Source organism: Caryophanon tenue (genome assembly GCF_001700315.1).
GTDB lineage: Bacteria > Bacillota > Bacilli > Bacillales_A > Planococcaceae > Caryophanon > Caryophanon tenue.
In genome coordinates this window covers 1-57,671 of sequence record NZ_MASJ01000042.1, presented here as the reverse complement: position 1 = coordinate 57,671, position 57,671 = coordinate 1, and the positions used below count along the sequence as shown (strand labels likewise).

Below are 57,671 nucleotides of genomic sequence, written 5' to 3'. Positions count from 1 at the left end.
GCAAAATAATCGTCATCCAAATCCCTTTACCTGCTGCTGAGTCCCATTCACGTGCCATACGTCCACGCCCTGCTGTTTGTGCCTCTGCAATAACTACCGTACCATGTGGCGCATTTTGTTGAACGAGGTCACTCGCAATAATTTGCGTCGATGTTACCTCTTTATAATAATGAATCACTTGCCCAATGTGTTTCGTCTGTAAATGTTGTGCAATATGCGCACGATCGACAAAATCCTTCGATGAAGCGAGACGATAGCCCTTTTTGCGTACGGATTCAATGTCGTAACCATCTTGTTCGAGCGTTTGAATCGCTTTCCAAATTGCTGTGCGAGAAATGCCACACGCTGTTGCTAATTGTTCACCGGATACATATGCTTCTTGTGGCAAAGCAAGTAATGCTTGCAGTACTTTTTCTTTAGTTGTTCCACTCACGACTATACCATTCCTTTATGTGTTCAATGTCATTTGGCACCTCACCGCGCACAACCGCTTCTAATAGCTGTGCCAATGCCTCTTTTAACCACGGGCCTCGTGTGGCATCACGCCACATCATGAAGTGCTGACCGTTTACAACGAGCTGTTCTTTTTGCTGAATCGGTAACGCTTGTTTCGCTTGTGCAATGGCTTCGGCTGTTAATGCGGGTAGATTACGCCACTTTTTCACGTCATTTGCTGCTTGTAAAACCGCGATATCATAACGGAAATAATCCATCACGTCCCAGCGCGGCGCGGCAACTAAATACTGGACATCCCGAATAAAATGCTTTTGCTTATTCGATAAACGATACGCTTTCCCTATCGCGGTTGCATCCATATTTGAACAAATTGCAAAGTATGCCCAAGCAATATCAGTAGTTTCGCATATTACATGTCGCCACTGCTCTGCTTCAAAATGTCCTTCGAGCTGCGCTGCTAACGTACTTTCGACTAAATAATGAATGCCCGTTGCTACGTGCGGCGCCACAAACATTTTGTCAAATTCCGCTTGCACACGCTCAACCGAGATAGCTGTAATCTTTTGCGCATGTTGTTGGATCGCGTTAAACGTCATAGGCTCAATTGTAAAGCCAAGCTGTGCTGCAAAACGAATTGCACGTAGCATGCGCAGTGCATCCTCTTCAAAACGTGCTGCTGGCTCTCCTACTGCACGTATCATACGCTGCTGTAAATCGGCCTGCCCGTTATAATAATCAAGAATGTCACCATTTGCTCGTTTCGCTAACGCGTTCATCGTAAAATCACGGCGCTGTAAGTCTTCACGTAGCTCCCGAACAAATAGCACGTCATCAGGGCGGCGACCGTCACTATACGTCGTTTCGGTACGGTATGTTGTCACTTCAATCCCTTCACCATCAACTAATACGAGTACCGTGCCGTGTTCAATCCCGACATCAATTGTTTTTTGGAACACGCGCTTTACGTCTTGTGGCAACGCATTTGTTGCGACATCAATATCATGGAAAGGGCGACCTAGCAATTCATCCCGTACGGCACCACCGACGAACACTGCCTCGTATCCCGCTTGTTCAAGTTGCGTAATTACGTGTAGAGCAGCCATTGACGCTTTACTTGCCATGCCACACCGCCACCTTGTCATATAAAGCTTCATATTGCTCAACGATTGATGCCGAGCTAAAACGTGTTGCAACCGCTTCTTTCGCATGCGCTTTAAACTGCGCTAAACGAGATTCATCACGCAGCAGCGCTACGGCATGCTTGGCAACTGCTTCCACATCGCCTTCTTCAACAATAAAGCCTGTTTTACCATGTTCAATCACTTCTGGTATACCGCCAACATTTGTCCCAATTCCCGGCACACCACAAGCCATCGCTTCTAATAGCACTAAACCGAACGACTCTTTCGATGATAATAGCAACATTAAATCACTCATCGAATACAGTTCCGATAAATTCTCCTGACGCCCTAAAAAGAGCACATCTTCTTTATATGGCGTTTCTTTTACCATTTGCATAATGCGGTTCATTTCTGGTCCATCGCCGACTAACATGAGCTTTGCAGGCATTTCTTTTCGCACGCTCATAAACGCTTCGACAATATGGTCAACATTTTTGATTTTGCGGAAATTCGATACATGAATTAGTACTTTTTCATCGTCACGAATGCCAAATTGCGCACGTAAATTACCGACATCGACTGGCTTATAGACGCGCTCATCGACAAAATTATAGACCGTTTCAATATCTTTTTCTGTTGGAATTAAATCATATGTCTGTTCCTTTAACGCGGTTGAAACAGCGGTTACAATATCCGATGCTTCAATACCATATTTAATCGGTTTTACCATCGACGAATCTTGACCAAGCACCGTAATATCTGTTCCGTGTAGCGTCGTCACAACACCGAAATCCACATCGCTCATATTGCGCGCTAATGCCGCACATACTGCATGTGGAATCGCATAATGAACGTGCATGACGTTTATTTGTTGTTCTTTCACAACCTCTGCAATTTTGCTCGCCAAAGCGATGTCATACGGCGGATATTGAAAAACAGAGTATTGGTTTACGTCCACTTCATGGAAAAATATATTTGGATACATACGATTTAAACGAAACGGCATACTTGATGTAATAAAATGAATTTCATGCCCCCGCTCCGCTAACATTTTTCCAAGCTCTGTCGCAAGTACACCCGAACCTCCAACTGTTGGATAACACGTAATGCCGATTTTTAGCTTTCTCATCCGACGAACCCTCACTTTCTTAACGACGCTCTTGAATTAAACGCCAGTCAATAAACCCTTCTTGTAATCCTTTTAATAACACTTCTGCCGTGCCCATATTTGTCGCAAGTGGCACATTATATACGTCGCATAAACGAATAAGCGCTGACACATCTGGTTCATGCGGCTGTGCTGTTAACGGGTCGCGGAAGAAAATGACCATATCCATTTTATTCATCGCAATCATCGCGCCAATTTGTTGGTCACCACCAAGTGGACCTGAGCTAAAGCGTTGAATGTGTAAACCGGTCGCTTCCATTACGCGCATACCAGTCGTCCCCGTCGCGTATAAGTCATGCTCTTTTAAAATTTCTGTATATGCAATTGCAAATTCTACTAAGTTGTCTTTTTTGCGGTCATGTGCAATTAATGCTATTTTCATGTACTTCATCCTTTTCAATACATAGAGGGCTGCGCGAAAGCATCTCAACATTTCATGCAGCCCTGACTATGCGATATTATGCGTTTAAATAATATTTTCTAATCCATAAACAAGTGTTTTCATACTTACAACTTCTTCAATACAAAATGCAACGCCTGACATAAACGAACCACGGTTCATCGAGTCGTGACGAATTGTGAGTAACTGTCCTTCACCACCAAACAGCACTTCTTGGTGTGCGACTAAGCCTGGTAAACGAACGCTATGAATACGCATACCGTCAAAGTCTGCACCACGAGCACCTGCTAATGTTTCTTTTTCATCCGGATGTCCCTGCTGTTTGGCTTGACGTACTTCGCTAATCATTTGCGCTGTCTTCACAGCAGTCCCTGATGGCGCATCTAACTTTTGGTCATGATGCATTTCGATAATTTCCACATCTGGTAAGTATTTCGCTGCTTCTTTGGCAAACTTCATCATTAAAATCGCACCAATGGCAAAGTTCGGGGCAATAATTGCACCTAGCTCTTTATCCGCTGCTAGCTGTGTTAACTCTGCTAGCTGTTCATCCGTAAAACCTGTCGTGCCAATAACTGGACGTACGCCTAGCTGTAACGCCTCTTTCGTATGTGCATATACCGCGTGTGGGTTCGTTAAATCCACTAACACATCCGGCTTTGTATCTGCGACTAATTGTGCCATCTCTGTGTAAATCGGCGCTGTATACGACGTTGGAAATAATCCCGTATCCGCTAATGTTGCACCGATTTGTTTATAGTCCAGTACAGCGACTAATTCCATACCTTCTTTTTTCATCACCGTATGTACGGCCTCTGTTCCCATTTTACCACGTGCACCTGCAATTGCTACTCGAATCACTCAATCTCATCCTTTCATCATTACGTCCATGTTGCTAGTATGTAGAAGCTTTAAGGGGGTTGTTCAACTGTCATCTATGTACCCTATTTCACGAATCATTGTCGCGCCAGCTCTTCTTCCATCGTATCGAAAGAACATGGGGGTTGTCAAAGGAATAAAGGGCATGGTAGTGTGATTTTAGAAGAAAGAGAGGTGCTTACATGTTAAAAATGATTAAATGGCAAAATGTCGTTGGTATTTTAATCGGAACAGCAATTTTCGCGTTTGGTTTTGTTCACTTCAACATCGCTCATGAGCTTGGTGAAGGCGGCTTTAGTGGGATTACATTAATTTTACTATTCACACTTGGATGGGACCCAGCGCTCATGAACATTATTTTAAACATTCCAATGTTCATATTAGGGTATAAACTTCTTGGTAAGCGCTCGTTTATTTACACCTTAATCGGGACTGTCGCATTTTCAGTATTCTTAAAAATTTTCCAAACATACGCATTCGCTATCGACTTGCATGAAGATCTGCTGCTCGTCGCATTATTTGCAGGGGTATTTATCGGTCTTGGGCTCGGCATCATTTTCCGCTTCGGTGGGACAACAGGTGGCGTTGATATTTTAGCACGCTTAATGCACAAATATTTCGGCTGGAGCATGGGCAAAACGATGTTCACGTTCGATGCATTCATTATTTTACTATCATGGCTTACATTCCTCGACGCCCGTTCGATGATGTACACATTAATCGCCGTTTACGTTGGTGGACGTGTCATTGATATGGTACAAGACGGACAATATGCAGCGCGTGGCATTTTCATCATTTCACCGAAGCACGAAGAAATTGCCGAACATATTACGATGCATATGGAGCGCGGTGTAACCATTTTAAATGGGCAGGGCTATTTCACAAAAGAACATAAGCAAGTGCTTTATTGTGTCGTACCTAAAAACGAAACGATTCGTATTAAATCTATTATTGAGCGCATTGACCCTCATGCCTTTGTCTCCATTTCTGAAGTACGTGACGTATCGGGCGAAGGCTTTACGCTTGATGCAGCGAAACAACCACTGCATTAAAAAAAGCGCGTCGGGATTTCCCGATGCGCTTTTTCATTAATCTTCGTTACTTGTCATACCTGTATACATTAAAATTAAACGTACAAGCTCAAGTACCGCAACTGCTGCTGCAGCTACATATGTCATAGCCGCTGCATTTAATACGCGACGTGCTTGTGGATATTCTTCATTATTAATGATGCCCATTGATGAAATTTGATTCATCGCTCGACTTGATGCGTCGAACTCAACAGGTAACGTTACTAACTGGAATACAACCCCAGCTGCCATCAAAATAATCCCTAATAACAATAAGTTTGAAGATGTGGCAATAATACCGATTAAAATGAAAATCCATGATGCATTTGACGAAATATTCGCCACTGGCACTAATTTCGAACGAAGTGTTAACATTGCATAGCTCTCTGCATGCTGAATTGCGTGACCCACCTCGTGGGCTGCAACTGCTGTGCCGGCAACAGATGTGCCGTAATAGTTTGATTCTGATAAAGCAACTGTTTTTGTTGCTGGATTGTAGTGATCTGATAAAACCCCTTGTGTCGGAACAACACGTACGTCATATAAGCCGTTTGCGTCCAACATTTCACGTGCAACTTGTTCACCCGTTTTGCCAGATGTCGAATACACTTCCGAATACTTTTTATACGTGCTCTTTACTTTCCATTGTGCGTACAGCGGTAAAAGTAAAATCAGTAAAAAGTACACAATAAACATTACCAATAGTCTTCTTTCCTTTCATATAAAGTATCCATTTTTCTAAGAAGAAGGTAAATTACCTACAATTCCCTCGATACTTCTATTTTACCGAGTGTTACGCATATGAGCAAATAATCCGCGCTGTTTGCTCACATAAAATGCAAGTGCTATACAGAAAATGGATAACCAAAACGTAAAATACCCAATGTATTCAGCGTATTTCGTAATAGAACGATAAATCGGCATTTGCCCAAACACATAGTCGATCACATCATTATGCAGCGTCCATACGGCTGCGATTGCCACCGATACATAACCAAAATCATATTTCGGTATATAGAGTACGGCTTGTAACGCCATGGCAAAGTGTGACACAACAAGCATCCAGCCAATTGGACTTAGCGGCCCTGTCTCATACGCTGTCCAAAAATTCATCACATCTGCCCATATTCCATATTTCACGAGCGTAATGAGCGCGAGTGCCTCAAATAAGCGATAATTTGTGCCACGTAACCAACCAATAATGACCAGACAGAAAAATAATGAAGCAGTTGGACTATCCGGTACAAATAAATAAAAAATTGGCTCCGTGTTTGCTAATTGCCCACCGTACCATATGTATCCATAAATCGTGCCACCGATATTCACGACTAATAACAGCCATAAAAAAGTGCGGTGCGTTAATAAAAACCATAGTTGCGTCCATAACTGTCGCATATCCTTCCTCCTTTCTTAACTGTTGTCAGTGTACACTATTTTTTTTACACTGCGCATCGTTTTACACATTGTTTCATAAAAAAAGAGTGTCGAAGCCTATCAGCTCGGACACTCTTCTTTGCTCCATAGTTCGTTCCTATGAAAGCTTGTATGCTACTACTATTCTTCTTTTAAACTTGCGATAAATTCTGCAACAACTTGTAATTCCTCATCTGTTCCAGCCCATTGACCTGCTGGCATCGCACCACGGCCATTGACCATAATCTCAGCAACTTCATCCGCTGTTAACTCATTGCCAACAAGTGGTGGCGCAGCTGCACCACCGGCTAAATCAGCTCCGTGACAGGCTATACAGGATTTCCCTTGCTCACCGGTCAACAATAAATAGCCTTCTGCCGTTTCGTCAATTTCAACGTTTACTTCTTCTTGAATTTGACCTTGTGCTTCTGCGGCTTCCCAGTCATGGTTTACAACAGACTCCCACGTTAAGTAAATCATCGACGCAAGTGCAAGCAACATAAACGCTGTCGGTAACGGACGTTTAAATGGGCTACGCTCTTTCGTCGTATCTAAAAACGGGGCAAGTGCTAAAGCACCAAACGCTAAACCTGGAATAATAATTGCGCCAATAATATTATAAGGCCCCGATGCATACGTATACTTTAACAACTGATACATCTGTAAGAAATACCAGTCTGGTAACGGAATATATGCTGTATTTGTTGGGTCTGCCTGTCCTTCTAACGGGGATGGATGTGCAACCGTTAATAATAAATAACCGATTAAAAAGACCGCACCAACCATCCATTCTTTTAGTAAAAAGTCTGGCCAAAATGCTTCTGTACGTCCCGGATATTCCGAATAATCTTTCGGCTTATTTGGCATCCGACCAGTTGCTTTTACACGTGAATCGCCTACAAACTTCATGCCTTTTCCACGATGCATATTGTCCTCCTCCTTTTCTTATTCGCTCGCGTTCTTTATAACGGTCCTGAAATACCTTGACGACGAATCATAATAAAGTGTAGTGCGAGTAATACGAATAAAACAGCCGGTAAGAAGAATACATGAATCGCAAAGAAGCGCGTTAATGTTTGTGCGCCGAGAATTGTTGCATCACCAGCTAATAATGTTTTGATAAGTTCTCCTACAAATGGTACTGAGGCGGCAATTTCGATACCTACCTTTGTTGCAAATAATGCTTTCATATCCCAAGGCAATAAGTAACCTGTAAAACCTAAGCCAAGCATAACCCCAAAAATTCCAACACCAACTAGCCAGTTCAGCTCACGAGGTTTTTTATACGAGCCGGTAAAGAATACCCGCAACGTGTGTAAAAACATCATGACAATTACTAATGACGCCCCCCAATGGTGCATACCACGTACGATTTCACCGAACGCAACTTCATTTTGTAAATAGTAAACTGATTTCCAAGCATTTTCGATATCAGGTACGTAATACATCGTTAAAAACATTCCCGATAAAATTTGAATGACGGTAATGAAAAAGGTTAAGCCGCCAAAACAATAAACAAACGCTGAAAAATGGTGTGCAGGGTTCACGTGCTCAGGTACTTCATGGTCTGCAATATCACGCCAAATAGGTGTAATATCAAGACGTTCATCGACCCAGTCATAAATTTTATTTAGCACTGTTGTTTCCCCCTAACTATTATTAAATTAAAGTGTTCTCGGTTGGCTTTCCGATTAATAAAAAGCCATCTTTCTCAGAAATTTCATATTGGTCAAGCGGTCCAAGTGGCGGCGTCCCTGCAACGTTTTTGCCATTCTTCTCATAGCGCCCTAAATGACACGGGCAAAAGAATTGGTCAGGATGTGCAGTGTCTCCCCCCCAATTGACCGTACAGCCTAAGTGCTTACATACCGGCGATAATGCAATGACATTGTCACCGTCTTTATACACCCACGCTGAATTGGTTACTTCAGATGTGTACCAGCCGTCTACTTGTTCATAAGAAAAATCGACACGCGTCGGCTCATTCGATAGCTCGCTAATTTTTTGCGCAGTTTGCACAAAATCACCATCACCCTTTTTTTGTAAAATTGGGTCTACTGCAAAGCGAACCATCGGCATTAACATTCCTGCCGCCATAAATCCGCCTACACCGGTTAATGTGTAGCCTAAAAATTGGCGTCGTGAAACCCGATTGTTACTCATCTCGTTCCCCCCTCTAACCATAAAAGTCAGAATCATACTTCATAGCAATACTAAGACAATTCTATGATATATCATTAAATTTTCTCGGTCAATACACGAAAATCCTATTTTATGAAAAGTGGGAACTTTCTACAAACTATTGCCCCGTATTCCAATCCGCTAAAAAAGTCGGTAAAATTTGTTTCAATTGGTCTTCTAAAATACTTTTGCGTACGTTTTGATCCATCGACTCAAGTGGAATCGGAGGCAACCAAATGATTGCTTTTTCAGCATCAATTGTACGCCATGACACATCGGTTGTTATGTAAAAAATATGGCGAAATCCGCCATTTTCAAGCTCTTCATGAATGTTTTGTAACAACGTTGGTGAACGGAGCATCATCGTATAACAAACCGGTGGCAATAACACCATTCTCCCTTTAAATTGCTGCTCAATATAATTAGTGAGCGATAATAAATAAGAGGCTGCCATGCTTGACTGTAACAGCGCCTGTTCTGAAAAATCGAGCTGTACGAGTGGCACAATTGCCGTATCAATAAATTGTTTTTGCTGCTGAAAAATCGTCATATCTTGCACCGTATATTTCATCCTTATCCCCTCAGTTCCATCAAAATAATCTATAAATACAACAAAGCGAAATAACTAAGTCGTCATTTCGCTGTTTGTGATGTTATGTGTTGCGCACTTGCTGTAATAATTTTGATAACGCGACAAATTGCTCTTTGTCACCCTTATCTAATGCTTCATCAATGTCACGCAATATTTTTTCTTCTTGGAAATAATGCAAGCTCTCATGTACGAGTTGCTCCGCCACCATTCGGTCATGCTCATTCACTTGAAGCGACTGTGGCATATGCGGGTTTTCTTCTAGTACCGCTAAATATTCTTGGCTTGGTGGAATGTTATTAAAGTTCAGTTGAATATAAAGGTCTTCCTCATGGTGAATGCGTAAATCATGGAATGACTTTTCCGCATCTGACGTCATAATATTCCCTTTATAAAAACGAAACGGAATGCCCGGTGTATCAACTGTTGACATCACCATTGCACGCGGACGACAGTGATGCACTTCCTCTGTAAAATGTACACGCTCTAATATTGCTTCATCACTCAGCAAATAATTTAAAATCCATACACATTCTCGACGTTTTAGCTGATGATTTCTCAAAAACCACTGAACAAAGTTACGTTTTTCATCAATTGATACGGATGCAGTCAACAAATCATCCCCCTTAATCTAAACTTAATTGTAATTCTACATAGCGGTCATCTGATGGGTCAAGCGCAATTAGCTTTTCAACAATCGCTTTCGCCTCATCGCGACGCCCTTCTTCTAATAAGAAGTATGCATACTCCTCTAAGAAGTTCGCATCCTCTTCATGGTCGCGGTATGCTTCGGCATAAAACGTTGCCGCTTCCGCGTACTCTTCTAAATTAACATGTGCTTTTGCTACGAATGGGTACAACGCCGTCCATTCAAAATCGTCACGCTTTAAATCATTGTATAAAGCAATGACATCTTCATCACGCTCTTGTTGCGCATAAATCGACATTAATACAAGCGCGGCTTCCATATACTCTGGGTCAAGCGCTAACGCTTCTTGTAAATGTTGAATCGCTTCTTCTGGCAATTGATTTTTCAGCGCCATTTTTCCAGCATATAAAAATAGCGACTTATCATACTCATCACGCGTAATTCCGTCTTTTATCGCCTTATATGCCTTATCATTTTGCTCAAGCATGCCATAGCTTTGCGCTAATAATAAATATGCCGAGAAGTAATCGGGATCAAGCTCTTTTAAGTCCTCTAACTGCGTAATTGCCGTATCGTATTTTTCTGTTTGGAAGGCGGCGTATGCTGAACCAAATAGTAAATCAGCTGTCACATCTTCCTCCAATGCTTTCATATAATAATCAAGTGCTGTTTCATAAGCTGCACCTGCGCGGTATACTTCCGCTAAACGTGCCGCTAAGTTTACACCTGCAAATGTTTGCTGCTGTGTATAAAGCTCTTCATATAAACGTGCCGCTTCTGTAAAGCGCCCAATTTCTACTAATAGCTCCGCTTTTGCAAAGTGCAGTAACGGTTCCTCTGGTAGTAGCTGTAATGCCTCATTTAAACGCTGCTCTGCGACTTCATATAAGCCTTGCATTTGATAATAATCTGCTAACACGAGTAAAGCTTGCGGATATTCCGGAGCTTCTTCCGTAATGTCCATTAATAAGTCCAGCGCCGTATCTTCGTCGCCTAATTCCATCTGTACTTGCGCACGGTCAATTTTTAACTGCGCTTCTTCCGGGAATAAAAATTGTAAATGCTCAAACACTTGGTCTGCTTGTGCCATAAATCCTAACTGCAAGCAACCTTCCGCAAATGCGTACTGTACGTCCGGTGTACCATTTACTAAAAAATCGTCTAGTTGCGCTTCAATTGCTGCTAAATCACCTTGTTGTAATGCTTCAAAAATCGTTTCTTCCAATATCGTCACCTTACTTCTTCATAGTCATGCATTTATGCTACATGACGAATGCGTTTCTGACAAGAAAAACACCCCGACTGCTACGTCGAAGGTGCTTTTCGTTGCTGTTCCTTTATTTTACCACATGTGCGAGATGTTCGAAAAACGTTGGGTATGATACTGCGATGCACTCAGCGTCATCTAACACGACCTCACCATCTGTAATGAGCGCGGCTACCGCTGCCATCATGCCGATACGATGGTCACCGTAAGATTTTAGTGACCCACCATGTAACGGTGTTGGGCCTTCAATAATCATGCCGTCGTCTGTCGCTTGAATATTTGCACCAAGCTTTTTCAGTTCATCCACAACCGCTGTAATACGGTCGGTTTCTTTTACTTTCAACTCTTCCGCATCACGAATAATCGTTTTTCCTTGTGCCTGTGTAGCGAGTAGCGCAATGATTGGAATTTCATCAATTAATGTTGGAACGACTGCACCACTAATCTCAATCCCTTGCAGCGGCGATGTACGAATTGTTAGTGTCGCTGTTGGCTCTGCCGCTTGCTCATCATCAATTTGTAGTTCTAAGTTTGCGCCCATTTGCTGTAGCACTTCAATAATGCCTGCGCGCGTTTCATTAACACCGACATTTTGTAGAACGATTTCCGATTTTGGCACAATTGCGCCGGCAACTAAAAAGAAGGCCGCTGACGAAATATCGCCTGGGACATTCACATGTGTCGCTGTTAACGTTTGACCACCTTCAAATGATACAACGCCGTCTGTCACATCCACTGTCGCACCAAACTGACGTAGCATGCGCTCTGTATGGTCGCGCGATACTTCTTGCTCACGTACAATTGTTGTCCCTTGTGCGCGTAAACCTGCTAGTAAAATCGCCGACTTCACCTGTGCAGAAGCTACTGGCATTGTGTAATCCATCGCTTGTAGTTGTGTGCCTTGAATGGCAAGTGGTGTATACTGACCGTTTTCTCGCCCTGCAATTTGTGCGCCCATTTGACGAAGTGGATCCGCTACACGACGCATCGGACGCTTACCAATAGATGCATCACCTGTCATGACCGTATGTAGTTGTGTACCTGCTAAAATCCCCATCATTAGGCGTGTTGTCGTACCAGAGTTTCCTGTATAAAGCACTTCACTTGGCTCTTGCCATGCGTCGATACCATTACTTTCAATCGTTACATTTGTGCCATCTACGTCGATTTTAACGCCCAGCTTTTTAAAGCAATCAATCGTACTTAAACAATCTTCTCCTAATAAAAAGCCGCTTACAGTCGTTTTACCTTCTGCAATGGCACCGAACATCACTGAGCGATGCGAAATCGATTTATCGCCTGGCACTGTTAATGTCCCTTGTAGACGTGGACGCGTGTATTGCATTACTTTTTTCGTCATATGGTCACCTCATTAATAATTTTGTGCATAAAAGCGCCCGCAAAATTGTGGACGCTCAACTTTATGCAATATGTGTTTCAAATTTTGCGCGACGTTCAATACAAGCTTGCGCGCGCTGACGGTCTTCTTCATTTTGAAAACTAATGACTAAAATACCGTACACATCATCACGTGCTTCGACGATACGTAAATTCGTAATCGAAATACTTTCTTCTGCTAAATAACCGGTCACAAGTGAAATTACCCCTGGATAATCAGGAATATCTACATGTAACTCAAAGCTTGTAAATAATGCACCGGCACTAAACGGTAACGAATCACGTAATTTTTTCGCATCGCCAAAATAATTTTCAATCGCCTCGGATTCACCGCTCGCTAAAATATTTTTCACGCGTTCCATCTCTTGCTGCCACTTCGTTAACTGTTCCAACACTTTCGGTAAATTTTGAAGCGTAATATCACGCCAAAGTGCAGGGTTTGATGAAGCGATACGTGTCACATCACGAAAACCACCTGCTGCGAGAAGCTTTGCCATTGGATATGCCTCGTCTTCAGCTTGTAATTGATGTACAAGTGAAGCAGAGATAATGTGCGGAAAATGACTGACTACTGCCGTCATATGGTCATGTTCCTCAGCCGTTACCTCGACAATTTTACTATGCGTATAACGTAATATGCTTTTTAGCTCGCGCGCCGCCCATTCATCTTGCTCATCTAGTGCTGTTAACACGTAATAAGCATTTTCAAATAAATGAGGACGCGCTGCCGTAACACCACTTTTATGTGAGCCTGCCATCGGATGTCCGCCGACAAATGTAATGCCATGCTCACGAAGTGTACGTGCCTCATTCATCACCGCTTGTTTTGTACTTCCCGTATCGCTCACAATGACATGTTGCTTCAACTGCCACATCGGTAGCTGGCGTAAATGTTCTACCGTTACGCTGACCGGCGTGCCAAAAATAATGACATCCGCCTTTTCTGCACCTTGTTGTAACGTAGCTGCCGCTTCATCAATCATCTGGAGCTGCTTTGCAATACGAATTGTTTCTTCATCTCGATCATAGCCAATTATGTGGAAATGTGGAGCTTTTTGAAGCGCAAGTGCGACTGAGCCACCAATCAGCCCTAGTCCGACAACAAGCACTGTTTTGGTCATGCAAACACACCTTGTGCTACAAGTACTTCTGTTAACTTTTCAAGGAACTTCGCATTTTGCGCTTCCGTACCAATCGTTACGCGAATATAGCCTGGTAAACCTAATGCTGCACCACTGCGAATAATAAAGCCGCGTTTCATAAGCTCTTGGAAGACCACATTGCTATCTGCTTGTACATTAAATAAGATGAAGTTTGTTTCTGATTCAAAATAATGTAAATTATGTTGTTCACAAAACGCGATGTATTGCGCGCGTCCCGCTTTATTTTTTTGACGACATTCTTCAATGAACTGTTGGTCCCCCATCGCAATCGCCGCTACTTTATGACTAAGTACCGTGTTATTAAATGGCGCACGCACAGGGTCAAGCTGCGCGATTACATCCGCATGTGCAATACCGTAACCTACACGGAAACCAGCTAATCCATATGCTTTTGAGAATGTACGTAAAATAATAATATTTGGATATTGCTCCAAATAAGGAACCGTATTTTCATGTGCTTCATTATCAACATACTCATAATAAGCTTCATCTAATACGACTAATACATCTTGCGGTACTTTTGCTAAAAACGCTTGTAACGCTTTTGCTGGTACAATACCACCTGTAGGGTTATTTGGCGTACATACCCAAACAATCGCTGTATTGTCGTCAATTTGAGCGAGCATACCATCTAAATCATGATTGCCATCTACTAGTGGCACTTCACGAATTTCAGCACCTTCAATTTGTGCGTTATGTGCATATTGAGAGAATGATGGTGTTGCCATCACCGTATTACGACCAGGCGCTAATAATGCACGTGTTAAAATCGCAATTAAATCATCTGAACCGTTACCGAAAATTAATTGTTCTTCATGAACGCCTACAAAATTAGCAACTACTGTACGTAAATTTTGCGCATAGCCATCTGGATAAATTTCATGGTGAGAGTCATCCTGTGCTAAAAATGCTTTTACTTTTGGAGAGAAACCAAATGGATTTTCATTCGATGCTAATTTAATCACTTCATCTAATCCAAATTCACGTTGTACTTCTTCAATCGGCTTCCCTGGTTTATAAGCTTCCATGCCTAAAATTTGCTGTTTCCATTTCATAACGGTGTAACTCCTCTACTGTTTAAACATTTTTTGTGATTAAATCTGGGCGTAACTTTACAGCATCGTTTAAATAAACATGCGTAATGTCACGCTGTGATAATGTTGTTTCGACATGTATCATCACACGTACACATAGCGGTAATGCATCTGCTACATTCATCTCATGCATACACATCACTGGCACGTATTCCCAACCCTCTAACATGCGTACTGAACGCGCTGGAAATGCTGATGTAATATCTGGTGTTGTTGAAATAATAATAGATGCAATATCATCTGGTTGCACATTATTCTCCGCAACAATTGCTTGTACTAACTTTACCGTTTCATCCCAAATGATTTGGGGTTCATCTTTTTCAATCGTAATGGCTCCGCGCATTCCTCGAATCATACGTGCACCTCCGTTAATAATTGACGTAATTCCGCATCTACTTCACGACACGTATTTGCGTCCACTTTTTGCACAAATGGCTTGCCCACTTCTTCTAGTAATACAAATTGTAAAATGCCATATTCTGCTTTTTTATCTTTTTGCATATAGCTGAGTAATATATCAAAATCAAATTTTGCCACCGCTTCAAACGGATATTGCTGAGACAATGCGTAACGTAAAACACGCACCGTAAAATCGCGTGTTATGTTGCCGTAGCGTTCACTTAATAATAAGCAATAAATTAAGCCAATCATAACACTCTCACCGTGCGATAATTTGCCATATCCACTTGCCGCTTCAATAGCATGACCGTACGTATGCCCTAAATTTAAATATTTACGCACTGATTGCTCTGTTTCATCTTCTGCGACAATATCAGCTTTTACTTGTGTACCTTTACTTAAGTGATACTCTAGCTGCTCTGCTGTATAGCCATAAATAGGACGCGCAAATAATTCCTCTAACCATGCGGCATTTGAAATAAGTGCGTGTTTAATTACTTCCGTCATACCTGAGCGAATTTCTTGCTCCGGCAATGTTTCTAAAAAAGCAATATCATATACAACAGCTTGTGGCTGATAAAATGCACCAATCATATTTTTTCCAAGCGGATGATTAATGGCTGTTTTACCACCGACTGCTGAGTCATGTGCTAAAATCGTCGTTGGCACTTGAATAAATGGAATACCGCGCATAAATGTCGCTGCTACAAATCCTGATAAATCACCAACTGCACCGCCACCAAACGCAATGATTAACGATTTACGCGTCGCACCTTGCTCTAGTAAATATGTTTGACATGCTGTATATTGCTCAAAGTTTTTACATGCTTCTCCACCAGGTAACACAAGTACGTCAAACGCGAATGGGAAAGCTTGTGTAAAGTTTTCCCCTTGCGCTGCCCACACATGTTCATCCGTTAAAACGATTATACGGTCCGCTCTATCGGTAATTGCTGTTAATGATGCAAATGCTTCACGTAAAAACGAATAGCCAAATAACACATCATATTGATGAGAAGCTGTGTGTACTGGAATTTTCATCATTAAAACTCCTTTGTATACGCGCGTAATTCTTCAATTTGCTGTTGTAATTGTGGGAGTTGATCCGCGTGGAATTGCTCTAAAATCGCTTTTGCTACTTCAAAGGCAATCACACTTTCTGCCACGATGGATGCAGCTGGTACTGCACATGCATCTGAACGTTCAACGGTCGCTTTAAATGGCTCCTTCGTTTCAATATCTACACTTTGTAATGGCTTATATAATGTAGGAATCGGCTTCATAACGCCGCGTACAACAAGTGGCATACCTGTAGTCATACCGCCTTCTAAACCGCCAAGACGATTTGTGGCACGTGTATAGCCTTGCTCTTCATCCCAAATAATTTCATCATGCACTTCTGAACCTTTGCGACGTGCTGCTTCAAAGCCGATACCAAACTCTACACCTTTAAACGCATTAATTGATAACATCGCTTGTGCTAACTTACCGTCTAATTTGCGGTCATAATGTACATATGAGCCAATGCCCGCTGGTAAGCCTTCTACAATGACTTCAACGACACCACCGATTGAATCGCCTTCTTTTTTTGCGGCGTCAATCGCTTCCACCATTTGTGCAGATGCTTCAGGGTCAGCACAGTAGCACGCGTCTTCTTCAATAATCGCGCGAATTTCATCAGCTGATTTACCGGCAATTTTTTGTGGGTCTGCTTTAATGCCGACAATTTCCGTCACATGTGACACGACATGAATACCAAGCTCACGTAATAACGCTTTTGCAACAGAACCAACCGCTACACGTACTGTCGTTTCACGTGCGCTTGAACGTTCTAATACGTTACGTAAATCACGATGACCATATTTCATACCACCGACTAAATCTGCGTGCCCTGGACGTGGACGTGAGATTTGGCGTTTAATTTCATCTGGATCGATATCTTCTGGTAATGGATCTGCACCCATAATTTTTGTCCAATGCTTAAAATCATCGTTCGTCACGACTAATGCAACGGGAGAACCTAATGTTTTTCCATGGCGAACACCTGATGTAATGTCGACAAGATCCTTTTCAATTTGCATACGGCGACCACGACCATGTCCACCTTGACGACGCTTTAAGTCGTAGTTAATCATCTCTTTTGTTACCTCAAATTGAGCGGGTAACCCTTCGATAATGGCTGTTAATTGAGGTCCATGAGACTCTCCTGCTGTTAAGTAACGCATAAAACACTTTCTCCCTTCAACTCGCTAAAGTATGTATTATTCACTATATCATAGTTTTTTCAAAAATCCAGCGCCCAAATTCAAAAATCCAGTGGTATTAATACGAATTTTCCGAATTTTAATTCACTGTTTTTACTATAGCACAATTTTTCTCTAGAAAAAGACGCTTTTGCCGAAAGTAGGCGAAAAGCGTCGAAAATCATCGTATTCAGTCACACACTACACTTTTCGGTAAAAGAATGTATCTTCCACTTCAAAACCGTAACGCGCTGGATTGAAAATTTGCTCGGTGCTACCTACAAATAAAATACCGCCTGGGCGTAATGCTCGACTAAAGTTTGCATAAATTTGGTCCTTCGCTTCTTCGGTAAAGTAAATCATTACATTGCGACAGACAATCAAATCAAAATTAGCGTCATATGAATCTTTTAATAAATTATGTTTTTTATATGTAACAGTACGTTTAATATCATCATGGACGCGATAAAAAGCACCTTCTTGCGTAAAGTGCTTCGCTTTGATGGCTGCTGGCACTTCCGCTAATGAACGCTCTGGATATACAGCGTTCTTTGCTTTTTGAATGGCATTTTCATCTAAGTCCGTTGCTTGTATTTGAATTTGTGATAACGGCACATGCTGTGTTAGCACCATCGCTAGTGAGTATGGTTCTTCGCCCGTTGAACACGCGGCACTCCACACTTTCAAACGTTTATTTTGCGCTAGCAGCTTCGGAATAATTTTTTCATCTAAAACTTCCCAGCGTTTACCGTTACGATAAAACTCTGACACATTAATGGTCATGCGGTCTAAAAACTCATTCATTAAATCGCGATCCGCTTCCACGGCACGCAAAAATTCAACGAAGCTTTTATATCCCTTTTTTTCATATAAAGACGTTAAACGGCGTTTCATTTGTGATTCTTTATAAAGTGCTAAATCAATACCCGTTCTGCGTTTAATGCCTTCTATAAACTGTTCATAATCAGACATGTACATCTTTCCTCTCCACGTTCGTACATTTCATTATAGCCGAAAGCATTCCGAGCGACTATAGTTTTTATGAAACGTCCGTACCATATAAAAAAGCAATGCTTGAGTACTCAAGCATTGCTTTCTCCATTATTGTCGGCGAATTATACTAATTCAGAACCGAACCATAAACCGATTTCACGCTCTGCAGATGCAAGAGAGTCAGAACCGTGGATGATGTTGTGAGATAAAGTTGTAGCGAAGTCGCCACGGATTGTACCAGGGGATAGTGGAATAAACCCTAATTTAACATTAACAATCAAGTAGATTAATGATTGCTAATGTGTAAAAAGTTGAATTATACATAAATCATACTAAGTTATTTACCTTCTAATAGGCTTTATTATAATCTTTTAATTTAATGGAAGCAAGTTTAATTATTACTTCCTATTAAAATAGATAAAAAAGTTAAGTAAAAAAATAAGAGGACTACAAAAAGTCCCCTCAAATTTATGTATTAACTGGTGTAATCATTTTAATTAGATTACGACTTAATACATTACCACCAATGCTAACGAATAATAAGTTTTGATTTAATTGATTTGCAAACTCATTAGCGTCAAAATTAGGAATTGTTGCCTGAATTGGTTGCTCCATGTTATGTAGGTAAATTAATACGTCCATTCTCTCACCTCCTTTTTAACTTAATCCAATCACCGTTGCATTGCTAAAATCAACTACACCATTAAATTGGTGAAATGCTGAATCGTATGAAATACTATTAAACGCCATGATGTGCAAATTAGCATTGCCTGACGTACTTATTGATGTAAAGTCTGCAAACTGTAGTATATGACCTAATTTAATATTAGATGATACATCAATTGTTGTAGCTCCTGTAATCGTACCATTAACAACTACTGCTCCATTTAGATTAATTTTATCCGCTGTAATCGATGCAGCCTCTCTTGATAAGTTGATTGCAGAGATAATCCCATCACTATCTACCTTCATTTCGATTGCGTCTGACAATACATTGATACTTGACTGTGTTTGTGTTGTTAACTCAGTCACACTAATAGCTATTTGATCTGCTTTAATATCAACTGTAGCAATTGACTCATTAACAGCTTCTACTTCTAACGTAATACGCTCATTCGTTTGTTCTATACGTGAACGATATTCTTTTTTATTCTCATCAATTTCAATCTTTTGCGTCGCTAATATATCACTTGTTGTCACTGGTACAGCATTACCTAGCACTACACTTGTAACAACTACCTCATCATTACGCATCGTTAATACTTGTTTATGTATACGGGTTTCAAACTCAATTCCCATCGGCTCATAAATTAACCATATACGGTCACCTATGCTTGTTTGATAGCCTATCTCAACTGTATCAGCCTCTATACTAACCTCTGGATAATCAATTAACTCATTCTTTAAATGCTTTAGAAGTGATTCAGGCTGTGTAAAACGGTCATCTGTAATAGGCTCTGCTTCACGTATACCGTAAATAGTTGCATTTGGTGAAGTGTATTCGACATATAGCTGATTACTACTGATGACATTACCTTCTTCATCCTTTTCTTCACTTTTCGCGCCATATCCTTTGATAAACGTGCGCAAATCAGTGATATTACAATACTGCATAACTCCATTAACGTTGTGTTTGTAGCGATATTGAATGTCTGTGTCACTACCTATTTGCTTGCTAAAGTGTACATGGTTATTTGCCTTAATTTCGTACTCACATTCGAACGCTTGGCATAGTGCATTAACTAGCACGATTAAATTATTATCACCAAAGTTAGGTATCAATTGACTCTCAGTAATATCTGATGTAAATGTCCAATCTGATTCATTAAATATGTATGCAGCAAACTCGTTAAATGTACGTGTACCACCATAAATGTCTGTTTTACGCTTATACTGATTGTCGTAAAATGTCGAAAGTGCTGTAATCGTCTTACTATGCTGTGTCGTTTCAATTTCTAGCACTCGATACTCGTAATTATTAATGTTAATAATACAATCCTCTTGCAGTAACTCATACGCTGGATTGTTAGCATAATTAAAAGAGGTCAAAGACAATGCTAAACTGCCTGTAACCTCTTTTTCGATTTGTAAATCTTGTATGTGATTAAGTGGCTCAATTTTTGAACCATTTTGAACGATAATCAAATGTTATCAGCTCCTATGTTAATGTACCTTTGATTGTTGCATAACTTAAATAACCGTCCTCAAGCATTTTAGTAGCTTGTTGAACGGCTTTTTCTTTATCTTCTTTGTAATTACCACTGATCCAACGATAACCATTTGCCTCACTATTGGCTTTATCTGCTTCAGCATAGCCGATGTAACCGTCTTGTTTAGCCTTATCCATTGATTTTTCCATATCTTGTAATGTCGGATATTTTCCTGATTGGATACGATGTGCTTTTGCATCAGTTACAATGTCATATCCTAATTTATATGATACGTCAGGCTTCGCTTTAGGTTGTGTAATGTTTAACTTGCCAAACGTATCTTTACCATATGCAATTTTATCATACTGTAAATGTGGCGAATCCCACCCCCATCGATGACCTGATGTAAAACCTAATACCTCAGCACATGTAATTGCCTGTAAACCCTGCTTCGTTTTATAAGCATTCCATAATGTATTTCCCTTTGTATCAACTAATACCCAATCTAATGCTTGACCTGTTAAGTGCCAACTATTCATCGTCTTTGATTTTCCTGCTTGTACATTTAAGCGTTGTTGTTCCTTTGTACGAATTGTTTCATAAATAAGCACTGGAATCTCATTATCAATACAATATTGATACCACTTATAAGCCTTTAATTTTGTGTTATCAGCTAACTTATCTAAATTGTCACGGTTACGTTTATCATATTTCATGATGAATGTCATTTACTATCACCTGTTCCATCTAATGCTGTTGATTTAGCAAAATAATAACCTAGTACCATTGTAAAAATAGGTAAACTCTCAGATGGTGCAAAGGCTAATGTTAAAGCTAAATAGAGAAAACCTAACGCAAACATCAATGTAACAATTTTACGCACTTCAATTAATGCTGCTAATTTTTTAATCATATGTATCATGCTCCTTTGTATTTTATCTGGACGTTACGGTACAAAAATTACACCTATTAGCGCGAGAATAACAGCACCAATAATTGTTGTACCTGCCCAAAAGGTAATTTTATCGATTTTATCTAAACGTGTTTGGTTAGCTTCTGATAAAGCCATTGCACGGTTAGCTATATCTCGTGTATCACCAATGCCATCGATTTTAGTCTCAAGTCGCGCTAATCGTTCTGAGATATCGACCAAAATTTTATCATTTGATTCCATGTTGACATGCTCCTTTCTTAATAATAAAAGCCTCCACATTAATTATGTGAAAGGCTCGTTGTATTCATTTGTATAATATTTCACTTTCATTAAGATTATTTACGACTAATTCTTCATTAGTAGAGTTATTGTAAATCTTAATTTCTTGATTACCTACTTTGTCGAATAAGTTTAGTTTAATAGGAATGTCCATATCACCATCATTGTTATGAACAACTGCTTCTTCAATGAATAATTCTATTTTTTGTAAGAATACGCCTTGATTATAACGATCTGTCAAAATAGCCCCGATTTGGTAATAAAAAGATGATGAAAAGGATTCCTCTCCTGAATAACCAACTACTTTTCGATAATGTGTCCACGATATATTATCGGCAGATGACCTTATGAATAAATTAACATCATAACCTACACTCTCATAGATAGAATTGATAAGTTTACCATCTAATTCACTTCTCACACTAAACACTTTAGATTCATATACACCGTTTTTTATGTATAGATTTTGCCATTTAATAAGTATCAGCTCCTCTTTTTAAAGAACATACTCGCATTCAGCCTTTAAGGTAATATTTCTAATTTTAAAGTTTCATTCATATTATTACCTTTAAAATTTTTAACAAAAATAGGGATATTACCATCACTATTGATGCTATACGTATCAACTCCACCGCCAGCGCAATTAATTAATACTGCTTTACCTTCTCGTTGCGCCGATGCAGCGTCAAAATAAAACGCTGCTTTGGTATTAGCTGCTGGACGTGTAGAGTCGTACATAGTGCAATCATACATTAGTACATCACATCCGTTTACATCCGCACATACGGGTCCATAACAATCATATCCAACCGAGTTAACGCGTAAGATACTAGCGCCATCATGTGCTGTAAATGCGTTATTTGTGCCGCTTTTTAAAGTGCCGTTACCGTAAGAGTGGCAGTCATACTCAAAACCAAACTCATATGGATTAGCTCCCCCACGACCATGCAAATTAAATCCATCGTACCCTGCTTTAGTAGCTGTACACCCAAAAGCGTAGTACGCTCCTAAATCGTCAAACTGAAGTGCGTTATAAGTACCGCCCCAAACCTTAACGTTATCTAAAAATACTTTACTGTTAACATTACCTAAAAAAGTGAGTGCTGCCGTTGCAGTTGGAGATGTTCGTTGTAAAAAACCAACATTTTTAATGTATAACTCCGTATTCCCACTCACAAACTGATTACCTGCGACTGAACGGATTAATGCTATATTTTCGCGCAGGTTAGGTATTAAACCACCGCGCATGTTTACCCACGTCGATACATCATCCGTGTAGTAACTGTTTTCGGTTTGGTCACATAATTCTTTTGTACTCACTCTTTCCAATTCTGTCGGCATCCCTCGATAGTCTGTGTGATATAAATCGACAACCGCTGCGACTTTATCAACATCTAATTTGTAAGCAACAACATCTTGAATTGCCGTGCTTGTCAATAAAGATTTTCCAATCCAGCTAAAACTATGCGGTGTTGTAAGTGCGAATTTACGCAAGAAGGAAACGTCTACGGTTAACGGAATCATGTTTTGTGGATTTATTGCATCTAATAAAACTACATTTAGTTCGGTCATGTTTTGTAATGCAGCTTGTTCTAATAAAAAATTAATATCTCGGAAGGGTTTGTTTACACTACCATCTGCGGTAGTATTTGCGCCAGTTAAGTAAGATAGATACCACTTTGTTTCGATCGTATTTATTTTACTATCTATATCAAATGTGTGACGGATGATACCCAAAGAATCTCGGTATAACTCAAAAGGTAACGTATGTCGCCATCCAACAAAATCTCTACTTGGCGCTATTTTTCCGTACCGTATAAAATCGTTTGCAATCGCAATTTTACTACTTGATGCAGTTGTCGCTGTAGTTACTATATCATTTGTAGATGGTGAGAAATCTGTATATCGATTACCTCGCTCTAATTTAAAATAATCAAATTCAATGAATGAACCTTTTAAGTACGATGATGTGTAAATACGCAAAGTGGATGACGCTGTAGCATCGAGACTTTTAAAAATAAAATATCCAACTTTCCATTCGGATGTAACTTGCATTGTGTCGCTATATAGTAATTGCGCGTTTACAAATCCACGAATGTCTAAATTAACGTTACTTCTATACGCAAACGATAAGGTGTATTCTTTCTCTTTTAGCACCCCCGACGGGATAAGAATTTCAACTCGTGTCGCACTAGCACCATCTGCCACAATTTCGTAACGTGCCACACCTTCACTTACGGTTAATTGACCATTAGCAGACCGCAACCATGTCGGTAATACCGATAAACCCCCTCCGTCTAATAGGTTGACTGCCCCCACTGCAATATCATTCACACTTTTGCTGATAAAATCTAAACGTTCGCCACCAGTGTTAAATGTCTCACCTGTTATAGTGTCAGTTCGCATAGCGATAACTTCCGCATCACTTGTACCACTTTCAACAATCAACGTTTCTAATTGTTGTGCTGTTGCGTTCGCTGTTACAGTTGCCATAACTGCATCTAATTCCGCTTGTGTTGCTTTTCCTTGTGCAATATTCGACTTGTTTAACGCTTCTGTTGCTTTGCTGTCTATATTATTCGCTAGGTGTGTAGCGTTCTTTGCTGTATCTAGCGCTGTTGTAGCTAGACTATGTACACTTTCAATTTGTTCATTTGTTTGGTGTAAATCTGAGCTTAAGTTATTTACTTCACTTTCGAGAGTATCCCAGTTCTCATTCAATTTAATTCGCTCATCACGACTAATGATGCTCTCTGTTCTGTTTAATTGCATCTAAACATCTTCCTTTCTTTATTTGTATAAAAATCTAAAATTAAAAACGACACTACTGATAGTGCCGCCTGTAATCGTAAAATTATTCTCTTTTGGTGCTAACGTAATTAGCTTTTTATTCGTATTTTTAAAGGCGCTCACACCATTTTTAAAAGTTTGAATGCCTTTCAGCCTCAATTCGTCATTACTTGATAATGCACCGTTATATATGTATACGTCACCTGTCGTATTGTTCGTAATCGTCACTGAATTGCTAAATGTACCTTTTAATATCATTTCTAATTCATGCTGACGTGGATCAATTGTGACATTACCTAAATTTTTGACGGTAAACGAGTTCGTATTAAAACTGTATTTTAGGTTATCATCCCACGTAATAGCACCATTCCATGCCCATTTGTCAACGTCCCATGCTTTTATATCTGTTGTTATCGCAATCGCTTCAGCAAATATTTCTACGCACGTAAAAACGACTTCAAATGCGCTCATACGTTCATGTGGCGGTACTTCAAAGTCGCTTGCTAGTTTTACTTTATAACGTTTGTACGGCTCATTTTTAAAAATGATGTAATACTCTTGTTGACTAGTGAATAGCGCGTTAACTTCATCACGAATCAAATAGTAGTCGTAAATATCATAGGCTTCGTACAATAATTCCACTGTAATTTGACGTTCACCGTATGTACTTCCTAAAAAGATTAAACCATGTCGTCCATCTACAGTTACTGTATCATGCTGCATCGTTAAAGACGGAATGTGATGATACAGACGCCTTAAACTATGCTGTGCAATATCAATTTGTGTCCCGTCTAAGTGTTGAATAATCAATATCTATCACAATCCCTTCTTAAATTTGCTTAATTTTGTGTTACTCGATAACTTACCGTCCATGTAGTTAAATGTTGCATCTGCTATCTTCTTGCCATCTAAATAAATCGGTGAAGGATTGATGATAATAGTTTGTGAGCTGTTTAAATTGTCCATTTGTGCTGCAATACCTTTACCAATTCCACCTAGTACTGATGCAGTAAGGGGTAAAACGGCTTCTTTACCTGCTTCACCGCCAACCATCAAATTATTGCCGTTCATGCCGAATGCTGTAGGCTTTGTAAGAACGCCACCTTTAGCGAACCAATCTATCGAAAATTTTGGAACACTCGGTGGATTAAGTGAGAAGCTCCCAGAAATCGAAAACTTAGGTAGCTTTGGACGCTGAATGTCAGGAATTTTTAATTTTAATCCACTGAAGAATCCTTTGATTTTATCAACTGCCGACTTCACTAAATCACGCGCTTTTTCAACGGGTGACGTAATAGCTGACTTTACTTGGTCAAATTTAGATTTGACGGCTGAATACGTATTACTTGCTGCTGTGGTCGCGCCTGACTTTAGCTCATTAAATTTACTCACAACTGATGTTTTAGCTGTAGTTACTGCATTTGTAATACCTGTTTTTAACTCGTTGAATTTATTGACAGCATTCGTTTTAGCTTCAGCAATTTTGTTTGAAATGCCTGACTTGATTTCTTCGAATTTCGCAACTACATTAGTGCGTAATTCTGTAATTTTATTGACCGCTGCTATTTTTAACTCGTTAAATTTATTAACTACGTTTGTTTTTATCTCATTAGACTTATTCGAAACATTTGATTTTAGTTCCTCGAATTTCGCAAGTGTTGCTGTCTTAAGTTCGTTAAATTTGTTAACAGCTCCAGTTTTGAGTTCGTTGAATTTATTGACAATCCAGTCCTTTAATTGACCTGCTTTTTCTTTTATTAAGTCCCAGTTTTTGTATAACAAAACACCTGCTGCTACAATGGCTGTAATCGCGGCTATTGCAATACCAATTGGTGCGGCTATTGCTCCTATTGCTGCTGCCCCTGCTGTAAATAACGGTACAATTGCGGCTATCGCTGGTGTTAAAAATGCGAATGCACCTACTAATACACCGATTGCTGTACTAATAACTGCTAATGCGGCTGTTAATGTTGGATTCTCTGCTGCCCATTGAGCAAACTTACTAACTAAATCGGCAACAATTGTTAACAACGGTTGTAATGCGGTCATCATATTATTAAATGCATCTTTTAATTGCAATGCAGGATCAGCATTCATACTTTCGATTGAACTTTTTAGCCCATCTGAGTTCTCTTTTGTCGTACTCATATTTGCGTCCATATTCATGAGCGTATCGACAATTTTTGTTCCTTGCTCTTCCCAGAGCGTACCATACATAGCAGTACCCAGTTGATTACGTATCGTTGCATCATCAACGGTAGAAAGCATTTTAGCCATTTCTTGCATGGCAACTGAACCTTGTTCACCACCTGCTGCAATAGAATTACCTAGCTCCTGAAACTTAGTTGTAGATAATCCAGCACTTTCAATGATTGCTTTCGTTGAATCACTTAATTCAGCACCAAATTCAGCACCGACAATTCGACCTTCCTTAATTCCATCTAACAAATTATCAATATTCCATGTACCAGTATCAACACCTGATGCCATGATTGCTTGAATCTCTAGCGCATTGAAACCAGCCATTTTGAGCTGATTTCCGTATTCGCTGATAATGTCTAATTGGTCAGGCGGAAAGCCAACTTTTAATAAAGCATCTACCATATCCATTGCTTCTTGTTGTGAAATACCTAGCTCTTTACCAATCTCATGAGATTCTTGAATAAGTTCCTTAAAGTCAATATCGCTATACGCATAAGCAATAGCTGTAGCACCTTCAATAATGCGTTGATTTTCTGCATCTGATGCATCTGCATTGAGCGTAAATTGTCGTCTTACACCTTCTAACGCGCCTTCTTCATCTTCAATTGCGGCTGTAACACTTTTAATTGATTGACGTACTGCTTCAGTCGAGCTTTCATCTAAATCCATCGTCATTTCAATTTTCGTGTCTAAACTAGCCATATCGAGTGCCGATTGTATTGATGTTGCAATTCCACCACCTGCTGCTAAACCACCAATCGTTGTACCTAATCCACCTAATTTACTTTCAGCACCATCTGCTGCATCACCAATCTGATCTAATTCCCGTCGAATATCATCTAAATTATTACTGCCGTCCACATTACGTAATAAGCGCTGAAACTCTTGTAAATCATCTCCACTATGTCCTGCTGCTTGCCCTAATCGACGTAATGCCATTTCGAGTTGGTCGCTAGATGCGGAACCGTCACGAATTGCATTTGTTAGTCTGCTACCTAACGTTGAACTTAAATCATCGATTGTTTGAGTAGTAGCATTTAAATAGTTCTGCATACCCGTTTGTGCTTGTTCAAACCTTGTTTGCTCTGAGCCTAACCCACGCAATTGATTTTCATAACCACGCAAGCTTGCTTCAGTGTTTGCTAATTCGCGTTGAAATGCACGGTATTCTTCAGCTCCAATGTCACCTCGTTGAAATTGTGCTTCTACTTGTGCCTGTGCTGTACGTAATACATCTAACTTTTGCGATGTACCCTGAATTGCTTCTGTTAATAATTGTTGTTTTTGAGCTACTAACGTTAAATTGGAAGGATCAAGTTTTAATGCTTTATCAATTTCTTTTAACTCGGATTGTGTATCTTTCGCTTTCTTATCAACATCTTTTAACGCGCTTGTTAAAGGGGAGGTATTACCGTCAATTTCAATTGTGATCCCTTTGATGTTTCCTTTTGCCATTTTCTCACTTCCTTTTTACGATGATAAAAAAAGAGAGTAACGATAACGTTACCCTCTAAAAACCTTTCAACTTATCAATATCTGCTTGTGTTGCTTTACGTACTTTTGCTTTCTTATCTTTCGATGGTGTAATCATTTCCATGTACTCTTGAATATGACCTAACACAAAGCCGATGCTCATGTCGTCCATTTCCATCGTAGAAAGTTTTGCGTATTTTGCCATTGCAAAGTATTGATATGTCGTCATCGGTTCATCATCGTCATTTACTTTTTTTTAGTTGGTGGCTTCTTTCCTGACGTTAAATTCATTTGAATAAATGGCATTAGTTCCGTTAAAACATCGTAAATTGGAAAACCATCTTCAAACGAATCTAACCACTCTTGCATATCATCAATATCTTTATTAGCCTGCTTTGCTAGACAATAAATGATTTGATAAATAGGCATCGTCGAATAAATTTCGCCTGATTGAATCTCTTTCTCTAGCTTCGTAAAATCGGCTAAGAAATCTTTGCCACCATTTTGAGACATGTACAATACCGGTGTAACACCTGTCACTTTAAACTTTACATCTGTTCCGTTAATATTGATTGTTTTAACTGCCATATATATTTATCCTCCCTTAAACCGACGGAATTTCTACAGGTTCTACTACTGCCGTATAGAATGAATCATATACTGACTTCGGTGTAGCTGAACCTGTAGCCCATTTAATTGCACGATCTGATGTACGTGGTTTTGCTGAGAATGTTAATTCATTCGTGTTAACTTCTGTTGATTCGCCTTTTGTTGTTGTTGAAATTGAAGGACGTGCAACTGCAACATCATACAATACCATACGTGACGCTTGCTCATCACCTTCGATTTGATATAGTAACGCGATGTCTTTTGTTTTAGCGTCACCTTTTTCTAATAAACCACCGTTCACTAATACTTCCCCCAACACTTCAGTTCGGAATTCTTCTGTTAAATTCGCAATCGTTAATGTGCCTTCATAGCCATTGTTCGTTGAAGTTGCATAGTACACACCATTATCTGCATAGAATGGTGTTGTTTCTCCTAGTGCTGATAATTCGAGCGATACTGCCCCTGTAATTCGTTTCGGTGTTGCATATGTATACGTACCATCAGTTCCTTTTGTAATCACCGAAAAATGTACGTCTTGTAATCCAAACATTACTTTATTTTCTGCCATATTATTTTAGTCTCCTTGTTCGTTAATTAATGTAATTTGATATGAGCGTTGAAATAACTGCTCCTTGTCAATGTAAAAATCACTCGTATCATAATAGATAGAGTGACTGTCTAGTAAATCTTCAATTTTTTGCTCAACTTGTAATTCTTTCTTTTCGGTATACAAGTCGATTGAATAGTTTTTAATCTTTTTATGTACTTTATTATCTGCTGCTACGTTTGTGCTATCTTCCTCGTAATACACAATAAAAGGAATAGTAGGTGCTGGTGTATCATCACTCGTTTTAAAATGACTGTATGCAAGTGGATAACCTAACGCATTCAATGCTTTTACTAACTCAATTAATGTCATTCGCTAATCACCCCGTATACTTTGCGTTCAAAGTCAGCTATCATTTTTTGTTCAACGGGTTTGATGTGTGGCTGCGCTTGACTTAATGATCCATCGCGTTGTACATGTGGCTTCTCAAGTAAATGCGTCAATCTGTATTCATCTTTGTTGTGAACGACATAAGCATCTTTTACTTTCTTGTATGTCCAACCTGCTGCATAATCACCTTTATCTTTAGGTGATGTTACCTTTAATTGACGTACACCGTCTTCAGCAACTTCTTTTGCAACCACATCTGTTTCGTCCGTAATACGATTAGCATAACGTTGTAGCTCTCGATTAATTTCATTGGCTAATTGACTAATATTAATTGTTGCCATCTAATTCACTCCTAGCCGTGCTTCACAATACAACTCGATGTCTCCATCATCACGTACAAAGGTACGATAAACAGAATACATTTTACGATTATATTCAACTTGTTTTTGTCCATCATACTCATCATGATTAATAATGATAGTTAACTGCGCTTTTAAGCCATGTTGCATAGCCATACCAAACTCACGTTGTCCTACAGTAGTAACAGCACAATAAACCATTTCTGGTGTCGTTACCTCAATTTGCTGCATTAATTCATCTACAATAATGGTTGTAGACATTAAAAAGCACACATCATCTTTTGATACATGCGTTTTACTTCCAATAGATTGTTTTAGACTAGGCATCACTAGCACCTACCTTTTGAATCACTCTATTATGAATTTTAAATTGTAAATTACGAGGTAATCCTACATCTTCTTGGCGTTTACGATATGACCATGCGCTGTAATCTACAATCAATTGCACATCTTCAGCAGTTTCATTTGTAAAGTCAATTCCCATTTTTTCTAGTTCCTTAAACGATGCTTCGATTAAATTAATGAATAGAGTATCACGCAAATTATGCGTAATACCCATATCCAATTTAAAAAGGGATAAACAATTAGCAAGTGTTAGCTCACTCATCATTTATCACCTTCAATCTCCATAATTAATGGAAGTCCTATTTTATTGTTAGTTGATGATAACTCCTCAGCACGTTCTTTATTGATACGTCCTTTGCGAGGATACTTATCACCGACATTATAAATGTGGTTGTTATCCTGTAAATCTTTAAATTGCTTAATTACTTTGTACTTCAATATGTATCATCCTTTCTTGAGGATTATGCACCTGCTACTTCTGGTGTGTATGTTACGTAAAACCCTGCATCTGCATCTGTTTTCTCAACATCGAATCGAATGAAGCCAGCTAATAATTGACCGTATACATCATTATCAACCCATTTAACTGAAGCACGTTTGCGGTCAAATAAAGTTGCGAATGCTTTTGTGTCACCGATAAATGCTACTAAGTCACCTTCAGATGTACCAATCATGTCATCATCTAATACAACTACTTCCTTACCAAATAACTTTTTACCTGACGCAACTGTAATGTCAGTTTGTAATAAGTAACGACCATCGCCATCTTTTAATGTATCTAGCTCATTGTATAGAGAAGAAGAAATAACTGCTTTAGCATTGTACACTTTCTTTAAGTCCTTATTAAATACTGCTTTTAAACCATCTAAACCTGTTACTGATTTAGCTGTAGCCGTCTTTAATACAGATGCAATAACAGCATTCTTTGTATTTAATTCTTGGTCTGCAATTTCTTCTGCGATAAGAGTAGTTACATCAAAATCTGCATCGTCAATTACTTCTTGTGATACAGGAATAAATCCACGGTACGTCTCAATGTCGTATGGTACTTCTACGATTGTTGGTTTTGCTAGTGCTGGATTAGCTGCTAACTCCGCAACTGAGTTCATTTTAGAACCAGATTTCTTGATAACAGGGTATTTACCCGAACCACTATTTACTTTTGCCGTATTTACTAACTTCGTTAAATCAATAACATTCTCTGGTGCTTCTTGTGGCTTTAATAGTTCTTCTGGAATTAATGCGCCACCTTCAACTGATGTAAAGCCATCGCGTGTTTGACCTTTCGTGCGTACGTATTCGTTAATTGCATTGCGTGTTTCCATTTGATTTGTCATGTTTCGTTTTGCTCCCTTGTTTGGTGATTTTCGGTTTGATTGTTCTAATTGTGCTTGTAATGCTCCGATTTCTTCTTCTAGCAATTCCTTTTGTTCTTCTAGTGCTGTAATCTCTTCTTCTAATTTATTAATTTCAGTTTCGATTACTGTTAAATCTTCTTCTGTTTCAACTGCTTCAACTGTTTCTGCTAACTCATTACGCTTAGATAATAAGTCATTTAACTTCTCTTTTTGTGCCTCTAATGCGTTACGTTTTAAGTTTAATTTTGCTCCTGTTAATACTGGGTTTGTCATATGTTATTTACCGATCCTTTCAATTAACGCTTTTTTGCGTTGTTCTAATTTTTGTTTTTTAATTTTTTCTACATCTTTTTGTCGTGCTGCAACTTCTGTTTGCTTATAAGCAGGGAATGCTGTAATTGATACTTCTAGTAAATCCGCATCTTTTACAATCCATTTCATCGTTCCATCTTCACGCTCAATGACTTCTTCTTTTACAGGGTAGAAACCAAATGAACAACCTCGGACTTTCCCTGTTTGGATTTTACGATAAGCAGATTTAGCAAATGGGTCTTCTAAGTCAATTTTAATTTGACCAAACAAGCCATGTTCATCCACTTTTAACTCAAGTGTTTTGCTTGCAATACTACCTAATACAATTCGTGTATCATGGTTATCAAGTGCAATTACATCTACTTTCTCAACGTTTAAAGAACGGTTAAATGCTTGTGGCGTAATTTCTTCATAAGCACCTTTCCATAATTCCGTTTCTTGGTTAAACACAACAAAGTAACCTTCGATGATTGCCTCATTTGTATCTTCAATCGAGTGTGTTTTTAAGTCACTCATAAAATGCATGTGTCGTTTATTCAACATTATCACCTCCATTCAATTTACTTTGGTCTGCCAATTTGTTAGCAGGTATGTAGTTCTCTAAGATGATTAACTCATTCATTTCATCATCTGGTTCTAAGCCGATCCAATCACGCAATTCATTACGTCGCATCGCATTACGATCAATTAGTTGTACTCCTGATGATGTCAACTCACTAATGTCGTAGGAATACAATGAGCGAGGATTTAAACGGAAGAACCAACTTTCCTTATACAAAATATCTCGTGTTAACGTTTGGGAAATGACTTGTCCAATGGAGTAAATACGAGTATTGATAAAGTTGTTATACGTATCTTTATCGAAGTCACCTACGCCTAGAAAGAACGCTGGTACATCTAATATTCCTGCAACTGTTTTCTTGTCTAGCTCAACACCCTCGATAATTGCAATGTCTTTTAACGATAGAGGTTTAACTTGCTCCACATTTAACATGTCAGACGGAATAATCCACGGTTTCCCACCTTCTGTCTCCGCAAAATATTTATCCGTAATCTTTGCACGACCTTCTACTGTCGCTAATTCCTCTGTCAATGCATCAACGCTGATAATTAGTGAAGGCATGTATTTACCTGACATAAAATTATTCTTAGTTTTATTTGCTTGGGATAAGTTTTTTGCTATTTCACGTAGGGATGCTTTGTATCCTGTTCCCTTGTAGGGATAAAGAGGATGAGGGTTAATGACGAAATGACATACTTCGTCTGGGGTATACGTTTTACCATTACATTCAATTAAATAATCGCCATTGTCTAAGTCTGTATAATCCACACATTGCATAGGGAATGGTGTGAGGTTGTCAATTAAGCCTGTTTTATTATTTACTGCAATATGTACAATGGAGTTACCGTTGCCAAACAACAATAAATCTCGGACAATCTTATAAACCCATGATTTCCTTGTCATATTACGGCATGGCTCAATATCAATCTTACGTGATAAATAGTTTTTAACTCGCTTATCACCTTTATCAGTGTTCTCCATGAGATGAATAGTCATGTTACTTACTAAGTCAGCAATTTTATTGACACCTGTAACAATGTCAGGGTGTTCTGCTAACGATACGTAGCCAATAACATCATCTAATTTCTTCGCTACTGCAATATCTTGAGTAGATTCTGTTTGTACAACTTCATCATTTGATGAGCGTGTTTGTGCTTTATTAATTCGATTCCAAAATGCCACTATTTCACCTCCATTCACTGTTAATTATTTAGCCAACTTGACGCTTGATTTGCTTTTGATATGTCATCTAACATTTGTACAGCACTAAATACTGCTGCATCAAATAAATCTATACGCTGAGTACCACCATCGCCATCTACTTTTTCGTACTGAATCATGTCATCTGTCTTTTCAATCGCTCTAACGTTTTGTACGCAATACTCAAATGCTTGATTATGTAAGTAATACAGTTCACCATTTTTAGCTTTTGTTTCAATCCTTCTAAAACCTTCTGATTTCACATGGAAATATTGCGGTTGATCGACCACGTTAAATCTAGCTGCTTTCATTCCGAGTAAAAATTCTCGACCAAACTTTTTATCAAAGCCTACTTTCTTAATTTTGAAGCCCATGTTACGCATCTTAATAAACCAATTAACTACATCATCGTAATGTACCGTAGGGGTATTGCTCATTGTTAACCAACCGTCACTAGCCCAACCAAACAATGGAATCCCATCTTCATCGGCTTTCTTATACGCATTAACAATCGGGAAGAATGCATGTGTTATGACAATATCAATATCCTTACCGTTATGATTGTATTTGCCGTATAGAGCTACAGCATTTAAGTCATGCAACTTAGCGAGGTCTGCACCTCCATACCAGTCAATTTTAAGTTTCGCTAATTCTTCTAGCCTCCAATCATAATGGCTATCAGAATGCTTAAACTCGTTAATGTCAAAGTACGCTTTTAACGATGATGTAAAGATGTTCAGCGTCTTGTTAAAGAACTCGCCTCGTGTTTGTGGATCATTCATCGCTAACTCAGCATCACGTTTTAAGTCCTCTAATGTTACTGTTACGCCGATGTTCGGATTAGCCATTTCTAATATTTCATCACTCGTGTAATCTGGTACATTGCCTTTTTCATCTTGGTCTGCCTTACAAATAAAGATAAAGTATTCATCATCTACAATTGTTCCATTTAAAACTTTTTTACAGTACTCTAAACGTTGAGCAAGGAATCCGTTTGGTATGTCTCCTGCTGTACTTATGGCGATTAATAGTTTATTCCTATAAGCCTTTTGTGAGTTTTTCATGAGGGTGTATTGTTTTGCGGATTTCCAAGTATGGACTTCATCGAGGATTAATAGATTGGAGTTAAGCGAATCAAGTCGTTTCGGATCGTTCGCTAACGCTTGAATATAAATAGAGCCACCATCACCAAAGTTTTTAGTAATTGAATGCTCTTGGTTGTTATCGCGTATACGGATTGATTTATCATTTAATCGCTCAAGGTTGTATTTAAGGAATCCAAATGACTCCATCGTTTGCTTTAAACTGTTTGCTAATATGTATAATTTTGAGCCTGATGCACGTTCTAAGATGGATAATGCCCATCCAAGTGAGGAGGCGAAGGCTGTTTTACCTTGCTTTCGTGGGATCATGAGGAGACTTTCGTGGAATCGTCTTACATTGCTATCTTTATTGAAGAAGCCTAGCAGATTGACAACGATAAACTTTTGCCACGGTTGTAATATCATCGGTGTACCCTTTAATGGAGCACCTTGTAAGTCTTCACCTTGTTGATGTGCTATTGTATTCTCAATCAAACCAATAACAAAATCAAATTGTTCTTGCTTGAAATCCAAATCATCACGGTCTAAATCATTTAAAAATCGTATAGCTGCCAAACGATTCTCTACGCAAGCAACCTTTTTATAATCTGCTATTGTTTTAGCATAATCATAAGCCACTTTAAAATTGTTTGAATCAATATGCTTTAAATTCATCTATTTCATCACTACTTTTGACTAGCGAGGAATTGATCTAGTGGGCTAGTAACTACTTCAACTTTTTTAGGCTGCTCTACATTCAATGATTTAGGATTTAAGCATAATCGGTCAGAATACGAAACAATATCTTTCCGTAATGATTCCATCGCCGTGAAAATGGGACGCTTTCTATCGTTTGTAGCCCCTGCTTTATTCGTGTATTCTTCTGTTATTTGATAATCTGACTGCTCAAATTGCAATTCAAAGACTTGATATTGATGTAATAGACCTGCGTAAATCTCAATCAAGTTATTGTACTCTTTCTTATACGTTCCAAGACTTTTCATTTCGCGTATTACCGCACTTTTTAGTTGTTTTTTCGTTTTAACTGTTGTCAATTTCTCACCTACTTTATTTTTTTGTTTGTAATTTAGCACCCCTTTATCTCTCAACCTACCAAAAATTCGGAAAAAGTTGACCGCATCGGGCTATATAAAAATTTTTTATTTTTTAAATTGGGGAGGGGTTACTTTATTTCTCCAGTATTCACCTAATTCTGTTAATACATCATTTTCTCTGTCATGCATTTTATCGTGACAACTATTACACAAACTAATTAAATTCCACATTTGTATTCGCCACTCTGGATGCTCCAACAATGGATTTACGTGATGCACACATGCAGCAATTCGATTACGACCGTACCGTCTACATTCTTTACACTCATATCCATCTCGCCTTAATACTTTTTCTCTTGTAGCCTTCCACCGTTTCGTTTTGTAAAAATTAATTTATATCACTTCCTTACTGCTATATCTTCAATGTTATAATAAGTTAAAGGTGGTGAATTTTATGAGGTTGAATCATGATTGTGTGAGGGATTTCTTGCTAGAAATAGAGGATAAATTAGGCTTAGATGAACAACTATTCTTACATCAAATTGAGGAATTAGATTGTGTGAATACATATGGTCGAGACACTGTTATTTACTCGATACTAAAATTAAAAGAGGCTAACTATATCAATGCTTCTGTAACCTATGCTGATGATGAAATTTATCACTTAGCCGTATCATCAATTACATTTGATGGTCATTCATTTTTAGATAACATACGCGACAATACTGTATGGCGTAAAACTAAAGAAATTACATCTAGCGTTTCTAGCGCATCTATAGGTATAGTAGCTAATACTGCTTATACAGTTTTAACTAGCTACATACAATCTAAACTAGACTTATAATTGTATCTCTACTGAATCTAATAGAACGTATAGCTCATCATCTGGATTCTCTTTTTTTATGCGTTCTATTAATTCTTTACTGAAAAGCAAACTTAAATCATTCATCTGCACATGTCCTACTAGTTTATTCAACCCATTCTTCTTCACATAAAATATCGCATCTCTATTCATTTAACTTATCCACCTACCTTACTGCATAATAAAAAGCCGATGATTAAACTCATCGACTAAGCATTGCATCTTGTAATATATCTTTTGTATTTAAATTTGAATACTTATCGAAGTATTTCTTCATTTCTTTTTCATTACCTAATTCCATAAAATAATATAAGATTGTAATTTCATGAATAGTAAATTGAGAAAAGAAAATATTTAAATAATCTTGTTTATTTTGAATGTTTTTTGCGAGATCAATGTATCTAATGATAGTCCTTACACTTTTAATATAATTTGATAAAAAGTATTTACTTTGGATATTGGCGAGCTTCAAGGCATATGCTTTATTGTTCTGTTCATCTTTGTAAGAGTTAATTAAATTATTTGCCAAATTTCCTTTGATTAAAAGCTGTTGAGACATTTCTTTATCTATTCCTATAATACTTAAACCTGTCGTATTTCTGGAAACTTCTCTGTTCAAATTCTTTACATTATATTGAAAGTTTTTATAATCCATTGCTGGTGGATTCATTAAAATACTTTTTCTAATCATTTTTACTTCTTTATATATTTCCTCTAAATTATCTTCACAATCATAGAATAGATTTTCGATATGTTGATTAAACAAGTGATAATAATACTGTTCATTGACTTGTTCATAGAAGTTGATTAATGCTTCTCGTCCTCTAAACTCCCCATATTTTAAATCATTAATTAAATTACTATGCATATTAATCATATTAAAGAATGTAGTTTCGAATTGTTGTTTCAACATCGTTTCATTAGTAATTATAGCTTGTTTAACCGTTTCTAATAATTGCTTATTAGTAGCAGCTAATTCTTTTTGTTGCGTTTTATATGTAGCGTAAATTAAAAAAACAGTTGATATAGCTAAAATTCCACCTAAAAGACCTCCTAAATAGTCTCCTAGTAAAGCTAGTTCTGTAAAATCAAAATAGAGTTTAAAATAATTTTTAATAATGACTAAAACCACACTCAAAATGACCGTAATCAGCAGGATTAGTAATGCAAATTTTACAATACGATCCTCCTTATTTAATATATTATCATTTTCTTCCATAAAATCACCACCATGTTAAATGATAGCTCATGTCTACAAGAAAATCTATTGCCAATTATTAAATATAAATGTACTCTTCAAGTAAAATAAAAGCCACATCATAAATTTGATGTGACCGGATTCTTTACAATCTATTGAACAGAAAAATGGTAATATCCTGAAGTTTCATTATCATATAATGCAACTGAATTACCATTAAAATTTCCAGAGAAATGATTATTCGAATTGTAATCATACCCTTTAAAACTATTATCTACATAGTTAAAATTGATTTCTACATAGCTAGATACCCCATAGTGATATAACTTAGCTATACCATTTGTAACTGCTCCAGAAAAATAACATTGTGCATTGTAATCATAAACCTTGATATTTGTACTATCTACTTCTCCTAAAAAAAGATGATATGCCCCCTCAGCATGACTATAAGCTAATTTTGAAGTAGAATTATTTTCAAAAGATCGAGCCACAACATATGCTACAGCATATTTTACATCACTTTTCATAAGTAATTATCTATCTCCTTTTCAAAATATTTTAAACGGATTTAAGTGTTTAGATGATTTCATATAAAAGTATATGTCGCACATGTATTAGACTTAATAACCATTTATAATATTTATTGTAAAATAAAAGGTTTTTAATGTAAAGAGAAACACAAACAAACGTTCCTTTATACCTCTACAAATATTTCTGTGACACTATCTGACTTAATATAATTTTCCCACGCACCAAAACCATTTCTCGCCTCATAAAGATTCATAGTATCTCCCTCCTAATTTCCTACATAATAAAAAAGCCACATCAAATGAATGATGTGACCTCTATTATCTAATTATTTCTCTTCTTTTATCTTCACATACTTTACTGCACCCATAAAATAAACTTCAGCTTCGTCATCAAACTTATTTCTATAAAAATTATTAGATGTAATCATAGTTTGAACTTCTTCAATAACTTGATCTATACTTTCTGCTTCTATCAACATATTGAATGTTTCTTTTTCTGAATAATGACTTGTTACATGATACTTTTTCATGAATAATCCACCTCCTACCCTTACTATTATTGTAAAGGAAAGAGATGTAAATTTCTGTAATAATTATTTGCTATAATTTATAACCCTACCATGATAAATCCTTATCCTTTAAACATTTAGCAATAGCATCTTCCATATGCTTTAATGTTAATAATTCAGGCGAATAGTTTATACGTAGCTTTTGAGGTTTTCCTGAAGAATAATTTACTCTTAAAACTTCTTCTCGATATTTAATATTAGTAAGTGTTACTAAATCATTATCCACTTTCAATTCAAAGTTACGATCTAAAAGAACATAATTGACAAGTGAATCATTTAATTTTGTTCTCTCATATACTGACTCATCATATGCAAGGACTGGCTTCACAAACTCTTCAATCATAGCATCAATTTTTGAAAACAACTTTTCCTTTGTCTCAATGCTTTTATAAAACTCTCGCTTTTGCATTTCTTTTATAAAACTTTCTTGTATCTTCAGTAAACTTTTATCCATTATGGCACCTCCATTTATATTATTTATTGTAAAATAAAAGGAGATATATGTAAAGAAAAATACGAACAGATATTCTAATAATTTTAAATATGTATAAAAATCTCTCTCACTGTGTTTGATTTAACATAACAAAACCCTTGTTTGTCATCATCTTCATTTCGTTCTGCACGTATAAAATCTATATGATTTAAACTATCTTTAATAGAGTTAAAAGCATCATAAGCGTCCATAGCACTAACATATAAAAAGTACGATAAATTATCAGTTGAGAGCGTTACTTTATATGTTTTGTGGTCTGTCTCATTAATTACATTCAATTTCTTTTCTGCCATGTTAAATAACCCCCTTATTGTTATAACCCAATACATTATTTTGAATACAACGGTAACTAACACCATATTCTGTTGCTTTCTGCACACACCAATCATGTTTAGTACCATGTATCAATTCCTTATACTCTTGTCGTAAATCATCAATTACATTTGTATCTAATCGCTTTGTATTTTTAGCCATCTTACGTCTAGCACGGTTAACTGCTCGTGGTGCTAACATTAGATTTAAAATCGAGTTATTTGAACGATCAAAGTCTACGTGATCAACTTCTAAATTAAACTTTTTCCAATCAAAACCATCTAATGCCGCTGACATAATTAGTACATGTACTCCAATTGATGACGCAATTCCACTATCACTTTTTACATGTGCATAACAATAACCTATTTTACTCGGACTAGCCGTTACCCATTTTTGCGTTACCTTGTTAAAAATACGTCCATTCCTTAAATCTGCTGCATAGTTGCTATAGTTCGGGATTTCATATAACTTGTCTAAATCAATTTCTTTTAATAATTCCTGTACAATTTCATTCATAATAAAATTTTCCACCTTTACCCTTTTTTTTAATTAGAAAAGGCACTCACGTAATTAAACGCAAATGCCTTGATATGTATGTATTATGTATTTGACATCTCGGAAAAAGTTCCGACATATATTTTTATGTATTATTTGCTTGTAGCTGCTGTACGATAACGCATATTTTCCACACTTACACGTACCATCTCACGTACTCGAATTAACTCTGTAGCTAATCCAATCTGTTGATGCCCATAACTATCAATTCGCACATTTAACCACGCCACTAACTCATCACGTACTTCTTCCATTGACTCAATATGTGATTTATATTTCTTATTGCCGTGTCGAGCTTTCGACTTATATTTATACGGAAGTCGTGTCTTATTAGCTCGATGATGTTGTAAGAACTCAGCAACTAAGTCATATAGCTTAGTAATGTCATAGTTATTTAAATTTGCCATAAACAAATCCACATTATAAATTACTTGCTCATATGTGGCAGAATCTGATACAACTACACCTTCCTTACGTAATTGTTTTAAGATTGCCTTTACTTCCTTTTTAACGGCTTTTGCAACTGGTTTACGTGATTGCATGAGGACTTCGTATACACCGTCATCTGTTAAGAACCACATTTCACGTTTTTGACCTGATGTGTGTACTAAACACTTCAGCTTTTCATCGTCATCAACAAGTTCAACCATTTGTGTAGGCTGCTTATTATCAATCCACTCAGCTACTTCCTTCGCTAAAATCAATGGTTCTTCTACGCTTCCATACACTGTAAATTCCTTGTCTACTGCCTCTAATTTTAATACCGATACTGCTTCTAATACTTGTTTTGTCATAATTTTCTTGTCCCCTTTGGATATTTTTTTATTTTTAATATCCATGTCTGCCTCACTGGACAGCCTATTAATGGAGTTTTTTACAGTTCAAATTTAACAGTTGAAATCAGTAATATACGTAAAGTTTTCGTCGTCAAATAGCGTTTCAAGCATTTCATCAATTTGCTGTTTCGTCATAAATTTCTTTTGAATCGCCTCGTCTAAAAACTTAATCATCGTCATGTAACCACTTGATTTAAATGGCATACCTAATTTATGTCGATTCTCGTAAAAACTTTCGCAACAACATGAGATAGCATCAATTGATACGCTACTAAAATCATCGTCACCATAACCAAAATAAAACTTATGTACGTTAATCATTTTGTCAGTCAGCTCGTCGACCATATCCTCTAAATCATCTTCATCTAATTTTGTCATAAATTCCTGAAGTAACTCATCGTCATAAATAAATGCTGATAATTGGTCTTTGATTGACAACTTATCTGGCTCTACGCTACTAAATAAATCAATAAAGCTATTTCCAAACACTGTTAAACAGCTATCTAAAACGATTTTTTTACTATGGTATAAAGTTGCGTCACACATCCAGTAAATTGCGTCAATAAAACTCAGGTCACTTTCCCATGCAATAGAACCTTTGTTGTAATAGTAAGTTTTGCACTCATCTAAACGGTCAACAAATAGCTCCCCTGCTTGCGTATCATACAATTCCTCATATAATTCTTTTAACGATTCGATAATGGAACGAGACTTAGCAATCATTTGATTGAGGTCTGTATCACATCGTTTAACGTAGCTCAATACTTCCTCTACATCATCTTTTAATAATGCTTTGATAATGCATACACCGTCTAATTGTTCTTCTAATTTTAATGTTGTCATACTTTAATTTCCCCTTTTATATGTTATTTGTTGTTGATGTATTCTGTGATTGTTTGTAAGTCATGCTCACTTAGTTGCACCTTGTCGGCAAAGAATTGACTAATCCAGCTGTTGCTGCAACCAATTAACTTGGCTAAATCTTTTTGCTTGATGCGCTTCAATTTCATTTTGTGATGAAGCTCACACTTTTGTTCGTAATTCATTTTGATTTTCCTTTCTTTTTTGTTTACAACACACCTCATTTCGTGTTATTGTTATATTAGATAAATATGTACTTTTTTAAGTTAAAAAAATAAGTTAAAAAATAATTAATATCCTCATTTAAAAAGGGTTGTGCTGGCTACCACCCTGTATAGCAGTAACCAACACGATTTAAAAGGAGGAAATTATTAATTATGTAAGTTGGAAAAAGCTCACACTCTCTCCATATACCCACTAAAAAAACACTCCCGAACCCTTGACAAACTTAACTTTTTGATGTAAAGGTTCTACTTTTCTTGCTCATTTTCGCCTAAAAATGCATTGACAAATTGTTTTTTATGTGTTTTATAAATTACATTCATTACTTTCAACACCGATTCTTCTGTACTTTCCACCTCGAATAGATGATAAAGAATAGCGTATAACGTTACAGGCTTAATAGTACGTTTCGTCAAACGCTTCTGCATTTCTTCTGCTTCCACTCTTAACTCTCGCTTAATCGTCTTCTTTAATTCTTCTTTACTATTTTGATTGTCTACAATAGATTGTAATTGATTTGTATTATTGATGTACTCATTTACAATCTCTAACACCTCTTTTTCTTGCTTATCATCTGCTTGAGCAATTTTAAATGCTTTCCCATCAATACCTGCTTTATTAACTAAAGTCATCATATCAATACGATCAGCGGCTTTAATTACTTTAGCCCGTTGGACACCGTCTTCATTTTCTTTCTCCACTTTAAATTTCTTGTAAACGTAATCCATCGTAGTATCGTATTGAGTGCTATTTGATTTTCGTTCCATAAATAAAGGGAACTTACTATTTCTCAACTTAGTTCTAACTAGCTTATCTAATCGTTTTAATTCTTTATCTATTTCAATGTCGTATGACTTTTTAGCTCCATCAATTGCAATCGTAGAAGCTACAGATACAATCTCAATCACTTCTTTCATGATTTTAGCTGTATCCTTATCATAATTATAGATAGCATCATACATAACTGATTGAGCAGCTTGTCCAACGTTCACGATACTACCAATAACATCAGAAGCGATTGCTTTGTCAACTTCACTTCTATTTAACGCTGTTAATTTATATGTATTTGAGGTAGCTGACACTTTATTTAAGCACACCTGAGAAGTATTCTTTTTTGCTACATCAACGATAATATCATTATTCGTGAGCAGTGCCGTATCACTATCGTAGTCGCAACCACTTAATAAATCTTGGAGCGCAAACTCAATTGCATTTACTGCTACAATATTATTAGTAAAGTTAAAGTATGTATCGATTTTTTTATTATGTACGTTTTGAGCATGTAAGATATTATTTGCACTCGTATGAGGGTTACGGAATCCAGCTAGTTCCTCACCATCATCAAATAACTTAGTATGTACTTGATTTTTTTCTAAAGTATGAGACTTTAAATTATGTAAATTTAACTTATTAATACTATGTAAAAGCATTTCATATGGATTTCCGACTAATACGCAATAGTCACCTACGATACGTAACTTCCCTTTTCTCATTCGTTTTGCATATTCACTCATCGCATTTTTCTTGAATGTGATGAATAAATCCGTCTTAGCAAACTTACAATTACGATTATATAAGTCAACAATCATGTCATTGCTATTCATCATTGTCGCTGTATCTACTAAGTATTCGATAAACTTATCATCACTTTCCTTCATGTCATTGATATAATCAATTTCAAATTGGCATAGTTTTGTCGTTTTATCTTTTGTTATTGGAAGTGAATTAAGCATCTGATAAGACATCTGGTTTAAAGGTTTACCTTCAATTGAGCCGCGCTTTGAAGCATACTCACTTTTACATACACCAAACACATTCTTCTCACCTTTAACAATGCTTTTCCAGTGCTTATACATCTCTTTGTCTGACCCTTTAATAAAACTAAACTTAAAAATCTTTAAAGAACTAGGTGTAACGATGCATTTCACGTCTTTAATCTTAATTTTATTGCCCAACATATCTTTGATCGTATCTGTTTCATATGCTGCATCGCCAAATTCATCTCGCATAAATTGCTCAATATTTGTGTTAAATAATGCCGACTTCCAGAAATGTTGACGTGTTAACATCATACCCTTACCTTCATATTTGCCTGTAAAGTATGATGAATCAAGTAAGCCCTGCCCATCAAACAAACTATTTTTAATTTCTGCATTAGCATCTGTTTTAGATTGAAGGATAGACTTTCCGTTTTCATCTTTTACTGTATTGATTGTAATAGCTTCCTGTGTAAATACTGATTCCACATCACTAATCAATAAGATGTTTTTAGGATTAATTTCAATTGTTCCTTCAATTGCTGATGCAACAAGTGCTTCATATGCTGACCATGCCGCTAAATCAATTTCTACATCCTCTGAGAGTTCCAAGCTCATTCGTGACCATTTAGTCATTTCATCTAATAACTCTTCTCTGATGAATAGGATTTCACCTGTACGAGCCTTTGCGCTACTACGTTTATATGGACGATATGTAATCATTTCACCTTTGTAATTCTTAAAAGTGAATCCATCTTTATACATTGAATCACGTAACTCGTCTGTATTGATAATTTCACTCCAACCACCATCTGCTCTAGCCGTGATTTCTTTAATTCGTTCATCTCGCTCTTTATTTAACGCGTTTACTTCTTCCTCACTTTTTGCTGCTTCAATTTTATTATCGTAACGCTTATTAGTATTCGCAATCACACCTTTTAGATCGTGAACCTTGCTTTTAAATTTGACGTTAATCACGTCATCGGTATAGAAACGGCTAATATTTTGAAGTGTACGCTTATCTAAATTTTTAACACTTTCTGGCTGAGGTGCACGAATCACTTTACCCTTATCATTTTTCATTTCATTACCATCAGCATCTAATTTTGGCTTCAATCGTTTTATAAACTTATCAATACCCACCTTCGATAATTTCATCAGCTCTAAAGAATGTGGAATGTAACCTGTATAGTTATCCTGAGCTTTATTACCTCGATTATTAACCTCCCAAATTACTGCTGCCTCAATAGTACGAATATAAACTCCATTATTTTTTACTTGTTTTGCCATAAATAATATCCTCTTTCTTCCTTTTTAATTTTTATTTTGTATAATACATACATTAGATAATATGATAAATCAGCTTACAGGTAGTATCTATGTAGAATTATCAATTGATTTCTGATTTCGTTAATTTGTATCGTTTACCATTTTTAAACCATGCATGATAACCACCATCTTTTGACGGATCAAAGCGAATCATTTTCCCATTAACTATACTTAAAGTATCTGCTGCTGCTTCTACATCATCCCCAAACACCGTTAAGTAGTGCTTATCCACCCCATTATGATAGCATTGCATTACCCATGTACTAGAATCTCCTTCATATTTGTATGGTGGTGGAAAGCATTTTAAAATAAACCTTACTATTTGTTTTCTTCGCACCTGTTTTTCCCATCGCTTTTTCTCTTCATTATGCTTCAAGTCAAAATGTCGCCAATCTAAAAGCTGTGATTCTTCTTCAGTTTTAGGGAACTTAAATATGCGTTCAGTTTTTTTATTAGTCTCATAATCTGTAATAACAATACGAGTGTACAAATAACCATACAATGTATTTGTAATGTTATAACGACGTTCTCCTTTACCACGTGTTGCTATGTATTGTTGGTGATATTCATTATAATTAATATACTTTACTAATTCTGTGCCATCTGGATTAGTTTCTTGAATGCGAATAGATTTTAGCTCGTAATCAATGATTTCTTTCATGTTTAAGTACATACCTCCTATGATTAAATAAAATAGCTCGTGTATATAACCTCGTTTAGCTACCTTAGATTAACAGCTAATCCTTTTTTTGAAAAGCAATGTTCACACTTGTTATTTCTATGCAAATTTATCCATCGTTTCTTTGTGTGTCGCCGTAAACTTCTCAACTTCATTTTTGTCGGTACTGTCTAATATGTAATGTTCAAATCGGTATCCTTGTCGATCTGTGCGTTTACGTCTACGGGAAGCCAGTAAATAATTACGATTCATTTCATGAATCATTTTGTTAATGTAATCTTTATCAAACCCTAATACTGTAGCCATCTTCTCAATTGACATGTACATTTTTCCTTCCATGTTCTGTGACCACTTCTCAATTAAACAGTACAACGCATAATACTTCTCATTTAACCCTTTGGATTGATAAATGTTGAATAAATCCAATGGTACGTAAATATAGAAGCGGCTATCTTCCTTCTTATAATCTTCAATTGGAAACGTATCGAGTGCCGTAATATGTAAAAGTTCCTTATCTTTAACTTGACCATTATCAAGCAAGTAATCCCACCTGCTATAATTATTTACCTTAATAATCTTTGCAGATTTCAACTTCTTGAGAAGATCGAATACTTCATCAGTTGTATAACCTGTTTCCTTCCGTAGATATGCGATTGAGGTTATAAATGTATGCTCATCATCTTGTCTATGTAATCTAAATTTGTATAGTTGGAAGTATAAATTCAACCCTTTGTAACCTATTTTGCTATAAACACTTTTCTTTCTTCTATCATCGTCAAACCAGTTGCTATTAATTTTGATACTGTTTAATGTGTAATTCACTAATCAAATTTCCCCTTTTAATTTAATGTTTAATAATTTAATAAATAGATAAAAAAATAGAAAAAAGAAAATAGTTGTGATTGTCAGGGATTGGCTAATTTTAATTTGCTGATCCCGATATATTAACTTATTATTTATTAATTATAAACTTAGTAATTACATCCCCTATTTCCTCAAAATATCATAGTTTTTGTTCCTAAAAGTGTACGCTTGAACCCAAAATATCAAGGTAACTTTTTCAGATAAAACTCCTCAATCCCTTGTGGCTGTAACGTTGAACATGATTTTTATTTCGATTTTCTATATATCCCTTATTTCCTGAAAATATCACGATTTTTGTAATTCAGTGTATACCCTCCGAAGTGAAATATCACAATTTTTGTTTCCCTCTTATATATCGAACAGATAATTGAAAAATTTAATAATTTTAACATATAAAAACAAATAAGTAAATATATTTTTATAATATTTCACAATTTAGACATATATTGATTGAAACGAAAAATGTATGAGACACGTAGATAAAAATACGCATCCCATACTTGTATTAGCTATATAAGCCTTTGTATACGTTCATCAGTACTTGCTCCAGCTCATGCATCGTAGTTACGTTGTAAAAGTCCATGTATACTTGTAGTAGCATCAAATAACGTCCTCTACCGTTACTGATTCAATTTGTAAAACCTTCACATGAGCGTAAATGTCGTTTGTCTCATCATTGTGCTTGAAATCAGATACGTGCATTGCGTGGCTATTAATTAGCTCCTCACATACGTCATAAGCGTGATCAGCGTCATAAGCATTAACAGTAAGCAGTACACCAATTTCGTACTCTACATGCCCGTTAACATGCTCAAATGATGATCCTACGTATTCGTATTTAAGATTGTCGAGACCGTCCATACTAATTTGCATATCTTGCGTTAAAAACTCTGGATATTCAATCATGTCACTTGTGTACGTAGATGCGAATTGGTTAATGTTTTCATCTGTCAGCTCAACTGATTCCGTACCGACTTCTACAACGTCCCCGATATAAAGTAAGTAAGGGATAGACGCTGGCACATCTGCATCTGTTATAAGTTTGATTGATACCGATACGTTGAATGCTTGCTTTGGATTAACTACTACTTCTGGTAATACTTCTTGTAAAGTTTTTTCCATGTTTAATGATCCCCTTTGTGTTATAATTTCAAACCTAAATAGTTTAACTAATTTCGTTTAACTATATTAAAAATTATATAACGAATTTCGTTTAACTGCAATAGGTTTACGAAAAAAAGTTTTCAAGTTATAATTTTAAAAAAAGGAGTGATAATACATGGTAGTAGAAATTACACTGAGCCAAACACTAAAGGAACTTGAAGAACGAGGTAAAAATCTAACTAAAAATGCAATTGCAGTTGAAGCAAAAGTTAGACCTTCTACTCTTTCTGATCTAGCAAAAGGTGACAGTAAGGCGATTAAATTCGAAACATTAAATGATATACTTAACGCAATGAATAGACTCATGCCTGATGAAAACTTTGATATTGGACATATCATTAAATACAAAGAGGACATAGAGCCACAATTAAGAATCTATTTTTCAGAATGATGGGAGAAGGATTAGCTTATAGTAGCTAGTCCTTTTTCAATTCACGATACTAAACCGTTCAACTTGAACCTGTTGCATATTTGCAATACCTTATTAAATTGTAGTCACTCAAAACGACCACAAATATATATATAAGGAGGGTTAGATTTGACCTCAACGTGTTATGTTCTGGGACACTCACGCATCGTTTGCGTATCCTATTTCTACTACGTAGCATTATCTGTAAGGCTGCTTAAATTACAATGACCATTCATTCAATGCATGTTTAAAATGCTCTCACAACGTTCTCTACGTTATCAGAAAACTATATAAACTATCCTGTTATACCAAAACGCTCAAACAGTAAACGTTGACATTCTGTTGATTGTTCCTGCTCCCCACTTTGTAGCCACTCTGGTAAATCTGCATCGTTTAATAAAAAGTCATGTTCTTTCTCAAACTCTTCTCGCGCTACAAATACTTGCTCTAACATGTAATTATCAATCATATTGCTTAGAGTGCCGTTAAAATAACCCGTAATCGAGCGTACTTTACCTTGCTTATACTTGCGTAATGTTTCTTTTAGTGCCTCAAATGCAATGTCAATGTCTGGTGCTGCTATTAGTTTGCATGTATGAGCGCGATAAATACCGTATAACTTGCTTGCAATTGTTTTATCTGTAATGAAATTAGATACATATGCTTTAAAACGTTCATATGGTATTACAGACTTAGGTTCTAAATCAACATTATCGTTAACCTCGCTTACCGACTGCGTAGCATACGTATTCTCTTTATCTTTTAATTTTGGTAGTTTAATAAGAATATTAGTTATTGGTGCGTCAATTTTCAGTGGTTCGGCTACGTCAATTGTGTGAGAATTTGACACAATTTCAGTTTCTGCTTGAGGTAAAATGATTTCATCTGCACGACGGAATACATAAACGTTATGTGTCTGTGATCCATTTTTACGCGATTGATTAACAACTGCAATGAGATTAAGTTTACGAGCTTTACGAATCATACGTTCAAATGTAGAACGCGATACACCAATCGTCTCAGCCCACGTCGAAGAAACAACCTTTTGTAACTTTACCCATGCGACACCTACAATGTCACTACCAGCAAATTTACGTAGCTTGTTTAATGCGATGTATTCTGATTTAGTAAATTGATCCTTTACATCAATCATTACCTGTTCAAATTGATCGTTGAAGTCTTTTAATGACGTAAAGTTAGATAACTTGTCGTATTTTCTCTCTTTTGCATAAGTTGTCATGTTAATTCGCTCCTTTTATGTGCGAATAACACTAAAATATTAAATATAAAAATAAAGACATGCTCAAATAAACCTTTTTTTATTGAATTTTAAAAAAGGAATTGATATACTTTATACATAAACACACTTAATATTGCTTGCAGGCGTATTTTAGTGTTATTCAGTTTTACCGGTTGTTGGTGTTGACGCACTAGCAACCATTTTTTATTGTTTAAAGATAATCTCGTAACTCTTGTGCAACCTTATTCAGCGACAATCCTAAATATTTAGTCGTGGATGTTAAGTCTGAATGGTTTAATGCTGCTGATACTAAGTTGATGTCTGCGCCTCGCTTGATTAAATTTTGGGCATAAGCTCTACGGAGACCATGACAAGTAATTTTTAATCCCCACTTCTTATTGTATTGCCATAAGTTTTTAGCAATAGCATTTGATGGAGATACTGTTTTGCATATTGGTATTGCCAAATAAGACAAGAACAAATGCGTATTTTTACGCTTGCGCTGCTTACTTAAGATTAGGTTTTGTTTAATTAACTCTTGTAGCAATGCACATAAATCATCATCAAGTGGTAACAGTTGTGGTTTGTGACTTTTTAAAACTGATCCATCTAAGCGTAATAATTTATTTTCAAAGTCAATATGCTTAATCTCTAATAACCCTAAAGTTTTAATACGGATTCCACATTTATACATCAACATAATTGCTACTGAGTCACGAAACCCAGAATAAGTTGATTTATCAAGTAATGATAATAATATTGCTACATCATTTTCTGTAGATGCCTCTAACAAGTCTGAATTCACCTTTATTTTTATATGCTTCCAAAACTTTACTGGAATCCATCCGTTATCATGAAAGCGCCCTAATATGGCTTTAATTTGTTTTAAACGTGCTTGTATTGTCACATCTTTTACATTTGTTAAACTCCCCAAGTAGTCATAAATCTTAGCTGAATCGATTTCCTCGATGTATTCAATTCCAGTTACTTCAATAAATTTTCCGAAAGTGTAATTATAGCTATCAATCGTTCTCGGTCTCATACCATTAATTATCCATTGTTGATTAACTATCTTCATGGCATGGCTTATTTTGATTGTGTGATGTTGTACAGCCTCCTCTAATAAAGCTGCAATTTTGTGCTCATTTCTCTTAATATTATTTAATTGCTGTTTTGCTGACGTTAGTTTTAACAACTCTAAATCTACGTCCGTTGTAATTTTGTTATAAGAATTGGACACAAAAAAACCCCCTAACAAATAGAATTTGTTAGAAGGTAAAATTAGTATTTTTATTAAAGTACAATTCGAAGTACAATCTCTTCAGTTCGGCGAATTATACTAATTCAGAACCGAACCATAAACCGATTTCACGCTCTGCAGATGCAAGAGAGTCAGAACCGTGGATGATGTTGTGAGATAAAGTTGTAGCGAAGTCGCCACGGATTGTACCAGGGTTTGAATCTTCTGGTTTTGTAGCACCCATCATAGTACGTGCTAATTTGATTACGTTTTCGCCTTCCCAAACCATAGCGAATACTGGACCAGAAGTGATGAAGTCTACTAATTCACCGAAGAATGGACGCTCAGCGTGCTCAGCGTAGTGCTTTTCAGCTAATTCTTTTGAAGCTACCATTAATTTAGCGCCTTTTAATTCAAAACCGCGACGCTCAAAGCGGTCTACGATATCACCGATTACTTGACGTTCTACGCCATCTGGTTTAACCATTAAGAAAGTTTTTTCGATTGCCATGTGTAAATACACTCCTTAGAATCTGTATAAAGGGACATTTCCCTACCGTCTAATTCTATCAAAAGAGGCTTCGTTATTCAACAAAATGTTATCGTTTCGCTCGATTTTGCACTATTTTATTGGCGTGATTTGTCCATTTCATGAAAAAACACGACATTCTAATAAATTAGAAGTCGCGTTTTGAAATAAACATCGCAATATCACGTAATTTTCGCTTCATCGGGTGCTTTGGTAACTGGTCGATTTCGCGTAACGCCTTTTGTAAATACAATTCACTTACACGTTGTGCTTCATCAATCGCAGGTGAATTACGCACAAGCGTCAGCATATTTTGTCGCTCTGCCTCGGTTAAAACACCGGCTTGAATTTTCTCGACATATTCATGAATACGTCGGTCATGCTGCATTAAAATGACGGGTAATGTAATATTACCATTCAATAAATCACTACCTGCAGGTTTGCCTAATTCTTTATCCGTTGCCGTGAAGTCCAAAATATCATCAATAATTTGGAAGCTCATACCGATAAAATAACCAAAGCGTTTTAAATGGATGGCATCTTTTTTGTTGACACCTGCAGCAAGTGCACCCATATAACAGCTTGATTCAATTAATAAAGCTGTCTTTCGCTTAATGCGGCGGAAATACGTTTTTAAGTTTTGGTTGAGTTGAAATTTATCTTCAATCTGAATCACTTCACCGTTACATAGCTCTACCATTGTATGTGCTAGAACTTGGTGTACTAATGGATTTTCGATATGCGCAAGCGATTGCAATGCGCGCGCAAAAATGAAATCCCCTGTATACATAGCGACGCGGTTATTCCACTGCGCTTTTACCGTATACTGACCACGTCGCATATTAGAATCATCAATTACATCGTCATGCACAAGTGATGCCATGTGGACTAATTCTAACGGTGTTGCAACATGCTTTAGACGATGAATATCGTACTGTCCAAACTTCGCACAAAGCAGTACAAACACTGGACGAATCCGCTTGCCCCCTGCTTGTACTAAATGAACAGACGCTTCATTTAACATATGTGAAGACGAGTTCAACGCTTGTATTAATTCTTTTTCGATGATGTCTATATCCGATTTAAAATCAGCATACAGCAACGCTAGCTTCATCTTTTCCACGTGAACAAACCTTCCTCACTTATGATTGTTTTTTATATCCTAAATGCATCGCAGCGGCTCCACCACTGTACGCACGATAACTAACATCCTCAAGTCCAGCTTGTCGGAACATATTCGCTAATTCACTCATACCTGGGAACCCATTTGCCGACTCTTGTAACCAAGAATACTCTTTAAAGCTTTTCGCAAATAGCTTACCGAATGTAGGCATAATGTATTTAAAGTAAAAACGGAATAGTTGACGATATACCGGAATTTCCGATTGAGATGTTTCAAGACATACGACCATGCCACCTGGTTTTACAACGCGGTGCATTTCACGTAATACTTGCATATAATCAGGTACATTACGTAACCCAAAACCAATTGTTACATAATCAAATGTATTGTCGGCAAATGGTAATTCCATTGCATTACCATGAATTAACTCGACATTTGGCATGTCTTGTGTTTTTTGCTTGCCCACTTCTAGCATGCTTTCACTAAAATCTAACCCTTTGACTTCGCCAGTCGGACCAACCGCATTCGCTAACGCAATTGTCCAATCAGCTGTGCCACAGCAGATATCCAATGCTTTTTGTCCAGGTTTTACACCCATACGCTGCATTGTATCTTTACGCCATTGCACGTGCATTTGAAAGCTAATCACTGAGTTCATTTTATCGTAGTTCTCAGAAATTGATTCAAACACTTCATGTACGTGCTGTTCTTTCGACTTTACCATACGTGCTATACCTCTTTCATTACTGGTGTTAGTGCTACGTTACTGAGCTGTATACGTGCTGTTGCTTGCTGCTTTAACACGTCAGACATTGTCGATTGTACAATCAATTGCTGAATGTCTGCAGCTAGTGCACGAAGCTTTTGCTGTAACACCACGTTTACGTCGCCTTCCATTTCAAACATGCGCGTCAGAATTAACGATGCTTCGCCTGTTTTGTTAGCGGCAAGCTCTGACTGCAAACGTAAGTATAGAAGACTTTTCTGTGCAAGCTCACGATAATGTGTAAATTGATAGTTTGTATAAAACTGTGTAATATGTTCACTTTCGACTGTCATCATTGTATGAAGCCATTCATCAATCGTCGTTGGTTGACATTCATACACTTGAATTTGCTGTTCACAACGACGGACAATTGCCTCAGACAACGCACGAACCATATTAAAATTGCCACGGTGCGCCAACACTTCATAATAGCGCCCACTATAAAAGTCGCCCGCTAATACAATCACTTGTTGCTTAATTGAAATGCCACCTTGTTGTGTAATTTTTTCATGCTCGTATAACGCCGTACTTACAATCGCTGCTGTTACAGCGCTTTCATGATGCTCTTCCGTCCACTGCTCATCATTAAAAAATGGTATTAATAAATAAAACAGCTGGTTTTCATTTAATACAGGTGTGCCTGTATATGTTTGAAGTGACGGATGTTGAATATATGAATAAATGGTTTGTTTAAACTGTTCAATTGCCTGCTGAATGGATGTTTCATTCATACTTCTTACTCCATTTCGCTCATCGTCCTAGACAATGTTTTCTATCACTAGTATACTCGTTTTTTGGCAATTTTTTTAGTAATTAGCTCACGTGCTTATTTCGTTTTCGGCGCACTTTCAATTACACCATGTGCAGTATGAATTTGTGCTTTCCCACGAATTTTCATCGCCGATGTATGCTCTGTAAACTGTGCAATCATTACCTCGCCAGCATCTAGCTTTTCAGAATGATGGAATTTTGTATCTGTTCCACGTGTTAAGCCGATAACATGTACGCCATCTTCCTCGGCTTGAATCACAATATAATCTGGTTGTGCCATGTAAGTAGCTCCCCTCATTCACTATAGTCTTTGTCTATTCTAACACAATGCCCGTTGCATATTAAGACATTTGAATAAATGATATAATTTCTTGACGCTTTACATTATCTTCTTCATAAACACCACGTGCCACCGACGTAACCGTTTTAGCGCCTGGCTTTTTCAGTCCGCGCATCGTCATACACATATGCTCTGCTTCAATGACTACATAAACACCTTTTGGCTCTAACATTTCCATAATTGTATCTGCTACTGTTGATGTAATACGTTCTTGTAACTGCGGACGGCGTGCAACCGTTTCTACACAACGACCTAATTTACTTAAGCCCGCAACTTTGCCGTCTTTCGGAATGTAAGCAATATGCGCTTTGCCATAAAACGGTACTAAATGATGCTCACACATTGAGTGGAAAGAAATATCTTTTACTAAGACAAACTCTTCATGATCTTCATGGAATACGGTGCTAAAATACTCGCGAGGATCTTGTTGTAAACCGCTAAACATTTCAGCGTACATTTTTGAGACACGCTTTGGCGTATCTTGTAAACCTTCACGATTCACATCTTCGCCCACTGCTTCTAAAATCATTTTTACTGCTTGCTCTATTTTCTTTAAATCAACATTCGTCATGACGTCCAGTTCCTCCTAAAATCAACCTCAACTTGCATCGTAGCACATTCTATGCATGAGCGCAAAATGACTTTCGTCTTTATATCAGGCTTCACACTTCTTTTTCGTGTGATGCACAAAATGATGATAAAAAAGAACAACCTCAAAACAAGTATTGTTTTGAGGTTGTTCTATGTAATTGCTACGGAGTCTGTATTATTTTACAGCGTCTTTAAGCGCTTTACCTGGATAACAATGATTTTTTTTAATAAATCATCATTCTACTTTGTTATAAGCCTTTGTCCTATTTATAAGTACAGTATCTTTATTAATATCTACTGTACTTATAAATAATAGTCACTATAGATTATTTTGTATATACTTTTTGAATTAATTTTAAGAAATATCTTCTTTTATAGAGTTAAAAGGATTATTACTTATATAATAGAAGAGAATAAAAATACATTTACAGTGAGGTGATTATTTGAATTTAATAGCAGACTTAGAAAAAATCCTAATAAGTAAGTTTATAAACTTAGGATTTAAACATCCAGTTAGCAATATTCACGATTTATTAAGAGCATTTTTCAATTTAACAGATAAATCTATAAGCATACAAAAACGTAAGGTCTATCTTTCAACGGAGTTAAAAAACAAACAATTACCTAAACCATATGGACACTATTTAAAACAAGTAATCCAGAAATTTAAAGAGGGACAAAACCTTATACCACATTTGAGTATTAAGGCTGTTAAACCGCATCAGAAGGACCTATTACTCTACGATTGGGGAATACATCATTTACATTTAGGGGACACATTAAACCCGAATGGCTTTATTAAAAGATCCGATTATATTTTATTTTTTGTGCTAAAAGAAAATGAAGTCTATTTGATTGATGTAACCAAACACAAATTGGAGGATAGAACTGAGTTCTCACAACAGCAGCTATTACAGATTCTGAAGAATAATTGGCCTTTTCTCTTAACTCCTTTTCAATTAAAAAACATTACAAATTTAAGTAAGAAATTCACTGATAAAGAGCTTTCAATAATTAGAAAAAATGGGGGAATGGCATTAGTAGAAATAGATAACATTATATTTAGATCAATGGGAGGTGGAATATCAACTGCAAAAACAAATTTAGATCACACTATTAGAGCAGATAAAATAGTTAAAATTTTAAGAACCATAGAAATCGACATAATCTCTAGAAAACAAATCATAGAAACTATTGCTACTGATTATAAATTGACATTAAATCCCATAGACTTTAATTTAATTTTACACGAAAAAAACTTTTATATCATACAATCGTATTCCAAGCAAAAAATAATTACTTTGGAGGGGCTTCACGAAATTATTTTACGTCATTTATTCGATTCCTAAGACTTCGCTACTCTTTATCATCATAGTACCTCTCTAAATCGTTTATTTAATTATTCTTAAAAAGGAGCTATAAAAAAATTTATGATATTACAATTCAACACTTCAGTCGAATTTGATGATCAAATTACTAAGGAAGAATTTGAAGAAGAATTAAGAGAATGGCTATCCTCTAAAGGACATAATGTATTGCAAACTCAATTATCAACGCTACCCTCACAACCTCTGTCACCATTTCAATTAGGTAGCAATACAGCCGTATTTCACAGTCAATACGATCCCAATGATACAACCAATCGAACTACCTATAAACGTTATTTTTTATCTAGATGTTGGGATAGCAAGTTACCTATTATGACGTTTTTTGGAATGAACCCTAGTAATGCATCTACTTGCTCTAATGATCCTACAGTAGAATTTATGATTCAGATGGCGAAATATAATGATTGCGGTTCTTTATATGTAGTAAATTCAAGTCCTTACATCAAATCTAAGGGGACAAGCAAAGAGGATTTCGTCATAGATGATGAGTCATATAAATATATTCAATTTGCAATTGAACAATCTGAATTCGTTATTTTAGCGTGGGGAAAGAACGGTCAAAAGTGGGGAATACCTACACTTCTTCAAAAGTATCCTCTAAGAACGTTATTTTCTAAAAATATATATAAACTTAAAGTAATCGATTTTGGCAGACCAAATACTAAAGAAACCTTCCCAAAGCACCCTTTACAAATTAAGGACAAGTTTATTCCAAGTCACGGTTTATTACCTTTAAATCAAAAACAATTTAAAATTTTATTCCCTATTTCAAATTAAACCAAAACTTAATTATTAAAAGTATCTAGTATATTAGATTTTAAAAGGCGTATACAAAAATAAAATTTGTTATACGCCTTCAATTCACAGTAAGCCCGAATTATAAAAAATAGCGCACCTGTACGGTACGCAC

70 protein-coding genes and 1 pseudogene (1 of these 71 running past the window's edge) are annotated in these 57,671 nt (G+C 36.9%); 5 read left to right on the top strand and 66 right to left on the bottom strand.

From position 1 onward, the window contains the following. From A6M13_RS15690 to dapB, 5 genes are all read right to left on the bottom strand, one after another. Positions 1-433 carry the start of a biotin--[acetyl-CoA-carboxylase] ligase gene (locus tag A6M13_RS15690; RefSeq protein ID WP_066548712.1) on the bottom strand. The gene continues 554 nt to the left of window position 1, outside the view, so 433 of the gene's 987 nt are visible here — the first part of the coding sequence; it begins with the start codon at positions 431-433; its stop codon lies off the left edge, out of view. Continuing rightward, positions 417-1,577: a CCA tRNA nucleotidyltransferase gene (locus A6M13_RS15685; protein WP_066548709.1), complete on the bottom strand. Its 1,161-nt coding sequence runs from the start codon at positions 1,575-1,577 to the stop codon at positions 417-419. Before A6M13_RS15685 ends, A6M13_RS15690 begins: the two co-directional genes overlap by 17 nt. Then, the gene (gene bshA, locus A6M13_RS15680; RefSeq protein WP_066548704.1) at positions 1,567-2,706 is read right to left on the bottom strand and encodes an N-acetyl-alpha-D-glucosaminyl L-malate synthase BshA; all 1,140 of its coding nucleotides are present in this window, start codon (positions 2,704-2,706) and stop codon (positions 1,567-1,569) included. Before bshA ends, A6M13_RS15685 begins: the two co-directional genes overlap by 11 nt. 19 nt (positions 2,707-2,725) lie before the next feature. Beyond that, positions 2,726-3,127, bottom strand: a complete 402-nt coding sequence (gene mgsA / locus A6M13_RS15675) for a methylglyoxal synthase (RefSeq protein ID WP_066548701.1) — start codon at positions 3,125-3,127, stop codon at positions 2,726-2,728. Between the two features lie 84 nt (positions 3,128-3,211). Next, positions 3,212-3,970: a 4-hydroxy-tetrahydrodipicolinate reductase gene (gene dapB, locus A6M13_RS15670; protein ID WP_066548853.1), complete on the bottom strand. Its 759-nt coding sequence runs from the start codon at positions 3,968-3,970 to the stop codon at positions 3,212-3,214. A gap of 236 nt (positions 3,971-4,206) precedes the next feature. Between dapB and A6M13_RS15665 the strand changes: the two genes are divergently transcribed. Next, entirely contained in the window at positions 4,207-5,076 is an 870-nt protein-coding gene (locus A6M13_RS15665) for a YitT family protein (RefSeq protein ID WP_066548699.1), read from the top strand. 36 nt (positions 5,077-5,112) lie between these two features. On the opposite strand, the gene A6M13_RS15660 is transcribed toward A6M13_RS15665, so the two are convergent. The 39 genes and pseudogenes from A6M13_RS15660 to A6M13_RS16635 form a co-directional block, all read right to left on the bottom strand. After that, a complete protein-coding gene (locus tag A6M13_RS15660; protein WP_211270328.1) occupies positions 5,113-5,790 on the bottom strand; it encodes a zinc metallopeptidase in 678 nt (225 codons plus the stop codon). 87 nt (positions 5,791-5,877) lie between these two features. Then, positions 5,878-6,489: a lipoprotein heptaprenylglyceryl N-acetyltransferase LhaT gene (lhaT, locus tag A6M13_RS15655; RefSeq protein WP_066548692.1), complete on the bottom strand. Its 612-nt coding sequence runs from the start codon at positions 6,487-6,489 to the stop codon at positions 5,878-5,880. A gap of 159 nt (positions 6,490-6,648) precedes the next feature. Further along, positions 6,649-7,434 carry a menaquinol-cytochrome c reductase cytochrome b/c subunit gene (locus tag A6M13_RS15650; protein ID WP_066548691.1) on the bottom strand — a complete coding sequence of 262 codons (786 nt, stop codon included), beginning with the start codon at positions 7,432-7,434 and terminating at the stop codon, positions 6,649-6,651. Positions 7,435-7,469: 35 nt separating this feature from the next. Then, on the bottom strand, positions 7,470-8,144 hold the full coding sequence (gene qcrB / locus A6M13_RS15645; protein WP_066548688.1) for a menaquinol-cytochrome c reductase cytochrome b subunit: 675 nt from the start codon (positions 8,142-8,144) through the stop codon (positions 7,470-7,472). A gap of 22 nt (positions 8,145-8,166) precedes the next feature. Next, the gene (locus A6M13_RS15640; protein ID WP_066548686.1) at positions 8,167-8,670 is read right to left on the bottom strand and encodes a Rieske (2Fe-2S) protein; all 504 of its coding nucleotides are present in this window, start codon (positions 8,668-8,670) and stop codon (positions 8,167-8,169) included. A 136-nt stretch (positions 8,671-8,806) separates the two neighbouring features. Further along, entirely contained in the window at positions 8,807-9,259 is a 453-nt protein-coding gene (locus tag A6M13_RS15635; protein ID WP_066548682.1) for a DUF2487 family protein, read from the bottom strand. Between the two features lie 82 nt (positions 9,260-9,341). Further along, positions 9,342-9,890, bottom strand: a complete 549-nt coding sequence (locus A6M13_RS15630) for a ReoY family proteolytic degradation factor (RefSeq protein WP_066548681.1) — start codon at positions 9,888-9,890, stop codon at positions 9,342-9,344. Between the two features lie 13 nt (positions 9,891-9,903). Next, on the bottom strand, positions 9,904-11,160 hold the full coding sequence (locus tag A6M13_RS15625; protein WP_066548679.1) for a tetratricopeptide repeat protein: 1,257 nt from the start codon (positions 11,158-11,160) through the stop codon (positions 9,904-9,906). Between the two features lie 103 nt (positions 11,161-11,263). Further along, a complete protein-coding gene (gene aroA / locus A6M13_RS15620) occupies positions 11,264-12,553 on the bottom strand; it encodes a 3-phosphoshikimate 1-carboxyvinyltransferase (protein ID WP_066548676.1) in 1,290 nt (429 codons plus the stop codon). Between the two features lie 61 nt (positions 12,554-12,614). After that, on the bottom strand, positions 12,615-13,712 hold the full coding sequence (locus A6M13_RS15615) for a prephenate dehydrogenase (RefSeq protein WP_066548674.1): 1,098 nt from the start codon (positions 13,710-13,712) through the stop codon (positions 12,615-12,617). Next, the gene (hisC, locus tag A6M13_RS15610; protein ID WP_066548671.1) at positions 13,709-14,809 is read right to left on the bottom strand and encodes a histidinol-phosphate transaminase; all 1,101 of its coding nucleotides are present in this window, start codon (positions 14,807-14,809) and stop codon (positions 13,709-13,711) included. The genes A6M13_RS15615 and hisC overlap by 4 nt, the downstream gene beginning before the upstream one ends. A gap of 22 nt (positions 14,810-14,831) precedes the next feature. Further along, a complete protein-coding gene (gene aroH / locus A6M13_RS15605) occupies positions 14,832-15,203 on the bottom strand; it encodes a chorismate mutase (RefSeq protein ID WP_066548669.1) in 372 nt (123 codons plus the stop codon). Then, positions 15,200-16,288, bottom strand: a complete 1,089-nt coding sequence (gene aroB / locus A6M13_RS15600; protein WP_066548667.1) for a 3-dehydroquinate synthase — start codon at positions 16,286-16,288, stop codon at positions 15,200-15,202. Before aroB ends, aroH begins: the two co-directional genes overlap by 4 nt. A 2-nt stretch (positions 16,289-16,290) precedes the next feature. Next, a complete protein-coding gene (aroC, locus tag A6M13_RS15595) occupies positions 16,291-17,472 on the bottom strand; it encodes a chorismate synthase (protein ID WP_066548664.1) in 1,182 nt (393 codons plus the stop codon). A gap of 219 nt (positions 17,473-17,691) precedes the next feature. Further along, positions 17,692-18,462 carry a CheR family methyltransferase gene (locus tag A6M13_RS15590; protein ID WP_066548850.1) on the bottom strand — a complete coding sequence of 257 codons (771 nt, stop codon included), beginning with the start codon at positions 18,460-18,462 and terminating at the stop codon, positions 17,692-17,694. A gap of 143 nt (positions 18,463-18,605) precedes the next feature. Next, positions 18,606-18,728, bottom strand: a pseudogene (locus tag A6M13_RS16070) (nucleoside-diphosphate kinase); the annotation flags it as partial. 223 nt (positions 18,729-18,951) lie between these two features. Next, complete coding sequence (locus A6M13_RS16415; RefSeq protein WP_169817463.1) at positions 18,952-19,125, bottom strand: hypothetical protein; 174 nt, start codon at positions 19,123-19,125, stop codon at positions 18,952-18,954. A 15-nt stretch (positions 19,126-19,140) separates the two neighbouring features. Next, positions 19,141-20,628: a phage tail protein gene (locus A6M13_RS15585; protein ID WP_066548655.1), complete on the bottom strand. Its 1,488-nt coding sequence runs from the start codon at positions 20,626-20,628 to the stop codon at positions 19,141-19,143. A gap of 13 nt (positions 20,629-20,641) precedes the next feature. Further along, positions 20,642-21,361, bottom strand: coding sequence for a M15 family metallopeptidase domain-containing protein (locus A6M13_RS15580; protein WP_066548653.1), 720 nt, complete (start codon positions 21,359-21,361; stop codon positions 20,642-20,644). Then, positions 21,358-21,546 carry a hypothetical protein gene (locus A6M13_RS15575; RefSeq protein ID WP_083998414.1) on the bottom strand — a complete coding sequence of 63 codons (189 nt, stop codon included), beginning with the start codon at positions 21,544-21,546 and terminating at the stop codon, positions 21,358-21,360. Before A6M13_RS15575 ends, A6M13_RS15580 begins: the two co-directional genes overlap by 4 nt. Positions 21,547-21,579: 33 nt before the next feature. After that, on the bottom strand, positions 21,580-21,807 hold the full coding sequence (locus A6M13_RS15570) for a hemolysin XhlA family protein (protein ID WP_066548644.1): 228 nt from the start codon (positions 21,805-21,807) through the stop codon (positions 21,580-21,582). 64 nt (positions 21,808-21,871) lie between these two features. Next, positions 21,872-22,267 (bottom strand): hypothetical protein, encoded by a 396-nt coding sequence (locus A6M13_RS15565; RefSeq protein WP_066548642.1) that lies wholly within the window; start codon positions 22,265-22,267, stop codon positions 21,872-21,874. A gap of 101 nt (positions 22,268-22,368) precedes the next feature. After that, on the bottom strand, positions 22,369-24,618 hold the full coding sequence (locus tag A6M13_RS15560; RefSeq protein ID WP_066548640.1) for a hypothetical protein: 2,250 nt from the start codon (positions 24,616-24,618) through the stop codon (positions 22,369-22,371). Between the two features lie 18 nt (positions 24,619-24,636). Then, complete coding sequence (locus tag A6M13_RS15555) at positions 24,637-25,446, bottom strand: distal tail protein Dit (protein ID WP_066548637.1); 810 nt, start codon at positions 25,444-25,446, stop codon at positions 24,637-24,639. A gap of 6 nt (positions 25,447-25,452) precedes the next feature. Continuing rightward, complete coding sequence (locus A6M13_RS15550) at positions 25,453-28,293, bottom strand: phage tail tape measure protein (RefSeq protein WP_066548630.1); 2,841 nt, start codon at positions 28,291-28,293, stop codon at positions 25,453-25,455. 55 nt (positions 28,294-28,348) lie between these two features. Then, entirely contained in the window at positions 28,349-28,540 is a 192-nt protein-coding gene (locus A6M13_RS15545) for a hypothetical protein (protein ID WP_066548627.1), read from the bottom strand. A gap of 17 nt (positions 28,541-28,557) precedes the next feature. Continuing rightward, positions 28,558-28,899 (bottom strand): hypothetical protein, encoded by a 342-nt coding sequence (locus A6M13_RS15540; RefSeq protein WP_066548624.1) that lies wholly within the window; start codon positions 28,897-28,899, stop codon positions 28,558-28,560. Between the two features lie 16 nt (positions 28,900-28,915). Further along, positions 28,916-29,488 carry a major tail protein gene (locus A6M13_RS15535; protein ID WP_066548622.1) on the bottom strand — a complete coding sequence of 191 codons (573 nt, stop codon included), beginning with the start codon at positions 29,486-29,488 and terminating at the stop codon, positions 28,916-28,918. Positions 29,489-29,494: 6 nt separating this feature from the next. After that, complete coding sequence (locus A6M13_RS15530; protein WP_066548619.1) at positions 29,495-29,839, bottom strand: hypothetical protein; 345 nt, start codon at positions 29,837-29,839, stop codon at positions 29,495-29,497. Beyond that, positions 29,836-30,198 (bottom strand): HK97 gp10 family phage protein, encoded by a 363-nt coding sequence (locus A6M13_RS15525; protein ID WP_066548617.1) that lies wholly within the window; start codon positions 30,196-30,198, stop codon positions 29,836-29,838. The genes A6M13_RS15530 and A6M13_RS15525 overlap by 4 nt, the downstream gene beginning before the upstream one ends. After that, positions 30,199-30,543, bottom strand: a complete 345-nt coding sequence (locus A6M13_RS15520; RefSeq protein ID WP_083998413.1) for a phage head closure protein — start codon at positions 30,541-30,543, stop codon at positions 30,199-30,201. It lies immediately after the preceding gene. Then, a complete protein-coding gene (locus tag A6M13_RS15515) occupies positions 30,536-30,823 on the bottom strand; it encodes a hypothetical protein (protein ID WP_066548614.1) in 288 nt (95 codons plus the stop codon). The genes A6M13_RS15520 and A6M13_RS15515 overlap by 8 nt, the downstream gene beginning before the upstream one ends. Next, positions 30,823-30,999 (bottom strand): hypothetical protein, encoded by a 177-nt coding sequence (locus A6M13_RS15510; protein WP_245669364.1) that lies wholly within the window; start codon positions 30,997-30,999, stop codon positions 30,823-30,825. The genes A6M13_RS15515 and A6M13_RS15510 overlap by 1 nt, the downstream gene beginning before the upstream one ends. Before the next feature lie 23 nt (positions 31,000-31,022). Further along, positions 31,023-32,192 carry a phage major capsid protein gene (locus tag A6M13_RS15505; protein WP_066548609.1) on the bottom strand — a complete coding sequence of 390 codons (1,170 nt, stop codon included), beginning with the start codon at positions 32,190-32,192 and terminating at the stop codon, positions 31,023-31,025. A 3-nt stretch (positions 32,193-32,195) separates the two neighbouring features. Continuing rightward, the gene (locus A6M13_RS15500; protein WP_211270327.1) at positions 32,196-32,771 is read right to left on the bottom strand and encodes an HK97 family phage prohead protease; all 576 of its coding nucleotides are present in this window, start codon (positions 32,769-32,771) and stop codon (positions 32,196-32,198) included. After that, a complete protein-coding gene (locus A6M13_RS15495; RefSeq protein ID WP_066548607.1) occupies positions 32,764-33,975 on the bottom strand; it encodes a phage portal protein in 1,212 nt (403 codons plus the stop codon). The genes A6M13_RS15500 and A6M13_RS15495 overlap by 8 nt, the downstream gene beginning before the upstream one ends. Before the next feature lie 20 nt (positions 33,976-33,995). After that, positions 33,996-35,750: a terminase large subunit gene (locus tag A6M13_RS15490; RefSeq protein ID WP_066548605.1), complete on the bottom strand. Its 1,755-nt coding sequence runs from the start codon at positions 35,748-35,750 to the stop codon at positions 33,996-33,998. An 11-nt stretch (positions 35,751-35,761) separates the two neighbouring features. After that, entirely contained in the window at positions 35,762-36,130 is a 369-nt protein-coding gene (locus A6M13_RS15485) for a P27 family phage terminase small subunit (protein WP_245669362.1), read from the bottom strand. A 105-nt stretch (positions 36,131-36,235) separates the two neighbouring features. Beyond that, the gene (locus A6M13_RS16635; protein WP_083998412.1) at positions 36,236-36,523 is read right to left on the bottom strand and encodes an HNH endonuclease; all 288 of its coding nucleotides are present in this window, start codon (positions 36,521-36,523) and stop codon (positions 36,236-36,238) included. A 61-nt stretch (positions 36,524-36,584) separates the two neighbouring features. Between A6M13_RS16635 and A6M13_RS15480 the strand changes: the two genes are divergently transcribed. Next, positions 36,585-36,974 (top strand): DUF2513 domain-containing protein, encoded by a 390-nt coding sequence (locus tag A6M13_RS15480; RefSeq protein WP_066548603.1) that lies wholly within the window; start codon positions 36,585-36,587, stop codon positions 36,972-36,974. Here the strand turns inward: A6M13_RS15480 and A6M13_RS16410 are convergent. The 14 genes from A6M13_RS16410 to A6M13_RS15415 all read right to left on the bottom strand — a co-directional run bounded on the left by A6M13_RS16410 (position 36,969) and on the right by A6M13_RS15415 (position 48,322). Then, positions 36,969-37,145, bottom strand: coding sequence for a hypothetical protein (locus tag A6M13_RS16410; RefSeq protein ID WP_169817462.1), 177 nt, complete (start codon positions 37,143-37,145; stop codon positions 36,969-36,971). The two genes, A6M13_RS15480 and A6M13_RS16410, sit on opposite strands and share 6 nt — an antisense overlap. Before the next feature lie 49 nt (positions 37,146-37,194). After that, the gene (locus A6M13_RS15475) at positions 37,195-38,211 is read right to left on the bottom strand and encodes a putative phage abortive infection protein (protein WP_066548600.1); all 1,017 of its coding nucleotides are present in this window, start codon (positions 38,209-38,211) and stop codon (positions 37,195-37,197) included. A gap of 131 nt (positions 38,212-38,342) precedes the next feature. Further along, entirely contained in the window at positions 38,343-38,717 is a 375-nt protein-coding gene (locus A6M13_RS15470; RefSeq protein WP_066548596.1) for a hypothetical protein, read from the bottom strand. 329 nt (positions 38,718-39,046) lie between these two features. Continuing rightward, positions 39,047-39,250, bottom strand: coding sequence for a hypothetical protein (locus A6M13_RS15465; protein WP_066548594.1), 204 nt, complete (start codon positions 39,248-39,250; stop codon positions 39,047-39,049). Between the two features lie 85 nt (positions 39,251-39,335). Then, entirely contained in the window at positions 39,336-39,743 is a 408-nt protein-coding gene (locus A6M13_RS15460; RefSeq protein ID WP_066548592.1) for a hypothetical protein, read from the bottom strand. A gap of 83 nt (positions 39,744-39,826) precedes the next feature. Then, entirely contained in the window at positions 39,827-40,075 is a 249-nt protein-coding gene (locus tag A6M13_RS15455; RefSeq protein WP_066548590.1) for a hypothetical protein, read from the bottom strand. A 1-nt stretch (position 40,076) separates the two neighbouring features. Continuing rightward, the gene (locus A6M13_RS15450) at positions 40,077-40,613 is read right to left on the bottom strand and encodes an HNH endonuclease (protein WP_066548587.1); all 537 of its coding nucleotides are present in this window, start codon (positions 40,611-40,613) and stop codon (positions 40,077-40,079) included. A 131-nt stretch (positions 40,614-40,744) separates the two neighbouring features. Beyond that, positions 40,745-41,446, bottom strand: a complete 702-nt coding sequence (locus tag A6M13_RS15445) for a BRO-N domain-containing protein (protein ID WP_066548584.1) — start codon at positions 41,444-41,446, stop codon at positions 40,745-40,747. 93 nt (positions 41,447-41,539) lie between these two features. Beyond that, positions 41,540-42,331 carry a hypothetical protein gene (locus A6M13_RS15440; RefSeq protein ID WP_066548578.1) on the bottom strand — a complete coding sequence of 264 codons (792 nt, stop codon included), beginning with the start codon at positions 42,329-42,331 and terminating at the stop codon, positions 41,540-41,542. Positions 42,332-42,354: 23 nt separating this feature from the next. Continuing rightward, on the bottom strand, positions 42,355-42,534 hold the full coding sequence (locus A6M13_RS15435) for a helix-turn-helix domain-containing protein (protein WP_066548575.1): 180 nt from the start codon (positions 42,532-42,534) through the stop codon (positions 42,355-42,357). Positions 42,535-42,819: 285 nt separating this feature from the next. Further along, positions 42,820-45,618, bottom strand: coding sequence for a hypothetical protein (locus A6M13_RS15430; protein ID WP_066548573.1), 2,799 nt, complete (start codon positions 45,616-45,618; stop codon positions 42,820-42,822). A 100-nt stretch (positions 45,619-45,718) separates the two neighbouring features. After that, on the bottom strand, positions 45,719-46,318 hold the full coding sequence (locus A6M13_RS15425) for a hypothetical protein (RefSeq protein ID WP_066548570.1): 600 nt from the start codon (positions 46,316-46,318) through the stop codon (positions 45,719-45,721). 117 nt (positions 46,319-46,435) lie between these two features. After that, a complete protein-coding gene (locus A6M13_RS16155; protein WP_141680982.1) occupies positions 46,436-46,876 on the bottom strand; it encodes a hypothetical protein in 441 nt (146 codons plus the stop codon). A 924-nt stretch (positions 46,877-47,800) separates the two neighbouring features. Beyond that, positions 47,801-48,322 (bottom strand): hypothetical protein, encoded by a 522-nt coding sequence (locus A6M13_RS15415; RefSeq protein ID WP_066548564.1) that lies wholly within the window; start codon positions 48,320-48,322, stop codon positions 47,801-47,803. A 157-nt stretch (positions 48,323-48,479) separates the two neighbouring features. Between A6M13_RS15415 and A6M13_RS15410 the strand changes: the two genes are divergently transcribed. Then, positions 48,480-48,755, top strand: coding sequence for a helix-turn-helix domain-containing protein (locus tag A6M13_RS15410; RefSeq protein ID WP_066548561.1), 276 nt, complete (start codon positions 48,480-48,482; stop codon positions 48,753-48,755). A 313-nt stretch (positions 48,756-49,068) separates the two neighbouring features. Here A6M13_RS15410 and A6M13_RS15405 read toward each other — a convergent pair whose 3' ends face one another. The 8 genes from A6M13_RS15405 to folE form a co-directional block, all read right to left on the bottom strand. Further along, on the bottom strand, positions 49,069-50,013 hold the full coding sequence (locus A6M13_RS15405; protein WP_066548559.1) for a hypothetical protein: 945 nt from the start codon (positions 50,011-50,013) through the stop codon (positions 49,069-49,071). A 211-nt stretch (positions 50,014-50,224) separates the two neighbouring features. Further along, on the bottom strand, positions 50,225-51,253 hold the full coding sequence (locus A6M13_RS15400; protein WP_083998411.1) for a tyrosine-type recombinase/integrase: 1,029 nt from the start codon (positions 51,251-51,253) through the stop codon (positions 50,225-50,227). 94 nt (positions 51,254-51,347) lie between these two features. After that, positions 51,348-51,764, bottom strand: coding sequence for a nucleoside-diphosphate kinase (ndk, locus tag A6M13_RS15395; RefSeq protein ID WP_066548557.1), 417 nt, complete (start codon positions 51,762-51,764; stop codon positions 51,348-51,350). A 166-nt stretch (positions 51,765-51,930) separates the two neighbouring features. Then, complete coding sequence (locus A6M13_RS15390) at positions 51,931-52,905, bottom strand: polyprenyl synthetase family protein (protein ID WP_066548555.1); 975 nt, start codon at positions 52,903-52,905, stop codon at positions 51,931-51,933. Between the two features lie 19 nt (positions 52,906-52,924). Beyond that, complete coding sequence (locus A6M13_RS15385; RefSeq protein WP_066548552.1) at positions 52,925-53,629, bottom strand: demethylmenaquinone methyltransferase; 705 nt, start codon at positions 53,627-53,629, stop codon at positions 52,925-52,927. 5 nt (positions 53,630-53,634) lie between these two features. Continuing rightward, positions 53,635-54,402 carry a heptaprenyl diphosphate synthase component 1 gene (locus A6M13_RS15380; protein WP_066548549.1) on the bottom strand — a complete coding sequence of 256 codons (768 nt, stop codon included), beginning with the start codon at positions 54,400-54,402 and terminating at the stop codon, positions 53,635-53,637. A gap of 95 nt (positions 54,403-54,497) precedes the next feature. Further along, positions 54,498-54,722, bottom strand: a complete 225-nt coding sequence (gene mtrB, locus A6M13_RS15375; RefSeq protein WP_066548547.1) for a trp RNA-binding attenuation protein MtrB — start codon at positions 54,720-54,722, stop codon at positions 54,498-54,500. Between the two features lie 61 nt (positions 54,723-54,783). Then, positions 54,784-55,353 carry a GTP cyclohydrolase I FolE gene (gene folE, locus A6M13_RS15370; protein WP_066548544.1) on the bottom strand — a complete coding sequence of 190 codons (570 nt, stop codon included), beginning with the start codon at positions 55,351-55,353 and terminating at the stop codon, positions 54,784-54,786. Between the two features lie 463 nt (positions 55,354-55,816). Between folE and A6M13_RS15365 the strand changes: the two genes are divergently transcribed. Both A6M13_RS15365 and A6M13_RS15360 read left to right on the top strand, forming a co-directional pair. Continuing rightward, on the top strand, positions 55,817-56,722 hold the full coding sequence (locus tag A6M13_RS15365; protein WP_066548542.1) for a hypothetical protein: 906 nt from the start codon (positions 55,817-55,819) through the stop codon (positions 56,720-56,722). Between the two features lie 81 nt (positions 56,723-56,803). Continuing rightward, on the top strand, positions 56,804-57,538 hold the full coding sequence (locus A6M13_RS15360; protein WP_066548540.1) for a DUF1643 domain-containing protein: 735 nt from the start codon (positions 56,804-56,806) through the stop codon (positions 57,536-57,538). Positions 57,539-57,671 lie beyond the last annotated feature (133 nt).

What these genes read in the sequence shown, in the direction of transcription:
- A6M13_RS15685 (WP_066548709.1), bottom strand. Translation starts at nt 1,577, where the DNA reads ATGGCAAGTAAAGCGTCAATGGCTGCTCTACACGTAATTACGCAACTT.
- bshA (WP_066548704.1), bottom strand. Translation starts at nt 2,706, where the DNA reads ATGAGAAAGCTAAAAATCGGCATTACGTGTTATCCAACAGTTGGAGGT.
- mgsA (WP_066548701.1), bottom strand. Translation starts at nt 3,127, where the DNA reads ATGAAAATAGCATTAATTGCACATGACCGCAAAAAAGACAACTTAGTA.
- dapB (WP_066548853.1), bottom strand. Translation starts at nt 3,970, where the DNA reads ATGGGAACAGAGGCCGTACATACGGTGATGAAAAAAGAAGGTATGGAA.
- A6M13_RS15665 (WP_066548699.1), top strand. Translation starts at nt 4,207, where the DNA reads ATGTTAAAAATGATTAAATGGCAAAATGTCGTTGGTATTTTAATCGGA.
- A6M13_RS15660 (WP_211270328.1), bottom strand. Translation starts at nt 5,790, where the DNA reads ATGTTTATTGTGTACTTTTTACTGATTTTACTTTTACCGCTGTACGCA.
- lhaT (WP_066548692.1), bottom strand. Translation starts at nt 6,489, where the DNA reads ATGCGACAGTTATGGACGCAACTATGGTTTTTATTAACGCACCGCACT.
- A6M13_RS15650 (WP_066548691.1), bottom strand. Translation starts at nt 7,434, where the DNA reads ATGCATCGTGGAAAAGGCATGAAGTTTGTAGGCGATTCACGTGTAAAA.
- A6M13_RS15640 (WP_066548686.1), bottom strand. Translation starts at nt 8,670, where the DNA reads ATGAGTAACAATCGGGTTTCACGACGCCAATTTTTAGGCTACACATTA.
- A6M13_RS15635 (WP_066548682.1), bottom strand. Translation starts at nt 9,259, where the DNA reads ATGAAATATACGGTGCAAGATATGACGATTTTTCAGCAGCAAAAACAA.
- aroA (WP_066548676.1), bottom strand. Translation starts at nt 12,553, where the DNA reads ATGACGAAAAAAGTAATGCAATACACGCGTCCACGTCTACAAGGGACA.
- A6M13_RS15615 (WP_066548674.1), bottom strand. Translation starts at nt 13,712, where the DNA reads ATGACCAAAACAGTGCTTGTTGTCGGACTAGGGCTGATTGGTGGCTCA.
- hisC (WP_066548671.1), bottom strand. Translation starts at nt 14,809, where the DNA reads ATGAAATGGAAACAGCAAATTTTAGGCATGGAAGCTTATAAACCAGGG.
- aroH (WP_066548669.1), bottom strand. Translation starts at nt 15,203, where the DNA reads ATGATTCGAGGAATGCGCGGAGCCATTACGATTGAAAAAGATGAACCC.
- aroB (WP_066548667.1), bottom strand. Translation starts at nt 16,288, where the DNA reads ATGAAAATTCCAGTACACACAGCTTCTCATCAATATGATGTGTTATTT.
- aroC (WP_066548664.1), bottom strand. Translation starts at nt 17,472, where the DNA reads ATGCGTTACTTAACAGCAGGAGAGTCTCATGGACCTCAATTAACAGCC.
- A6M13_RS15590 (WP_066548850.1), bottom strand. Translation starts at nt 18,462, where the DNA reads ATGTCTGATTATGAACAGTTTATAGAAGGCATTAAACGCAGAACGGGT.
- A6M13_RS16415 (WP_169817463.1), bottom strand. Translation starts at nt 19,125, where the DNA reads ATGGACGTATTAATTTACCTACATAACATGGAGCAACCAATTCAGGCA.
- A6M13_RS15580 (WP_066548653.1), bottom strand. Translation starts at nt 21,361, where the DNA reads ATGACATTCATCATGAAATATGATAAACGTAACCGTGACAATTTAGAT.
- A6M13_RS15575 (WP_083998414.1), bottom strand. Translation starts at nt 21,546, where the DNA reads ATGATTAAAAAATTAGCAGCATTAATTGAAGTGCGTAAAATTGTTACA.
- A6M13_RS15570 (WP_066548644.1), bottom strand. Translation starts at nt 21,807, where the DNA reads ATGGAATCAAATGATAAAATTTTGGTCGATATCTCAGAACGATTAGCG.
- A6M13_RS15560 (WP_066548640.1), bottom strand. Translation starts at nt 24,618, where the DNA reads ATGCAATTAAACAGAACAGAGAGCATCATTAGTCGTGATGAGCGAATT.
- A6M13_RS15550 (WP_066548630.1), bottom strand. Translation starts at nt 28,293, where the DNA reads ATGGCAAAAGGAAACATCAAAGGGATCACAATTGAAATTGACGGTAAT.
- A6M13_RS15545 (WP_066548627.1), bottom strand. Translation starts at nt 28,540, where the DNA reads ATGACGACATATCAATACTTTGCAATGGCAAAATACGCAAAACTTTCT.
- A6M13_RS15540 (WP_066548624.1), bottom strand. Translation starts at nt 28,899, where the DNA reads ATGGCAGTTAAAACAATCAATATTAACGGAACAGATGTAAAGTTTAAA.
- A6M13_RS15535 (WP_066548622.1), bottom strand. Translation starts at nt 29,488, where the DNA reads ATGGCAGAAAATAAAGTAATGTTTGGATTACAAGACGTACATTTTTCG.
- A6M13_RS15530 (WP_066548619.1), bottom strand. Translation starts at nt 29,839, where the DNA reads ATGACATTAATTGAGTTAGTAAAAGCATTGAATGCGTTAGGTTATCCA.
- A6M13_RS15525 (WP_066548617.1), bottom strand. Translation starts at nt 30,198, where the DNA reads ATGGCAACAATTAATATTAGTCAATTAGCCAATGAAATTAATCGAGAG.
- A6M13_RS15520 (WP_083998413.1), bottom strand. Translation starts at nt 30,543, where the DNA reads ATGCCTAGTCTAAAACAATCTATTGGAAGTAAAACGCATGTATCAAAA.
- A6M13_RS15515 (WP_066548614.1), bottom strand. Translation starts at nt 30,823, where the DNA reads ATGAGTGAGCTAACACTTGCTAATTGTTTATCCCTTTTTAAATTGGAT.
- A6M13_RS15505 (WP_066548609.1), bottom strand. Translation starts at nt 32,192, where the DNA reads ATGACAAACCCAGTATTAACAGGAGCAAAATTAAACTTAAAACGTAAC.
- A6M13_RS15490 (WP_066548605.1), bottom strand. Translation starts at nt 35,750, where the DNA reads ATGAATTTAAAGCATATTGATTCAAACAATTTTAAAGTGGCTTATGAT.
- A6M13_RS15480 (WP_066548603.1), top strand. Translation starts at nt 36,585, where the DNA reads ATGAGGTTGAATCATGATTGTGTGAGGGATTTCTTGCTAGAAATAGAG.
- A6M13_RS16410 (WP_169817462.1), bottom strand. Translation starts at nt 37,145, where the DNA reads ATGAATAGAGATGCGATATTTTATGTGAAGAAGAATGGGTTGAATAAA.
- A6M13_RS15475 (WP_066548600.1), bottom strand. Translation starts at nt 38,211, where the DNA reads ATGGAAGAAAATGATAATATATTAAATAAGGAGGATCGTATTGTAAAA.
- A6M13_RS15470 (WP_066548596.1), bottom strand. Translation starts at nt 38,717, where the DNA reads ATGAAAAGTGATGTAAAATATGCTGTAGCATATGTTGTGGCTCGATCT.
- A6M13_RS15465 (WP_066548594.1), bottom strand. Translation starts at nt 39,250, where the DNA reads ATGAAAAAGTATCATGTAACAAGTCATTATTCAGAAAAAGAAACATTC.
- A6M13_RS15460 (WP_066548592.1), bottom strand. Translation starts at nt 39,743, where the DNA reads ATGGATAAAAGTTTACTGAAGATACAAGAAAGTTTTATAAAAGAAATG.
- A6M13_RS15455 (WP_066548590.1), bottom strand. Translation starts at nt 40,075, where the DNA reads ATGGCAGAAAAGAAATTGAATGTAATTAATGAGACAGACCACAAAACA.
- A6M13_RS15450 (WP_066548587.1), bottom strand. Translation starts at nt 40,613, where the DNA reads ATGAATGAAATTGTACAGGAATTATTAAAAGAAATTGATTTAGACAAG.
- A6M13_RS15445 (WP_066548584.1), bottom strand. Translation starts at nt 41,446, where the DNA reads ATGACAAAACAAGTATTAGAAGCAGTATCGGTATTAAAATTAGAGGCA.
- A6M13_RS15440 (WP_066548578.1), bottom strand. Translation starts at nt 42,331, where the DNA reads ATGACAACATTAAAATTAGAAGAACAATTAGACGGTGTATGCATTATC.
- A6M13_RS15435 (WP_066548575.1), bottom strand. Translation starts at nt 42,534, where the DNA reads ATGAATTACGAACAAAAGTGTGAGCTTCATCACAAAATGAAATTGAAG.
- A6M13_RS15430 (WP_066548573.1), bottom strand. Translation starts at nt 45,618, where the DNA reads ATGGCAAAACAAGTAAAAAATAATGGAGTTTATATTCGTACTATTGAG.
- A6M13_RS15425 (WP_066548570.1), bottom strand. Translation starts at nt 46,318, where the DNA reads ATGAAAGAAATCATTGATTACGAGCTAAAATCTATTCGCATTCAAGAA.
- A6M13_RS15415 (WP_066548564.1), bottom strand. Translation starts at nt 48,322, where the DNA reads ATGGAAAAAACTTTACAAGAAGTATTACCAGAAGTAGTAGTTAATCCA.
- A6M13_RS15410 (WP_066548561.1), top strand. Translation starts at nt 48,480, where the DNA reads ATGGTAGTAGAAATTACACTGAGCCAAACACTAAAGGAACTTGAAGAA.
- A6M13_RS15405 (WP_066548559.1), bottom strand. Translation starts at nt 50,013, where the DNA reads ATGACAACTTATGCAAAAGAGAGAAAATACGACAAGTTATCTAACTTT.
- ndk (WP_066548557.1), bottom strand. Translation starts at nt 51,764, where the DNA reads ATGGCAATCGAAAAAACTTTCTTAATGGTTAAACCAGATGGCGTAGAA.
- A6M13_RS15385 (WP_066548552.1), bottom strand. Translation starts at nt 53,629, where the DNA reads ATGGTAAAGTCGAAAGAACAGCACGTACATGAAGTGTTTGAATCAATT.
- A6M13_RS15380 (WP_066548549.1), bottom strand. Translation starts at nt 54,402, where the DNA reads ATGAATGAAACATCCATTCAGCAGGCAATTGAACAGTTTAAACAAACC.
- mtrB (WP_066548547.1), bottom strand. Translation starts at nt 54,722, where the DNA reads ATGGCACAACCAGATTATATTGTGATTCAAGCCGAGGAAGATGGCGTA.
- folE (WP_066548544.1), bottom strand. Translation starts at nt 55,353, where the DNA reads ATGACGAATGTTGATTTAAAGAAAATAGAGCAAGCAGTAAAAATGATT.
- A6M13_RS15360 (WP_066548540.1), top strand. Translation starts at nt 56,804, where the DNA reads ATGATATTACAATTCAACACTTCAGTCGAATTTGATGATCAAATTACT.